The sequence below is a fragment of the Pseudaeromonas sp. HNCC25DJ182 genome, from assembly GCF_055413365.1.
In genome coordinates this window covers 1-57,671 of the sequence record NZ_JBVAYG010000023.1, presented here as the reverse complement: position 1 = coordinate 57,671, position 57,671 = coordinate 1, and the positions used below count along the sequence as shown (strand labels likewise).

The following is a 57,671-nucleotide window of genomic DNA, read 5'->3' as shown; positions in this document are numbered from 1 at the left end:
TTGTTCAGCGAGGCGCTATCCAGTCGGGTAGCGGCGTTATCGCGGATCTTGGCGGCGTCCGGGAAGCCAACGGCAGCCAGCGAGCCCCAGACATACGCCTGCATATCATCCTGAGGGACTCCTTGTCCCAAGGCATACATGGCCGAGAGTAGAAACTGGGCTTCGATGTGGGATTTTTCCGCGGCTTGTCGATACCAGAACAGGGCTTGCTTGTTGTCCTGAGCCACGCCTTGGCCGTTGTAATACATGAGCCCTATGTTGTAAGGCGCTTCAGGGTGATCCAGTTCAGCCGATTTTTTGTACCACTTCAGGGCCGTCTTGTAGTCCTGAGCCACACCCCGTCCCATGTCATACATGAGTGCCAGCGTGTAAGCCGCATCGGCGTGTTCCAATTCTGCCGCTCTTTGATACCAGCGGGCACTTTGGGCGACATCCTGAGCTACGCCGCGTCCGGTGTCGAACCGCAGGGCCAACTGATAGGCTGCCTCCGGATGGCCGCGTTCGGCCGCCACGCGGTAGCACTCCAGGGCCTGCTGCTGATCCTGACCCACGCCTTTACCCTGCTCATAAAGCGAGGCGAGTTTGACCAAAGCTACCGGATGGCCCTGATGGGCGGCGAGTCGATACCAGTGCGCGGCCATCAGGTCATTCTGCAGAACCTCCTGGCCCAGGGCATAACATTCACCCAGGCTATATTGGGCATCGGCGTTGCCCTGTTTGGCAGCCTGTTGGGCTGCTGCCATCTCTTTAAACTCCATCGAGTGGGTCTCCTGTCGCAGGTATGGGCGGATTATACCAACACTCACCGAGGTGACACAGACTCAACTGCAGCGAAAGCGAGGTGTTGTTAACGTTTTCAAAAAAATAGCGGATCAATGCAACGGTATCGCCGCACCTTGTCCTGGCTGGGGCGGTGGCACTGGACAGTCCAGACACAAAGCCAAAACTCGGAACAGGGTAAATTCCACGTCAGAAACCTTGCCATCCCGGGCGATGGCGTCGGAGAGGGCATGGATAAACAGTAATTTGATGCGTGGGGTCGCCTGTTGGAGCCGGGTCAATGCGTTCCCGACGGCGTCGAGGCTCATCGTGTTTTCCCGACTCAGTGGCAATGGTAGCTGTGCGCTCAGCGTGGTAAAGAATGCCTCCGCCGCCGCAGGCGTGTTGGTGCAGTGATGGGCCATCCAATTGGCCATTTGTTGGATCTCGGCACCAAGCTGCTCGATATTTTTCACCATGCTATTCGATGGGGGGGCGGGCGAAAAACAAGGAGCTAACTGGTGGTCGATCAAACGGCTCAGCAACCATTCAAATAGGTTTTGCTCTCCGTCGGCGTGAATTAACTGGTGGAGCCGATCTGTAAACATCGCGTATTGCTGGCTATCGAGTCGCTGCAGGGTCGGCAGGCATAACTCCACCAAGCCTAAGCGCAAGGGGGCGGATAGTGGATAACAGGTTAATGCTTCCACCTCCTGAGGATTGGGCAACAGCGAAAACTGCCGATGCCGGATCACCAGATCGGAGCTGATCAGCAGTGAATAGAGTACCGACTGAGCTCCCAGCAACTGGTGGGCGGCGGTTATGAGTGGTGCGGGGATCTGGGGTAACCACTCCTGCGGTGCATCCAGATCCAGTGTCATGGCGGCGAGCGGCGCGGGCTGTATCCTGGATGATGACGAGCCATCCAGTGCGGATCCACGACGTTGCTGCACCGAAGTATCGGCCAGCTCCCGATAGTCATTCTGTTGCATCGGCAGCAGATTCCGAATGTATTGACCATTCCAGTCCGGCTCCAAGGCGCGGATCCGCTCGGCAAGGGGGGGATGTGTTGCTAACGCGCCGGCGAAGGTACTGTTCAGTCCTTGGGCAAAAAATAGATGGCTGAAGCTGCGGCTGGCAGGATGAAAGATCAGTGAGGCATAGGGATGCCCTGCGACCTTCTTCAGAGCAGAGGCCAGGGCGCGGGGGTTGCGGGTAAATTGGACTGCTGTAGCATCCGCCAGAGTTTCGCGTTGCCGGTTGACGGCGGCTTTGATGAGCTCACTGAAGAAGACGCCGCCGTATCCGATGAGATAGCAGCCGGAATGGAGTGGGTTGGCGTGCCTATGGGGCTTTTCGGGCCAGAATTGATCGGAAGTTTGGTGCTGTACCGGACGATCAAGTTGCTCTGCTAGTTCGGCAATCACGAGTAAGCCGGTCATGGCTGCGGCCAATTGCAGGTTCAGACGAATATCGCCATGGCGGATGTGGCTGAATTCATGGGCGACCATGGCCTGTAATTCATCTCGATCCAGGGCTTCCAGTGCCCCCCGCGTCACCACAATGACGGCATCCTGGATCCCCATGCCCGCCGCAAAGCTGTTGATACCTTGCTCTTGCTCCTGCACAAACAAGGCAGGAACGGGTAATCCGGATGCCAGTGCTATCTCTTCGACGACATTACGGAATTGCTGATCCTTGAGGCTGTTTGCTGTGAGTGCCAGTCGACTGGCACCCAATGCCTTCGCGACATGCCAGCCACCTCGTTTGAGCGAATGATAACGGGCGTAGCTGATGATCAGACACAGCAACATGATCAATCCGCTCAGAAACAAAAACTGCGGCAGACTGAATAGGTCACTGGTGGGTGCGGCAAACAGTAATTTTAAGGGGATCAGCAGCAGGCTTAACCAGAGACTGGAAAGAATGCCGAGCGTAACCACTCCGGCCAGATAAAGCAGGATCAGCAATCGACTGCTGCGACGGGCGGTCTGCTGTTGCTGGTAAAAATCCATACTGCGACTCCCGGTCGGCTAGTGGGGTGCAGGTACTCAGCTGGCCGAAGTCAGATTGATCCGAGGGGGCTGGTGGTATAACTCGGGTTCCGCAATTTCCAGTAAAGAGGCATCGACACCGTGACCTACACGCGCCGCAAACAGTAATGCAGGGAACTGTTTACGGTAAATATTGTAGGCGGTGACGCCGTCATTGAAGGCCTGGCGGGCGAATGCGACCCGATTTTCGGTCGCTGTCAGCTCCTCAAACAACTGGGCGATCTGCTCATTGGCTTTGAGTTCCGGATAAGCCTCGATTTGGATGTTCAAGTTGCCTAACGCCTGGGCCAACAGGGTTTCAGCCTGACCCAGCTGGGTCATGGCCTGACCTTTGCCCGGATTCTGACTGGCAACCTTCAACAGCGCATGCGCTGCATTACGTGCCTCGGTAATGGCCTGTAGGGTCTGATTTTCATGTTGCAGGTAACCGCGGACTGTCTCCACCAGATTGGGGATCAGATCGTAGCGACGACGGAGTTGCACCTCGATCTGGGCAAAACTGTTGGCATATTGGCCTTTAAGGGCGACCAGATGGTTATAGATCTGGGCCAGCCACATCAGTAAACCCAGCAGGGTGGCCAGAATGATCAACAAAACTATCATCGTCTCTCTCCTTGTCGTGTATCAGCAGCCGTAAACGGCTGCTGATTTCATTCTGTTCCGAATGGCCATGTGACAAGTTGCGAACCCGCCATACAGCGCGAACTCTGTCATTGGCCGGAAACTAGTTCCCCAGACCCTGTCCGGCAAACTTCTTGTTGATCAGTTCAATCTTGTAACCGTCGGGGTCGACCACAAATGCAATCTCCGTGGTTCCGCCTTGTACCGGCCCGGGCTCTCGGGTGATGGTGCCACCTGCGGCGCGAATAGCATCACAGGTGGCATAGATATCTTCAGTCTCCAGAGCGATGTGGCCATAAGCATTTCCCAGCTCGTAGTCGCTGACGCCCCAGTTGTAGGTCAACTCGATCACGGCCTCATCTTTTTCGTCGCCATATCCTACGAACGCCAACGTGTACTTATATTCGGTGTTTTCACTTTGCCGCAGCAATTTCATCCCCAGGATCCGGGTATAGAAATCTAGAGAACGGGGTAGATCACCGACACGAAGCATGGTGTGAAGAATGCGCATGGTTATTTCCTCTCGTCGCAACATTATAAATTGCCCACTGGACTGCTATCCCGGCCCAGCATGGTATTGGCCGAGAATATCATGATTGTTACGGCTCGCCACATGCGGACATGAGTATTCGAATGGGGAGCTAACCCATCCCACCGGGTTGTAGCTCACTGCGTGGTGGCGCCGCTGCGGCGAGATCGCCGGGGCCGAGCACCTTGTAGTCCCAGAGCGGCGCCGCCGATGATCAGCACTCCGGCAATCACATGGCGTAGCTGCAAGCTTTCACCGTTGATCAACACCAGTAACAAAGTGCTGAGCAGCGGAGTGAGATAGGCAAGGGCGCCAATGCGGCGGGGATCCCCATCTCGTAACGCCAGATACCAGGTGATGAACGCCGTTCCCATCGGGCCTATGGCCAAGCCGATGATCAACCACCAGTCACGGCTGGGGATCTGCTGCCACGGCAAAGCACCTTCGCTGACATGAGAGATCAGGAGTGCGAACAAGCCCGAGATCAGGCAGCAAGCGCCGATGACAGGTGCTGGCGCCGCGGGTAATCGGCGGGAGAGCACCGAGTAAAACCCCCAGGTGATCGCGGCGGCAAGGGCTAGCAGATAGCCGGGGATATAGTGTTGCTGCAAATGCAAGGAGCCATCGATCATCACCAGCAGGCTGCCACATAAACCCAGCAGGCCAGCCATGACATGCTGTCGTTGCAACGGGTGCTGAGGTAGCAGCAGGGGCGTGAACAGTATGATCATCAAGGGCCAGAGATAATTGATCAGATTGGCTTCCAGCACCGGCGCATGGCGGAAGGCACTGAACAATAGCAGGTGGTAACCGAGAAAAGCGATGATGGTGGCAAGCCAGGTGACGAGCGGGGCTCGCCATTGCCGCCAGAACGGGATGGCTCCCAACCCGCAAAACAACAGCACCAGGCCGACCAATACCAGCGGTGTGACCGAGGTGATTCGGGATGTCAGTGCTGCTAATGATGACCACAATAGAATGGTTAACAGCGCCAAAAGCGTGGATCTGTCCAGCCAAGAGGCGTTGGACGAAGGCATAAGAACTCCTAATTCTGAAGATGAAACGACTCGCGTGACGAGTCACTGGGGTATGGCATGCGCTTAGGGACTGCCGGAGTCATCATCGCATATCAGTCAGTCAGGCAGGCGGGATCAAACTGATAGCGGCCATCCAGCCAGTCCAGCAGTTCGATCACCGCCGGATGGCTGCGATAGGGCTGATAGCGCTGACGCAGCTGTTGTTTGTCGCTCTCGCCCAGCTGTTCCAGGCCCAGCTGGCAGAAAGCCGGTAGATCGATGGTCAGTTGCCGGGCTAATTCGACACCTAATTCTGTGCCTGCGATCTGCATCCAGAGCGCGTCGGGATGGTAATCATCCGCCAGCTGATAACTCAAGGGTAAAGAGGCCAAGGGCAAGCGGCTCAATAGCGGTTGTTTCATCGGATTTACCGCGTGTCCCGCCAGATAGTGTCGCAACTGGGCAGGACGATTCTCAAAAGGCTGCAGGTAGAGAAAATTGGAGGCTTTCTTGCCGTCGTTGACCGGATAGTTGTCCCAGAGGAAGGGTTTACGCTTGAGGGTGTCGGCCACCCAGGCGAGATGATCCAGCGGATAATCGGTTGAACACACCTTGGGGCCGGTCCAGAACAGATCAAAATGGGCGTCCAGTCCAGATCCCAGTTCCGGCCAGTAGTTTGCGGGCATGGCACCGAATACCTTCTCCAGAATGGGGTCCGTACTATAAAAACTCGGACAAAAAATCAGGCGTTTGGCGCGAGTGTGGGCGGCAATATCATGGGCGATGGTAAGTTGCAGACGGGCCAGTTCGGGTGTGTCGCTGGGCATGTCATCAAACAGTACCGCCAGGATGTCCGGGGCCAGCTCGGCATCGATCAGCTGAACCTTGGCCAGGAGTTGTGCGCGCTTTTGTGGATAATCATGATGGGCGCCAAGGGGCGTCAAACCCACGCCAAAAGCCAAGTGATTGGCCTTGCAGCTGGCTGCCAACGCCCGGAGTTCGGCGAGCTGCTGATCAGGCCATGGCTGCTGCCAGTGCCGACGCAGATAGCCGTCATCTTTAGGTGCGTAAATATAGAAGCCATAGCCGTGACGCGGTAGCCAGTGCGCATATTCCTGCCGTTGCGGCCACGACCAGCTATGACCGAAAAAACCCTCGATGACGCCAAGAAAATCATGGGGTAGGGAAGATTGCCCGGTGACGACCGGTTGAGATGAGAAAGGCGATACAGGCTCTGGCATAGGGGCTCTCATGAAGATCAATAATCAATAAATAAACGCTCATGCCATCCGGATGGATGAACCGGCTGCTACTGTAGCAAACTGCATCCATCATGGCTTGTCATCGGAAACGGCAAACCCGGCTCTTGGCGCGAAAGTGGTGAATTAAGCAACAATTCATACCGTTAGCAGCAATTTTTGTTGTAAAAATGCGAAACAGGCATCTCCGATATACTGGGGATAGCTCGACTAGCCCAGATGGCATCGCTATAATGCCGCGTCATTTTATGTATCGAGGGAAGACATTATTGTCTTCAAACGAGGATGAGGTGGGCGCTGGTCGCCTGGCTGCGTCTGAGGAGTAGGGGAATCCCCCTGCGTGCTGAGTTGAACGAGGTAAAAGAATGCAAGTTTCTGTAGAGACGACCCAAGGCCTTGAGCGCCGTCTTACCATCACAGTACCGGCTGAGAAAGTAGAGAAAGAAGTCAATGCTCGCCTGGCTCAACTGGCCAAGACCCGTCGTATCGACGGTTTCCGTCCTGGCAAGGCTCCGATGAGCGTGATCAAGAAAATGTACGGTCAAATGGTTGTTGCTGATGCGGCTGATGCGCTGATCCAACGTCATTTCGTTGAAGCTGTGGTCAGTCAGAAGCTGAGCCCGGCCGGCGCCCCGACTGTTACTCCGAACGAACTGCAAGCCGGCAAGGACTTCGTGTTCACCGCCAGCTTTGAGGTTTACCCGGAAATCGAAGTGAAGAATCTGGAAGCCATCCAGATTGAAAAGCCGGTTGCCAGCGTTCAAGACGCCGATCTGGACAAGATGATCGAAACCCTGCGCAAGCAACACGCCACCTGGGCTGATGTCGATGCTCCGGCTGCGGCTGAACTGCGTGTCAACATGGACTTCAGCGGCTCTATCGATGGCGTTGAATTCGAAGGTGGCAAGGCGGAAGGTTTCTCCCTGGTTCTGGGCGCAGGCCGTATGATCCCGGGCTTCGAAGATGGTCTGTATGGCAAAAAAGCCGGTGAAGCGTTTGATATCGACGTTACCTTCCCGGAAGACTACCACGCTGAAAATCTGAAGGGTAAGGCAGCCAAGTTCGCCATCAAGCTGAACAAGGTTGAGCAACAGATCCTGCCGGAATTGACCGCTGAGTTCGTACAACGCTTCGGTGTTGAAGACGGCTCTATCGATGCTCTGCGTGCAGAAGTGCGCAAGAACATGGAGCGTGAACTGACCCAAGCGCTGAAAAACGCGGTGAAGGAGCAAGCCCTGCAAGGTCTGCTCGACAACAACGAAATTTCTGTGCCGAAGGCTGCCGTTGAGCAAGAAATTGACGGTCTGCGTCAGCAAGCGATGCAACGTTTTGGCGGTGCTCAGCAAGCCAAGAACATGCCGCAGCTGCCAGCCGAGCTGTTCCAGGAGCAAGCTGAGCGTCGTGTCCGCATTGGCCTGTTGCTGGGTGAAGTGATCCGTACCAACGCCATCAAGGCTGAAGACGATCGCGTCAAGAGCATCATCGAGTCCATGGCTACTGCCTATGAAGACCCGCAGGAAGTGGTGGATTACTACCTGAAGAACGAACAACTGCTGAACAACATCCGCAACCTGGCGGTTGAAGAACAAGCGGTTGAGCTGATCATGTCCAAGGCCAAGGTGACCGAGAAGGCCGTTTCCTTTGATGATGTGATCAACAAAGCGTCTGCAGGTGCCTGATTCGATTTGACGTCATCACAATCTTGATGCGTATAATGGCCCGTGTGATATCACTCGGGCCTTTTTACTTTAGGAACATCATCTTATGAATAAACTGATCCAGGATTCTCTTGCTCCCTCCATGAATGCGCTGGTGCCCATCGTGGTAGAGCAGACCGCCAAGGGCGAGCGTTCATATGATATCTACTCCCGTCTGCTCAAAGAGCGCGTTATCTTTCTGACCGGTCAGGTTGAGGATTACATGGCCAACCTGGTGGTGGCCCAGCTGCTGTTCCTGGAGTCAGAGAATCCGGAGAAGGACATCTATCTGTATATCAACTCTCCAGGTGGCTCGGTAACGGCCGGGATGTCGATCTATGACACCATGCAATTTATCAAACCGGATGTCAGCACTGTTTGTATGGGGCAGGCCTGCTCCATGGGCGCCTTCTTGCTGGCTGGTGGTGCTAAGGATAAACGCTTTGTACTGCCGCACTCACGGGTGATGATCCATCAACCGTTGGGTGGTTTCCAGGGCCAGGCGTCTGACATCCAGATCCATGCCATGGAAATTTTGAAGATCAAGCAGACTTTGAATGAACGGTTGGCATTCCACACGGGGCAACCTTTGGATCGGATTGAGCGGGATACGGATCGGGATAACTTCATGTCCGCGGAACAAGCCGTCGAGTATGGCATTGTTGATGCGGTCCTGACCAAGCGGGACTGACACAGGCTGCAGCCTGTTATACACTGAATAAAGCTTCGGAGGCCGCTGCCTCCGGTATTTTGATTTGAGGTTTATGAATGACAGATAAACGCAAAGGTGACGGCGACCATGGCAAGTTGCTTTACTGCTCTTTTTGCGGGAAGAGTCAGCATGAAGTGCGCAAACTGATCGCCGGTCCGTCAGTTTACATTTGCGATGAGTGCGTAGATTTATGCAATGACATTATCAGCGAGGAGATCCGCGAAATCAGCCCTCGCCGCGATGAACGTTCATTGCCGACGCCCCATGAAATTCGTGCGCATCTGGATGATTATGTCATCGGGCAAGAACATGCCAAGAAAGTGCTGGCAGTGGCTGTGTATAACCATTACAAGCGCTTGCGCAGTGGTTACGCAGCCGATGGGGTTGAACTGGGTAAATCCAACATTTTGCTGATCGGTCCGACCGGTAGCGGTAAGACCTTGCTGGCTGAAACTCTGGCCCGACTGCTGGATGTGCCATTCACCATGGCCGATGCCACCACGCTGACCGAAGCCGGTTATGTCGGTGAGGATGTCGAGAACATCATCCAGAAGTTGTTGCAAAAGTGCGATTACGACATCGAAAAAGCCCAGCGTGGCATCGTCTATATCGATGAAATCGACAAGATTTCGCGCAAGTCGGAAAACCCTTCTATCACTCGTGATGTCTCGGGTGAAGGGGTGCAGCAGGCGTTGCTGAAATTGATTGAAGGCACTATTGCCTCGGTTCCGCCTCAAGGGGGGCGTAAGCACCCGCAGCAGGAGTTTTTGCAGGTTGATACTTCGAAGATCCTGTTTATTTGCGGTGGCGCTTTTGCTGGCCTGGATAAGGTGATTGAACAACGTTCCTCCAAGGGGACCGGTATCGGCTTCAAGGCTGATGTGAAATCCAAAGAGAAACCCGTGAGTCTGACAGAGTCTTTTGCCAAGGTTGAGCCGGAAGATTTGGTGAAATATGGTCTGATCCCTGAATTCATCGGTCGGTTGCCCGTATTGGCTACGTTGACCGAGCTGGATCAGGCGGCCCTGATCCAGATCCTGACGTCACCGAAGAATGCATTGACTAAACAATTCCAAGCCTTATTCAAGCTGGAAGGGGTGGAGCTGGAATTCCGAGAAGAAGCACTGCTGGCCATTGCTGCCAAGGCAATGGAACGTAAAACCGGTGCTCGTGGTCTGCGTTCGATCGTCGAAGGTGTACTGCTGGATACCATGTATGACCTGCCATCACAAAATGATGTGGTGAAGGTCGTTATCGATGACAGCGTGATCAAGGGTGAGGGGCAACCGCTGCTCATCTATGAAAACCATGAGCGACAAGCGGCTTCTGGTGACTAACTGTCTTAAAAATAAGCAGTTGAAAGGGGCAATTTGCCCCTTTCAGCTTTTTTGCCTACCGAGCAATTGAATCTGCGTGAAGCGCCCCCATATACTCACGAAGTTGCATCATTCAAAGGCGTTATGCCAAGAGAAAAGAATATGAATCTTGAGCGTTCTGAACGCGTTGTCATACCTGTCTTGCCGTTACGTGATGTGGTGGTTTATCCCCACATGGTTATTCCGTTGTTTGTCGGGCGAGAAAAATCCATCCGCTGCCTTGAAGCAGCGATGGAGCAGGAAAAGCGTATTTTATTGGTGGCGCAAAAAGAGGCTGCCACCGATGAGCCTGGATTGGACGACCTGTACCGTGTCGGTACCATTGCCAATATTCTGCAATTGCTAAAATTGCCCGATGGAACCGTCAAGGTTCTGGTCGAAGGGGCACAACGTGCAGAGCTCGAGCAATTGACGGAAGAAGATAACTACTTCGTCGGTGTTGCCCATCTGTGCGAGTCAGTCGCGATCGTCGAAAAAGAAGAAGAGGTTCTAGTTCGTTCGGCGATTAGCCAGTTTGAAGGCTATATCAAGCTGAACAAAAAAATTCCGCCGGAGGTTTTGGCCTCAGTGTCTGCTATCGATGACGCTGCTCGTCTGGCCGATACCATGGCAGCTCATATGCCGCTGAAAATCGAGGACAAGCAGAAGGTTCTCGAACTGCCGGAGATTTCCGAACGCCTGATGTTCCTGATGGCGATGATGGAGTCTGAAATCGATCTGCTGCAGGTTGAAAAGCGCATTCGCTCTCGCGTCAAGAAGCAGATGGAGAAGAGCCAGCGCGAGTATTATCTCAACGAGCAGATGAAGGCGATCCAGAAGGAGTTGGGTGAACTCGAAGAATCACCTGACGAGTTTGATGGCCTGCAGACCAAGATTGAAGAAGCTGGAATGCCAGAGGAAGCCAAGACCAAGACCCTCGGTGAACTGAGCAAGTTGAAGATGATGTCACCCATGTCAGCTGAGGCGACGGTTGTGCGCAGCTACATCGACTGGATGGTGGCGGTGCCTTGGAAGCAAAAGACCAAGGTCAAGAAGAACCTGGCGCAGGCTGAGTTGACCTTGAATCAGGACCACTATGGCCTGGAAAAAGTCAAAGAGCGCATTCTGGAGTATCTGGCAGTACAGAGCCGGATGAATAAGCTTAAAGGTCCAATCTTGTGCCTGGTCGGTCCACCCGGGGTTGGCAAAACCTCGCTCGGTCAGTCGATTGCCAAGGCTACCGGTCGCAAATATGTGCGTATGGCTTTGGGTGGCGTGCGAGATGAGGCCGAAATTCGCGGCCATCGTCGTACCTATATCGGTTCCATGCCTGGTAAATTGTTGCAAAAAATGGCGAAGGTCGGCGTTCGCAATCCGTTGTTCCTGTTGGACGAGATCGACAAGATGTCCTCCGATATGCGCGGTGATCCGGCATCAGCGCTGCTGGAAGTTCTGGATCCGGAGCAAAACAACAGTTTCAACGATCATTATCTGGAAGTGGATTATGACCTGTCGGACGTGATGTTTGTGGCCACATCGAATTCGATGAATATCCCAGGGCCCTTGCTGGATCGGATGGAGGTGATCCGGCTGTCTGGATATACCGAAGACGAGAAGCTCAACATTGCCAAAGACCATTTATTGCAAAAACAGATTGAGCGTAATGGTCTGAAGCCTCATGAAATCACCATCGAGGACTCGGCGCTGGTCGGTATCATCCGCTATTACACCCGCGAAGCGGGGGTGCGCAGCCTGGAGCGTGAAATATCCAAGCTGTGTCGCAAGGCGGTGAAAGCCATTTTGCTGGATAAGAACCTCAAACAGGTCACGATCAACCAGGATAATCTGAAAGAATATCTGGGGGTGCAGCGCTTCGATTATGGGAAAGCCGAAGACCATGATCAGGTTGGTCAGGTCGTCGGCTTGGCTTGGACCGAAGTGGGTGGTGATTTACTGACTATCGAAGCGACGAATGTGCCGGGCAAGGGCAAGTTAACCTATACCGGTTCACTGGGTGATGTCATGCAGGAGTCTATCCAGGCTGCACTTACTGTGGTTCGGGCGCGCGCCGAGCAGCTACGCATCAACCCGGATTTTTATGAAAAGCGGGACATTCATGTTCACGTGCCGGAAGGCGCGACACCCAAGGATGGCCCAAGTGCCGGCATCGCCATGTGCACGGCTTTGGTCTCCAGTTTGACCGGAAATCCTGTTCGCTCGGATGTTGCCATGACCGGGGAAATTACCTTACGCGGTGAGGTATTACCGATCGGCGGCTTGAAAGAGAAGCTGCTGGCGGCTCATCGGGGTGGAATCAAGCGTGTAGTGATCCCGAAGGAGAATGCCAAAGATCTCGAAGAGATCCCTGAGAATGTGAAACAGGATCTGGAAATTCACGCGGTGCGATGGATTGATGATGTGCTGCGTCTGGCGCTACAAAATCCGGTTGCTCCAATTGAAGTGGTAACAGCGACACCATAACGATCGACAGCCGGGTGACCGGCTGTTTTCGTCTCTCCAGCGGTACGAAATATGACCGCTCTATACCAAAGAGGTTGGCAAAGCGTGAATTGCCACGGGTTCCCGTTGGCCTTCACTTGCAACCCCTCTGGAGGATTGTTATAAAGCGTTGACTCGTCATGGCCTAGGGAAAACAGCTATGACCAAGGCTAAAAATAGGGGAAGAAAAACGTGAACAAATCGCAACTCGTTGACAAAATTTCTGAAGGAGCGGATCTGTCCAAAGCGGCAGCCGGTCGTGCGCTGGATTCATTCATCGATGCTGTCGGTGAAGCGCTGAAGGCAGGTGACCAGGTTTCTCTGGTGGGCTTTGGTACTTTCTCATTGCGTGAACGTGCTTCGCGCTCTGGTCGTAACCCGCAAACGGGTGAGACCATTGAGATTGCAGCAGCTAAAATTCCGGCATTCAAGGCAGGCAAAGCGTTGAAAGACGCAGTTAACTAAAGCTCGCCCTTTTCCTCTCGGGGAAGTTGTTGCATTCAATTGCTTGAATCCTCAAATCTTATAAATCAGGGCGCATCACTTCAGGTGCGCTTTTTTATATTCACATCCACTGCATCGGGAGCAAAGATTCATGCTGATGGATAAACTGCGGGAAGGGGCTCAGGGACGGATCGCTAAAATTATTTTTTGGCTGATCATTCTCTCTTTTGCCCTGGCGGGTGTCGGTAGTTACTTGAACACTCCGGTTGATACCAGTCCTGCCGAAGTTAATGGCGAACCCATAACCGCTCAGGCACTGGACACCGCGTATCGCAACGAACGTAGCCGTTTGGAATCCCAGTTTGGCGAAAACTTTTCGCAACTGGCGAGCAATCCAGAATATATCAAGCAGATGCGCAAAGGTGTGCTGGATAAGCTGATTGATCAGCTGTTGCTCGATCAACAGGCTCACGGAACCCACATTCGCGTCGGTGATGAGCAGGTCAAGGCTACCATCCGTGCTATGCCTGAGTTCCAGAGTGAGGGCAAATTCGATAATGAACGTTATCTGAATCTGCTCAACCGTGCTGGCTATACACCTCAAAGTTTCAGCGAGTCGATTCGCCAGGATCTGGTCCGGCAAAATTGGGTCGGTGGTTTGATTGGTAGCGAATTCGCGCTTCCTGGTGAAATCAAAACGATCGATCTGCTGTTACAACAGACTCGTGATGCCACCCTGTATACCTTGCCGGTGGATCATTTTCTCAAGACGATGACGGTAACTGACGCTGAACTGTCGGCATATTATCAAGCGCATCAGAAGCAGTTCATGAGTCCGGATCAAGTCAAGATCAGCTACGTGTTGCTGGACGCCAAAGACCTGCAAGCCTCGGTGGCGATCACCGAGCAGGATGTGCGCGATTATTATGATCAGCATCTGGATCAATATCGTACGGCTGAACGTCGTCAGGTTGCCCATATCCTGATTGCGGATAAAGATGCTGCTGCAGCGCAGAAGCATGCCGAAACACTGCTGACAGAACTCAAGGCTGGGGCTGATTTTGCGAAGCTGGCCACGGCTAACTCTACCGATACATTATCTGCCCGTAAGGGTGGGGTGTTGGATTGGTTTGAGAAGGGCGTCATGGATCCGGAGTTTGACAAGGCTGCATTTGCTTTGACCAAAACTGGTGAACTTTCTCCTGTGGTCAAGAGCCAGTTCGGCTACCACATCATCAAGTTACTGGGTGTTCAACCTGAAGCAGTTAAGCCTTTTGAACAAGTGAAGCAAGATGTTGAAGTCAAGCTGCGCGAAGAGAAGGCTCATGAATTGTTTCTCGATAAGCAGCAGCAACTGGCTGATTTGAGCTTCGAGAATCCGGACTCACTGGATCTGGTGGCTGAAAAAATGGAGCTTAAAGTTTTAAGTTCCGATTTCTTCAGCGCTGCCACCGACAAAGCGCCGTTCAATGATCCTAAGGTTAAACAGCAAGCGTTTTCTGATTCAATCCGGGAGCAAAACACCAACTCTGAAGTGATCAACATTAGCGACAATCAGGCTATGGTGTTGCACGTGCTGGAGTTCAAACATGCCTCGGTTCGCCCTATGGATGAGGTGAAAGGCGATGTTGAATCAGCGGTGAAACTTGAAAAAGCTCAACAAGCGGTGCGTCAGCAAGCCGAAGTATTATTAGCCAAGCTGCTGAAGGGGGAGGCGGTAGACGAACTGGTCACTAGCCTGTCCGGCAAGCAAGAGACCCGTACGGGCTTGACTCGCATGAGCTCCGATCTGGATGCCTCGTTGACCCAGGCGCTGTTCCGGGTGGCCAAGCCAGCGGCAGGTAAAGTTTCAGCTGAACTGGTTCCACAAGTGGATGGCTCGCAAGTTGTTCTGGTGTTGAATAAAATAGGCCAGTCTGACAAGCCGTCAACCATGGAGGCTATGTTGCAGAATCAGCTCGCACAAGGCCGCTCCACCGCTGTGTATCAGGCACTGCTGGAGCAAACCCGAGCCGATAGTAAAATTAGCTATAACAGTTTGGGCGAACAACTGCCGCTCGAATGATAGGCTGAGACCCCACCTTCGCGGTGGGGTTTTTTTTGGATGCTCGACAAACTTTTAAGCATCCTTGTTTGCACTCGGGACGAGTTTGGTTATGATGCCGAAGCTGGGTTTATCCAGCACTCTTGGTGGTGTAGTTGTACAAGCGGAGAAACTTGATTGATTAGCGTATTCCTGGTTGATGATCATGAACTGGTACGCACAGGGATCCGTCGCATACTTGAGGATGTTCGAGGTTTAAAGGTCACAGGTGAAGCCGTGAACGGTGAGACTGCCGTGCAGTGGTGTCGTGAACACGAAGCCGATGTGATCCTGATGGATATGAACATGCCGGGTATTGGAGGCTTGGAAGCCACAAAGAAAATCCTGCGGGCCCGACCGGATGCCCGAATCATCGTTTTAACAGTCCATAGCGAGAATCCATTTCCGACTAAGGTCATGCAGGCTGGTGCGGCAGGGTATCTGACCAAGTGTTCAGCCCCGGATGAAATGATTCATGCCATTCGAGCGGTTCATTCCGGGCAACGTTACATCTCTCCCGAAATTGCCCAACAGATGGCGCTAAGTCAGTTTTCTAGTCATGATGCCGAGAATCCCTTCAAGGCTCTCTCGGAGCGTGAGCTGCAGATCATGCTGATGATTACTCGGGGCAGTAAGGTCAATGATATTGCCGAGCAATTGAGTCTCAGCCCTAAAACGGTCAATAGCTATCGTTACCGGCTGTTCGACAAGTTGCAGATCAGTGGCGATGTCGAGCTGACACGAATGGCCATGCGTTACGGCATGCTGGATGCTCAATCCCTGTAGTGACGGGTGTTGCAACATAAAAGGGTGGCTTTAGCCGCCTTTTTCATATTCCAATGCGAGCAAATATTGAGATGGCGTTTGATCATAAATCTTTCCTTGCCTCTGTCCCTCATCAGCCTGGCGTTTACCGGATGCTGGGTGAGGACGCTGTCATTTTGTATGTGGGTAAAGCCAAGGATCTGGTGAAACGCCTGAGCTCCTATTTTCGACGTGACCCGGGGAGTACCAAAACCCGGGCCCTGGTCAGCCATATCCATCATATTGAGTTTACGGTTACCCATACCGAAACAGAGGCGTTGATCCTCGAACACAATCTGATCAAGCAACATCAACCCAAGTACAACATCCTGCTGCGGGATGATAAATCCTATCCCTATATTCTGCTGACACGCCAACGCCATCCTCGCGTGACTCTGCACCGCGGTCCTCGGAAGTCAGCGGGAGATTATTTTGGCCCTTATCCCAGTGGCGGTGCCGTGCGGGAAAGCCTGCATCTGATGCAAAAGCTATTTCCCATTCGGCAGTGCGATGATTCTGTGTATGCCAACCGCAGTCGGCCTTGTTTGTTGTATCAGTTGAAACGCTGCGCCGGGCCCTGTGTACCGGGATTGGTCAGTGAAGAGGAATATCAGGCGCAAGTGGAGTTGGCCCGGCTGTTTTTACAGGGCAAGGATCAACAGGTCATCACGGATCTGGTTAGCAAGATGGAGCAGGCCAGCGGCCAATTGGCTTTCGAGGCGGCGGCTCGGTATCGCGATCAATTGCTGGCATTACGCAAGATCCAGGAGCAGCAATCGGTCAGTGGCAACGTACTGGATGATATGGATGTTATCGGCGCAGCGATGGAGCAGGGCGTCGCGAGTGTGCATGTCCTGTTTATTCGCCAGGGAAAAGTTCTCGGGAGCCGGAACTATTTCCCAGCCATCCCGGTTGATGCGGAGTTTGAGGAATTGCTGCATGCCTTTTTGCTGCAATTTTACTTGTCCGGTATGGCAGGCCGCCAGATCCCCAGTGAGGTGTTGCTGGATTGCGAGCTGGAAGATGAGGATGCACTCGCTGCGGCATTCACTCAGATGGCGGGTTATGCGGTGCGTGTCAGTAGCCGGACCCGTAGCGAGCGCGCGCGCTACATCCGGTTAGCCAGTACCAATGCGCAAGCCGCGTTATTGAGCAAGTTAAGTCATAAATCCACCCAGCAACAACGGGTGGCCCAACTGGAAGAGTTACTCGAATTACAACAACCGATCGCCCGAATGGAGTGTTTCGATATTTCTCACACCATGGGTGAAAATACGGTGGCTTCCTGTGTGGTCTTCAACCGGGAAGGTCCGGTGAGTAGTGAGTATCGGCGCTTTAATATCAGTGGGATAACCGGTGGCGATGATTATGCGGCCATGGCACAAGCATTGGAGCGCCGTTTCGGTAAACAGCAAGTCGCCGACAAGATCCCGGATATTTTGTTTATTGATGGTGGCAAGGGGCAGCTGGCTCGCGCCGAAGAGATCATGGCGCGTCATCTGGATAAACTGGGCGGCAAATATCCGCTGCTCATTGGTATCGCCAAGGGCGAGAGCCGGAAACCGGGGCTGGAAACCTTGATCGTCGGTGATAGTCATGAAGAGCTGCATTTTCCAAATGATTTGCCAGCTTTGCATCTGATCCAGCACATCCGGGACGAATCCCATCGTTTCGCCATTACTGGTCACCGGGCGCGGCGCAGTAAGGCTCGTGTGGCCAGTGCGCTGGAAGATATTCCTGGGGTTGGCCCTAAACGACGGCAGAGCTTGCTCAAATTTTTAGGGGGCATGCAGGAGGTTAAACAGGCGAGTATTGAGCAGTTGGCCAAGGTTCCCGGGATCAGCCTGGAGTTAGCAAGCAAAATACATGATGCGTTGCATCATTAGATCGATTCGGGCAACATGGGCCAGCGAATTTGCCGTGGCGTGACATGATGTTAAATATTCCTAATATGCTGACCCTGTTCCGGATTTTTTTAATTCCGGTGTTCGTTATTTTGTTCTACATGCCGTACGAGTGGTCAAATCTCTGGGCTGCAGGGATGTTCGTGCTGGCGGCAATCACCGATTGGTTTGATGGTTATCTGGCTCGGCGCTTGAACCAGAGCACGCCGTTTGGTGCTTTTCTGGATCCCGTAGCGGACAAAATCATGGTTTCCACCGCCTTGGTTCTGATCGTCGAGCACTACAGCACCATCATAGTCACGATCCCGGCATTGACTATGATTGGCCGCGAAATTCTGATTTCCGCCCTTCGGGAGTGGATGGCGGAGTTGGGCAAGCGCTCCAGCGTGGCTGTCGGCTGGATGGGTAAGTGGAAAACCACCATCCAGATGATGGCGCTGACCGGCTTGATCTGGGAGGCGAATATCTGGGTGGTGTGGGCTTCATATGTTCTCTTGTATGTGGCGGTCGTATTGACCTTCTCCTCCATGATGCAATATCTGAAGGCGGCCTGGGGCGACTTGACCTCGAGTCGTTCCTAGATGTCTGCTTTGTCGTCAGTGCGGCGAAATATTAAGCGAACGAACTTGGCTCGTGAGCTTGATAGTTGACTCCGTAATGGATGTCGCTAGAATGCCAACCGCACCGCATGTTCCGGTGTTTGCAAAGCGGGAATAGCTCAGTTGGTAGAGCACGACCTTGCCAAGGTCGGGGTCGCGAGTTCGAGTCTCGTTTCCCGCTCCAAGTTCTCAAAGGCGCGTTAACAAAGCGGTTATGTAGCGGATTGCAAATCCGCCTAGTCCGGTTCGACTCCGGAACGCGCCTCCATCTTTCCTGTTTCATCTCCCTTTTTGTTTCATCCTCCTACTGTTGTTACCAAAGCGGTTGGTTCTGATCTCGCAAACCCGTACCTGAAGCGGCTGCCGCATGATAGTAATAAACCGTCGCGAGACGGTTTATTAGGTGTTGGGTCAGATGCATTTAACCGGCTTGGGCAGACCGGCAATTTTAGTGGCCTGCTTGGCGGGGCCTTTCGGAAACAACTTATAGAGATAACGGCTAGAGCCTTTTTCCACCCCATATTTTTGTTCCATCGCTTTGACCAAGGCCCGAATGGCGGGTGATGTCTTGTACTCGACATAGAAAGCACGCACGAAGTGAACGACTTCCCAGTGGGCTTCGCTCATCTCGATGGCTTCCTGCGCGGCTATCACTCGCGCTAAATCCTCACTCCATTCATCCAGATGTTTCAGATAGCCTTGTGCATCGGTTTCAATCAACTTGCCTGCCAGTTCCAACATAACTGCTCTCTCGATCTAGGTGTGCAGATTTTATCATTCAATCACGAGCTGACAACTTCAAGGGCTCGAGGAGCCGACTCAGGCGCAATAATTCATTGGCTTGTTCGGCAATCAGCACCAGCTCCTGTTGGATGAGCCAACCGACTTCCCGGTTAGCGGTTTGCTCAGGCAGCTCGGGGATCTGCGCCAGCACTAACAGCTCGCCGTGACTATGAGGGATGCCGACGATCGCCGCTGCTGCCGCATCCAGTACCTGGGTGATCCCGTCGACCAGATTTTGTTGTGCCGGCAAAAACTGACCGCTCAGCAACTTCCGATGCGCTCCTAGCGTCGAGATATAGGCGATCAGAGTATGGCTACGCTGGGTCAGTGCGGCGCAGATGCGTAAGAATCGACGTTTGTCTTTCGGCTCCGCCAACATATTTTGCCAAGCACGAGCCAAGGCATTGTCGGCCAGATGGGCCTGGCGCCTGACGATGCGATACTGCAATTCATCAGCCGAGCCTGCAGCTTCATCCAGGATACCCACCAGATAGCTTTTACTGGCCAGGAGCGATCCCTGCAACAGTTGGGGCAGGTGGCGATGTTGCCATTCTGGCCATAACCCCATCACCGCAATAAAAGCGATCCCAGCGCCGAGTAAGGTATCGAATAGGCGCGGTAATAGTAGAACGTTACTTTCGACCCCGAGTAAGCCAAAGGCACTGAGTGCGTAAAGAGTAATGAATGTCACGGCGGCGCTGTAATTGTTGCGAAGCTGGGAAAAAAACAAAACCGCGGCGGTTGCCATGCCAACTAGTTGGACGGTAGGTGAGGGGGACAGCCAGATGAGGGGGGCACCTAAGACAAGACCGAGCAAGGTGCCGCCAATACGCTGAAAGATACGACGTCGCGTATCGGTATAACTGGATTGGCAGACGAACAGGCAGGTCAATAGCACCCAAAAGCCTTGCTGGATCGCAAACAATTGCAGCAAACCGTAGGCCGCGACCAGACATAATGCCATTCGCAGGGCATGGTGCAGCAGTGGGGATGGGGTCATGAGCTGTTGGCTGAACTGCTTTAAATCCGCACGGGGGGATTTAGCCAACTGCCGATGACTCAATTGGCTGATGGGGGCATCCAGGTGTGTCGTCAGCGTAGAGGCTTGTATCAACAACTGCAGTATCGCGGCCATATTTTGCTGCAAAAAGAGCAGCGAGGAACGCAACGCCTCTGGCATTTCCCGTTGTAACTGGATGTAGGCGAGCTGATCACGTAGCGCCGTCATCACCCAAGTGAGACCTTTATCCGGTGCGTAGTCGCGCTGCATCAGCACGGCATAGCCTAATTGTTTAGTACTGGTAGCTAATTGCTCGAGGACCTCGCGGAAGCCGTCGAGGATGGCATGACGTTGCAAGTCATCCTGCAAACGGTCATACAGATAGTGGCTGGCAACGACACGCTCATGGATCTCCTGCGCCAAGAGATAGAGTTGCAGCAGTCGCTCCAGATGGGGATCCCAACCCGCGGTCAAACGACCACTCAACATCGCCTTGGTGAGCTGCATATGTGAGACGCAGCTGATGTTTAATTGCCCCAGATTATGGCGAATGGTCGCGACCTGATCCCGTTTCACCGGGAAAAAGCGCGACTTCTCATAGCAATACTGGCTCAAGGCAAAGAAGACCTGGGATAGTTGCTCATGTACAGCTTTGTGGGGCAAGGCTTTGAGCCACAGTAGGGATATGATGCCGTACCACAAGGCTCCGAGACAGAGCCATACGGGTTGGAACCAGAGATTCGGGGCATGGGCCGCACCCAACATCGAATAGATGGCAACCAGCAGAGAGCCAAAACTGATCGTCGCATAGCGGGGCCCGAATGCGCCTAGCATGATGAAGCCAATCGTCGAGAGGAAGAGTCCGATCGCAAACAACCACGGATAGGGATATAGAAGCTGGACCGATGTCGTGGCGATGACAAAACAGACCATGGTGACACCCAGATTCTTGATCCGTCCCGGAACACTATCATCGGGTTCACCAATGGCGCCGGCGACGACCCCCAAGGACAAAATAACGGTTTCTTGGGTCATGCCCCAGCACAAAGCCGGGATCAGGCTGCCGAGAATGGCGACCATCACTTTCAGAGCAAAGAAAAAATGGCTATCCATGGTCAAGCGACGCAGCGGATGAATGAGAGTCTTTGACATGAGAATTAAGGGTTGATCATGGTTTCCTTATGGTACCTGAAAATCAATCCAACACGAATAATATGGCTTAAGTCACATCCTGATATGGGTGAATGAATCCGGATGATTAAAGGATGAGCAAACAAATTATTGAATGAAGTTAAGTGTTTACAACATGAAATGCCTTTAGTAGTATCTTCGGCGTTCGGAGGGGTGGCAGAGCGGCTTAATGCAACGGTCTTGAAAACCGTCGATGGGCGACCATCCGTGGGTTCAAATCCCACCCCCTCCGCCAGATTGAAGAGCGAGACTTAGGTCTCGCTCTTTTGCTATGGATGATTTGTAGATGGCGGCTGAGATGACCCCTTCCCAATACGATGGCTTTTCGTTAGTCACCATGCTGAATGATTTTGTTGTGCTGAATAAAGCCCCCGGAATTGGTATGCATGATGAAGAGGGCGTCCCTGGCCTGATCAGTGAGGCAAGGCGTCAACTGGGCATGATGTTATATCCGGTGCACCGTTTGGATAAGGTCACATCTGGGGTGTTATTGCTGGCGCGAACCCCGGAGGCCAACCGCGAGTTGAGTATGGCCTTTGCCGGGCGGCAAATGCACAAAGAGTACTTGGCGTTGAGTGAGCAGAAACCCAAGAAAAAGCAGGGTTGGATTAAGGGTGACATGGAGCGTGGTCGCCGGGGGACTTGGTTACTCAGTCGAAGCATGCATAATCCAGCTATCACCTGGTTCGAGAGTTTTGGGCTCGGCGATGGTTTGCGCTTATTTCATATCAAACCCAAGACCGGGAAAACACACCAGATACGGGTGGCATTAAAGAGTCTGGGTTCACCGATCCTGGGTGATGCACTGTATGGTGCTGCTCCGGCGGATCGGGTTTATCTTCATTCGGTTCGACTGTCGTTTGAATATGCCGGACAGTCGTGGGTATTTAGTGCCTTACCCCAGCAAGGTTCACAATTCGATTCAGCGATGCTACAACGGGTACTGCAGGAGCTAGCCCTCGAGTAATGGCTAAGGTCTGCGCTCGATAATGTTAACTTCGTTGCATTCTGTATGGATCTTCCCCTGTCTACGTTATTCCTCATCTACTCTTAATTCTGCCTGTAAATGGTGCGCCATATTGGGGCAGAGCCCGCAGCTTTTGTAACGAAACAAACCATACCCGGTTTAACCTGTTGGTGACTGACTGAGCATAAGAGCATGAATTTGCATTCTGAGCGTGCGGGTCAGGGGGTAAAGGCTCTAAACAGCTTGCTGCTTGATGCTGCCCCATTCTGCTTCGCGTGAATTGAGTCAGCAGTGGCATGCTCTTTGCTTTGTAGTGATTGAACTGTATATCCACAATAGAGCTCACCGATCGGAGTGGATAGTTCCAGCCGATCGGCGGCTAGATTGACAAGATGATGGAATATGCCGGGCAACTGGGCAGCATCATTTTCAGGCACCAACTTAGTTCATAACAATCACAGGGAAGATTACACATGCAGATGAAATTTAAAGCACTTTCTATTGCCACCACTGCCGCATTGATGTTGATGGCTGGACAAACTCAAGCAGCCTCAGGTGACACCTTGGCTCAAATCAAGAAAAAGGGTGAACTGCAGTGTGGCGTCAGTGATGGCTTGCCAGGCTTTTCAAATCCGAACGCCAAGGGTGTTTGGGAAGGTATCGACGTGGATCTGTGCCATGCCCTGGCGGCCGGGATTTTTGGCGATGCCAACAAGGTTAAATTCATCCCGTTGAATGCCAAAGAGCGTTTCACCGCACTGCAGTCTGGCGAAGTGGATGTGCTGTCACGCAACACTACCTGGACTCTGAGCCGCGATGCCACCATGGGCCTGACCTTCACCACCACCCTGTACTACGATGGACAGGGCTTCCTGGTGAACAAAGCGCTGGGCGTGAAGAGTGCCAAGGAGCTGGATGGTGCTTCCATCTGTATCCAGGCTGGTACCACCACTGAATTGAACGTCGCCGACTACTTCAAGGCCAATGGCATGAAATTCACCCCGGTGGTGTTTGATACCTCGGATCAGACAGTGAAGGGATTTGAGTCTGGTCGTTGTGATGTCCTGACCTCGGATCAATCTCAACTGTATGCGTTGAAGATTAAATTGGCCAAGCCGGATGCCGCTCAGGTGTTGCCGGAAGTGATTTCCAAGGAGCCTCTCGGCCCTGCGGTCCGTCAAGGCGATGAGCAGTGGTCAACTCTGGTGAAGTGGACTCTGTTTGCTATGGTCAGCGCTGAAGAGTTGGGTGTCACCAGCAAGAATGTCGATGAGATGAAAGCATCCAAGAATCCGGATGTCCGTCGCTTGCTGGGCTTGGAAGAGCCTTCTGGTAAGGTTCTCGGGATCCAGCCGGACTGGGGTTACCAGATCGTCAAGCAAGTGGGCAACTATGGTGAAATTTTTGAACGCACCGTGGGTAAAGGTTCACCGCTCGGGATTGAACGGGGTGTGAATGCGCTGTGGAACCAGGGCGGTTTCATGTACGCACCACCAATCCGCTAAGCATCTCTTGAGGCATGGCGGCTATTATTGCCGCCATGCCCAGCTGTTTTGTGCTTGTTTTCTATAGCCGCATTAGTCAGGAAGTCATTATGGCTATTGGATCCCACGATTCGACATCATCGGTAACACCAACCGTGCGTTGGTATTACGACAGCACCATCCGGGCCTATATTTTCCAGGCGTTGGTTGCGCTTGCTGTAGTTGCGACCCTGTTTTACATCATCAGCAATACCTTGCATAACATGCAGACCCGCGGTATCGCCTCCGGGTTTGATTTTCTCTCTCATCGAGCTGGATTTGGCATTATCCAGTCCTTGATCCCGTACGATGAATCCTACAGTTATGGACGGACCTTCCTGGTTGGATTAGTCAATACGCTGGTGGTCTCGGCACTCGGTATTGTTCTTGCCACATTGCTGGGATTTACCATCGGCGTGGCCCGCTTGTCCAGTAATTGGCTGGTCGCACGAGTCGCGACTCTCTATGTCGAGACCTTCCGGAATATTCCGCTGCTATTGCAGATTTTTTTCTGGTATTTCGCCGTATTACGCACCTTGCCTTCGCCGCGTCAGAGTATGAATTGGGGCGATACGGTATTTTTAAATATTCGAGGTCTATCACTCCCGGCGCCTCTATTCAGCGACGGAATTAGCGGGGTCGTGATTGCATTGCTAGTCGGTATTTTAGGCAGCTGGCTCTTAGTCCGTTGGGCTAAAAAACGGCGTATTGCCACGGGCCAACAGGTTCGAACCGGCTGGATTGTTCTTGGGTTACTGATTGGATTACCGGCTCTGGCATTCTTTGTCTGCGGACGCCCTATTGCGATTGATGTCCCGCATCTGCAAGGTTTTAACTTCAAAGGCGGGATGACCATAATTCCCGAGCTTGCCGCGCTATTGATAGCCCTGACGATTTACACGGCGGCGTTTATTGCGGAAATAGTGCGTTCAGGTATTAATGCTGTGAGTAAAGGCCAAACTGAAGCTGCTGATGCATTAAGTTTGAGCCGCAGTCAATCGTTGCGACTCATTGTTATACCTCAGGCCTTACGGGTTATTATTCCACCGCTTACCAGCCAATATTTGAATTTGACCAAAAATTCATCGCTGGCGACTGCTATTGGCTACCCGGATCTGGTTTCGGTATTTATGGGGACTACCTTGAATCAAACGGGGCAGGCGATTGAAGTGACTGCCATGACAATGGCCGTCTATTTAACCATCAGTATTTCTACTTCGTTCCTGATGAATGCATATAATCGCAAAATGGCTTTGGTGGAGCGTTAATTATGGCTGTTTATCCTGAACAAATTGCGCAGTCATTGCCAGAACACAAAATTGGCCCACTGGCCTGGTGCCGGAAAAATCTATTTTCCAGTTGGACCAATAGTCTGCTGACTCTAGCGTTACTCTATATTTTGATCCCGCCTTTCTGGCATCTGGTGCAGTGGGCTTTTATCCAGGCGGATTGGGTCGGTGATCAGCGAGAACAATGTGATTCCGGTGGCGCCTGCTGGGTATTTATCAACGTTCGTTTCTCGCAGTTCATTTACGGATTTTATCCTGATGGTGAGCGGTGGCGGGTCGATCTGATGTTTGCACTGTGCGCATTGCAGATGGCCGCTTTAATGATCAAGGGGATACCCGGTAAAAAATGGTTCGCTCTTAGTTTCTTCGGCCTATTTCCATGGCTGGCACTGTGGTTGTTGCGCGGTGGCATCTTGGGCCTGGCTTCTGTAGAAACCCACTACTGGGGCGGTTTAATGCTGACACTGGTACTGGCTCTGGTCGGCATAGTAGCGGCATTACCCATCGGGATTATTCTGGCGTTGGGACGTCGCTCCAGCATGCCGGTGGTGAATAGTATCAGCGTTGTATTTATTGAATTCTGGCGTGCGGTTCCATTAATTACCGTACTGTTTATGGCTTCGGTCATGTTGCCATTATTCCTTTCAGCGCAGGTCGAACTGGATAAATTGTTACGCGCCCTTATCGGTATCATTTTGTTCCAGTCTGCTTATATGGCTGAGGTAATTCGCGGTGGATTGCAGGCAATACCGAAAGGCCAATATGAAGCCGCGGAAGCTCTGGGTTTAAGCTACTGGCGATCTATGGGGTTGGTCATTTTGCCCCAAGCATTGAAAATTACTATTCCATCGATTGTGAATACGTTCATTGCACTGTTTAAAGACACCAGTCTGGTGACGATCATCGGTTTATTCGACTTGCTGGCTGTAGGTAAAGCGGGTCTATCAGATCCGAACTGGTTGGGTTACTCCGTCGAAGCTTACGTATTTATCGCCCTGATTTTCTGGATTTTCTGTTTCGGCATGTCGCGCTATTCCCAGTATCTGGAACGCCAGCTGCACACCGGACACAAGCATTAAGGAACCAAGCATGAACAACAAACAGGAAGTCGTAGTTGAGCTGAACGACGTGAATAAATGGTACGGTGAGTTTCATGTCCTGAAAAATGTTAATTTGAAGGTCGGGAAAGGGGAGAAAATTGTCATTTGTGGTCCTTCCGGATCAGGGAAATCGACAATGATCCGCTGTATCAATCGCCTCGAAGAACATCAAAAAGGCGATATCATTGTTAAAGGCACCCCGTTGACTCATGACATCAAGAATATTGAATCTGTCCGTCGTGATGTGGGTATGGTGTTTCAACATTTCAACTTGTTCCCTCACCTGACGGTACTGGAGAATTGTTGTCTGGCGCCCATTTGGGTGAAAAAAATTCCCCGTGCCGAGGCTGAAGCCACGGCCATGAAATATCTGCAGCGCGTTAAAATCCCGGAGCAGGCATTGAAATATCCCGGCCAGCTTTCCGGTGGCCAACAACAACGCGTCGCCATCGCGCGTAGCTTGTGCATGAATCCACAGATCATGTTATTTGATGAGCCGACCTCGGCACTGGATCCGGAAATGGTGCGTGAAGTGCTGGACGTTATGGTCGAGCTGGCGGGCGAGGGGATGACTATGTTGTGTGTGACCCATGAAATGGGCTTTGCAAAACAGGTTGCGGATCGCGTGATATTTATGGACCGCGGACAGATTGTTGAAGAAAACACGCCCGATGAATTCTTCAATAATCCGCAGTCTGAGCGCAGTAAGTTATTCCTTAGCCAGATCCTTCAACATTAATTGCATAAAAAAGGCGCCAATGGGCGCCTTTTTTATTTCGACAAAATGAAACAGCTGCATAGAAATATGGCGTTTTTTTAGCGATTCAGCCCTGTGTTGGTTGATCGTCTTCGGCCTTCAGCATATGTCCAAGTTTGCCAGCTTTGGTTTGCAGATAGAATTCGTTGAAGGGGTTTTTACCCTCTTGCAGGGGCACACGTTCAGCAATATGAATGCCCATTTTTTCCATGGCGTTGAGTTTTCTGGGATTGTTGGTCATCAAGCGCAGTGACGATACACCCAGCAACTTGAGCATATCAGCGCAGATGGTGTAATCACGCATATCAGCCGCAAAGCCAAGGGCCACGTTGGCATCCACGGTATCGGCGCCTTGATCCTGGAGATTATATGCATGGATCTTGTTCAGCAGACCAATCCCACGCCCTTCCTGGCGGACATAGAGCAAGACGCCGCGTTGTTCTTGCGCAATGCGCTGCATGGCGGCTTGAAGTTGAAAGCCGCAATCACAACGCAAGCTGAAGAGTGCGTCTCCGGTCAGACATTCGGAATGAATGCGACCGAGAACCGGCTCGGGTGTCGTGATATCACCCATGACCAGGGCGGCATGGTCTTTACCCGACGCTGTTTCTTTAAATCCGACCAGTGTGAATGTACCCCAGGGAGTGGGGAGCTTGGACGATGCAATCAGGGAAACACTGCTCATTTATTTCCTCTTACGCACAACTCAATGCGTTGGTGTGAAGCATAGGCGTGATTAGCCAGCCATAAAAATTTGATCCGCTTCGCGATTTTCGCCTGATTTCTCCCCGATTGGCAACCGCTGTCAGCCAGAAGCATCCAGAAATAGCTGACTTTGTTACTCGGAATTGGCTTCGGGTATCTTGCCGATGATGAATTGGGTATAATTCGACACCAGAGATTGTGGCCGCAACCTTGGGATCCCTGTGATGCCTCATGCGCGGGTTGTGGCTGTTAACCTATTAAAAAGTGGAGAATTTTGATGGCGGAGATGATCACTCCCGTGATTACGATTGATGGCCCCAGTGGTGCCGGTAAGGGGACTGTCTGTCAACGCCTTGCCGAGCGATTGGGCTGGCCATTACTGGATTCCGGGGCCATTTACCGGGTTCTGGCGCTCGCCGCACTACACCACGATGTCGCTCTGGACCATGAGGATGATCTGGTACCGCTAGCCAGTCATCTGGATGTCAGTTTTTTACCCGGGCCTGATGGTGTTCGCGTCATTCTGGAAGGTGAAGAGGTTGCTGGCGCCATTCGAACCGAAGAGATCGGTAATGCAGCCAGTAAAGTAGCGGCTTTTCCCCGGGTTCGTGAGGCGTTGTTACGCCGCCAGCGCGCCTTTCGTCAAGCCCCTGGTTTGATTGCTGATGGTCGGGATATGGGGACTGTGGTATTTCCGGATGCTGAGGCTAAAATTTTCCTGGATGCCAGCGCAGAAGAAAGGGCTCATAGACGGCTCAAGCAGTTGCAGGGAAAGGGATTTGATGTTAATTTTGATCGCCTTTTAATCGAGATCCATGAGCGTGACGACCGCGATCGTAACAGAGCTGTGGCGCCTTTGCGGCCGGCTCCAGATGCGCTGGTTGTGGATTCTACCGCGATGGATATCGACACGGTTGTAGAGACTATTCTGCAACACGTGATGCAAAGAATTGAAATCGGTGCGTAATGCGCTGATGGATATACGTCTGTACCAAGGAATGGCATGGACGAACTTAAACAACCCCGCTCTGGCCGGATTGCCGGGTGGATGTTATTTACTCTCAAGTTATCAAACACATGACTGAATCTTTTGCTCAACTCTTTGAAGAGTCTCTGAAACAACTCGAAACCCGTCCTGGTGCCATTGTTAAGGGTACTGTCGTTTCCATCGCGAACGGCTTTGTCCTGGTTGACGCTGGTCTGAAGTCTGAATCTGCTATCCCGGTTGAACAGTTCAAGAACGCTGTTGGCGAACTGGAAATCAACGTTGGTGACACCGTTGACGTAGCTCTGGACTCCGTAGAAGACGGTTTCGGTGAGACTCAGCTGTCCCGTGAGAAGGCTAAGCGTCACGAAGCTTGGCTGCAACTGGAAAAGGCCTACGAAGAGCAGGCCACCGTAATCGGTCTGATCAATGGCAAGGTAAAGGGTGGCTTCACTGTCGAAGTGAACACCATTCGTGCCTTCCTGCCTGGTTCTCTGGTAGACGTGCGCCCGGTGCGTGACACCGCTCACCTGGAAGGCAAAGAGCTTGAGTTCAAAGTGATCAAGCTGGACCAGAAGCGCAACAACGTTGTTGTTTCTCGTCGTGCCGTGATCGAAACCGAGAACACCTCTGAGCGTGATAGCCTGCTGGCCAACCTGCAAGAAGGCCAAGAAGTTAAGGGTATCGTCAAGAACCTGACCGACTACGGTGCATTCGTAGATCTGGGTGGTGTTGACGGCCTGCTGCACATCACTGACATGGCTTGGAAGCGCGTTAAGCATCCTTCCGAAATCGTCAATGTTGGCGACGAAATCGCTGTTAAGGTCCTGAAGTTTGACCGTGAGCGTACTCGTGTATCTCTGGGTCTGAAGCAACTGGGTGAAGATCCGTGGGTTGCAATCGCCAAGCGTTACCCAGAAGGTGCTCGCCTGACCGGTCGCGTAACCAATCTGACTGACTACGGTTGCTTCGTTGAAATCGAAGAAGGCGTGGAAGGTCTGGTTCACGTATCCGAAATGGATTGGACCAACAAGAACATTCACCCGTCCAAGGTTGTGAACGTTGGTGACACCGTTGAAGTCATGGTTCTGGATATTGACGAAGAACGTCGTCGTATCTCTCTGGGTCTGAAGCAGTGCAAGTCCAACCCATGGCAGCTGTTCGCTGAAACTCATGCCAAGGGTGACCGCGTCTCCGGTAAGATCAAGTCTATCACTGACTTCGGTATCTTCATCGGCCTGGACGGCGGCATTGACGGTCTGGTTCACCTGTCTGACATCTCCTGGAATGCTTCTGGTGAAGATGCAGTTCGCGAGTTCAAGAAGGGTGACGAGATCTCCGCCGTTGTTCTGCAAGTCGATCCAGAGCGTGAGCGCATCTCCCTGGGCGTGAAGCAGATCGAAGAAGATCCTTTCAATAAGTACCTGTCTGATAACAAGAAAGGTGCTATCGTTAAGGGCAAAGTGACTGCCGTTGATGCCAAGGGTGCTACCATCGACTTGGAAGAAGGCGTAGAAGGTTACATTCGTGCCTCCGATGCCTCACGTGACCGTATTGAAGACGCCACTCTGGTGATGTCTGTCGGTGACGAAGTTGAAGCCAAGTTCATGGGTGTTGACCGTAAGAACCGTACCGTTAGCCTGTCTGTCCGTGCCAAGGACGAAGCTGATGAGAAGGCTGTTATGGAAAACCTGAACCAACAAGAAGAAGTTGGTTTCAGCAGCGCCATGGCTGAAGCGTTCAAGGCTGCCAAGGGCGAGTAATCTCCCTTAGAAAGCAAAGAAGGGCGGTCTAGACCGCCCTTTTTATATGTTTGAAATAGCGTGGATCCCTCAAGGAGTGCCTTATGACCAAGTCCGATTTGATTGAACGACTCTCTGCCAAGTACCTGCATCTCTCGTCAAAAGATGTAGAAGTCGCTATTCGGGAAATTCTGGAGCAGATGGCCATTACCTTGCAAAGTGGCGATCGGATTGAAATTCGAGGTTTTGGCAGTTTTTCATTGCACTATCGTGCACCACGAGTAGGTCGTAACCCGAAGACCGGTGAAAAAGTTGAGTTATTAGGAAAGTCGGTTCCCCATTTCAAACCTGGGAAAGAGCTTCGTGAACGGGTCAATGAAAGTATTGCGTGAGCATGATTGACCCGCTTCGGGTGCCACTTGTTTGTCCGTCTTGGGGGTATCAGTGCGAGCCTTAATGAGTGTGATCGCTCTTGCCATCGTTGTTGCCTTGGCATTGACCTTGGGGGCTGAGAATGGCCTCTATGTGAAGTTCAATTATTTAATAGCCCAGGATGAGTTTCGACTCTCTTCCTTGATGGTGATTTGGTTCTCCGCCGGTTTTGCCGTCTGCGCACTATTATGCTCATGGGGGCTGATCCGGAGTCGGATACAAATCCGTCAACTCAAAAAGCAAGTTACCCGTCTGGGAGCTGAACGTGATCGACTCGAAGCCACTACCGGTGCTGCTGAGTCGTCAGTGAATAATTAATGCTCGAACTTCTCTTTCTCTTATTACCCGTTGCCGCCGCTTATGGCTGGTATATGGGGCAACGTGGTGCGCGGCTGGATAACCAGCAATCGAGCCACAAATTGTCGCGCAATTACGTTGCCGGTATTAATTTTCTCCTTTCTGAACAGCCCGATAAGGCTGTTGATTTATTTATTGAACTACTGCAGGTCGATGATGAGACACTGGAAACTCATCTGGCATTAGGCAATCTGTTTCGTCAGCGAGGCGAGGTGGATAGGGCCATTCGTATTCACCAAAATCTAATTGCCAGACCCAGTCTGACGTTTGATCAACGTAATCTATCCATGCTGGAGCTTGCCCGTGATTTTATCGCCGCGGGTTTACTCGACCGCGCGGAAAATATTCTCAGTGAGTTGGTTCGTCATGATGAGCATGAAGAAGAAGCGGCGGCGTTACTGATTGGTGTTTATCAGCAGATGCGGGATTGGGAAAAGGCAATTTCAGTTGCCACTCGTAGCCGTAAGAAGCTCGGGGATAAGATCCTGCCACCGCTGGCCAATTTCTACTGTGAATTAGCCGCACAAGAGTCAGCAGAGGCTGGAGATAAACGCTCAATCGGCTATTTGAAAAAAGCTATCAGCGTCGATGAGAATTGTATTCGAGCCTCACTGGCTCTTGCCGATATTTACCTCAAGCAGAATGACAAGAGCATCGCCGCCGACATATTGGTATTGATCGGAGATAAAGACCCAGATTTTGTCTCTGAAGCTCTCCCGCTGCTACAACGCTGCTTCCCGATCTCAGATCCGCGGTATAAAGCCATCTTGTTGAAGTGGCTTGAACAATCTTCATCAACCAGTATTGCCTTGGCGTTGGCCGATTTAACCCACGCGGAGCAAGGTGTTGTTGAAGCAGAGCAGTTAATTTTAAAAGAGCTCAAGCGTAATCCCACCATGCGTGCCTTTTCCCGTTTGATGGATTATCGATTGGCTGAGCTGGATAGTACGCAGGCCAAAGAAAGTATTTCTCTGTTAAAAAATTTGGTGGAAAAACAGATATCGATGAAACCCAATTATCGATGTCAGCGCTGCGGGTTCTCCACCAAGGTCATCTTCTGGCAGTGCCCATCGTGTAAACAGTGGGCCAGTATTAAACCCATCCGCGGTTTGGATGGAGAGTAGTGGGAGTTTTCATGCAAGAACGTCAAGGATCTAAAGTCATCGTCGCTCTGGATTATGCCAATAAAGCGGATGCCATGGCATTTGTCGCGCGGGTCTCTCCCGACTTATGTCGCCTGAAAGTCGGTAAAGAGATGTTTACCCTATTCGGTCCTGAGTTCGTCAAGAGTTTGGTTGCCCTGGGGTTTGATGTATTTTTGGACCTAAAATTTCATGATATTCCCAATACAGTGGCCAAAGCGGTTGCGGCCAGTGCCGAGTTAGGGGTCTGGATGGTCAATGTTCATGCCTGTGGTGGTTTGCGCATGATGGCGGCCGCCAAGCAAGCGTTAGCTGAGTACGGTGACAAGGCGCCGCTGCTGATTGCCGTGACTGTTCTGACCAGCATGGAGCAGGATGAACTCCAGCAAGCAGGGGTTCCCGGCTCGTTGCAGGATCAGGTCCTGCGCCTGGCGACATTGACCCAGCAAGCCGGCTTGGATGGGGTCGTCTGCTCGGCTCGGGAAGCCTCATTGCTCAAGCAGCATTTGGGTGCAGATTTCAAGCTGGTCACGCCGGGCATCCGTCCTGTCGGTTCGGAACTGGGCGATCAACGTCGCGTGTTAACCCCTGCTGAAGCCTGCGCGCAAGGCTCCGATTATCTGGTGATTGGTCGGCCTATCACCCAAGCCGTTGATCCGGCTGCAACCTTGGCGGCTATCAATCAATCGCTTGTTGCTGCGTAATACCGCTAAAGAGCCGACGGTGTGGTCGGCTTTTTAGTGCCGCGACGATACCATAGTAACAGCAATAACCCGGTCAGCACGCCACTGATGGCACCTATGACATGAGACTCGACATGTACTCGGGTGCCAATCAGCTCGGTGGTTAAACTGTCTGTGCGCACCAGATCCCACCCCAGTTTGACGAATAACCCGAGCAGCCACCACCAACCCTGACGCTCCCGTTGTTGAATCATGAGCAGTGCACAGATGGCAAACAGCCCATGCAAAGCGCCGGAAAGACCCCAGTAGAAGTGGGTCGCGGGAACCAGCGCGAATAAGAAGGTATCGACCAGCGCTACCTGCAGTATCAGTACCCAGACGCTTCGGTAACCCGCCAGACGTTGCGGCAGCAGCAAGTAGATCAAGCCCCAGGCGAGCAGATTCATCAGCAGGTGATTCAGATTATGATGCAACCAGCCCCCCGTGAGCAGACGCCACCATTCGCCCTGAAGAATGGCCATTCTGTCATAGGCGAGGGGAAGTGCAGACGCGACAAGTTGCGAGACGGATGCCAGTAGACAAACGGTAAACAGGGGGAAGAGCGGAATTATTTTGCGGAGATATTGGTGTGTCATCGCTAGCCCATGAGAAATAAAACAGGGGGCTACGCCCCCTGTTTTATTGTGGCCTGATTAGATCAGGAAATCGTCCAGCGTTTTGCCCTGTTCTGCGATTGCCTTACGGATCGCGACGGGTTGACGACCTTGTCCAGTCCAGGTGCGGTGCTCACCATTTTCATCGATATATTTATACTTGGCCGGGCGTGGTGCCCGCTTGTTTACTTTTTCACCGGCAGTAGATGCTCCGACCGGGAATAGTTCCGCAGGATCAATACCATCCGCACGCAGCATGTTCATATATTCAGAAATTTTACGCTCGCGTTCCTCACGGGATTTACGATCTTCTGCTTCATTGGCCCGGCGCTCTTCAACAACAGAGGTCAATTTAGCAAGACCTTCTTCGAGTTGTTCCAGTGTCAAATCACGAGCCACGGCCCGCAAGCTACGAATATTAAGTAAAACTTTCAGGAAATCGGTCATGTTCGTTCTCGGCTGAAGGGATTTGAGATAATTATTGTGGCGTTAAAATAATAATGCAATATATAGATGGATAATATTTTACGCGGTGAGATATCCGGTTGCTGTTGATACATAACCAATTGGCGTTGTTTTATCAGATTTCACCAACCCCCAATTTACCTGCTGGACATGAATGTTGATTTATCATCTTGAGGCATAAGCTGGATATGGCATAGCTTGATCATGCTGGCGGTTGATAGATAGCAATCAATGGTGTGCAGGTCTGCCATCCACTATATGATTTCCGACTAACTGCTGTTGTTTATCTGCGATATCGATGAATTGTACCCGTCCCAATTTTTCCATAGGCATACTTTATTCTCGATGGTAACAGCCTGATTATCTCCGCATATTGAGTAGCTCAACACATCTTCTGCTGGAGATGAGGTGACTGGGATTGAGCTGTTTGGATACCTTGGCCAAACAGATTGTGGCTGCTATGGCGATAGAAGTGGCAGCAATGGTGGCGCTTCGAGACGAATCGGCTATTGGTACTTCGCTCATGCCAAGCAATCTGGCATCATAGCCGCCACGTTAACAGGGGGAATTATGGCGTCACTGCATTATAAGTTTGCAGCTATGAATTCAGGGAAATCGACCCAACTGATTCAAGCGCATTTCAATTATTGTGAACGAGGAATGGTACCCTATGCCATGACTCCGGCAATTGATGATCGTTACGGCGTCGGGGTTATTACGGCCCGGGTTGGATTAGAGCTATCTGCCGACGTATTCACGGCCACCAGCGATCTATTCGATATAGTGCAGCAGCGAATCAAAGAACAAATTCTGGATGTCTTTATCGTCGATGAGGCGCAATTTTTAACGCGTACACAGGTTTATCAATTGGCACGGATCGTGGATGAGTTGAATATTCCGGTGATCGCCTACGGCCTCAAGAGTGATTTTCGTGGTGAGTTGTTTGAAGGCTCCTACCATTTGCTCTGTCTTGCCGATAAGGTAGAAGAGCTGAAAAGTATTTGCTGGTGCGGCAACAAGGCTCATATGAATGCCAGAGTGGCGGGAAATGGTTGCGTGCTACGGGATGGTAATCAGGTCGAGATCGGTGGTCATGATAAATATGTGTCGTTATGCCGCAAACATTACCTGCAAGGACTCGCTTATAAGCCGGCCGGATAATCTCGGCCGATTAGTTAATGGGCAGACATGACTTGGTCTGCCCATTGCGTGGATTCCAGAAACAATTCGATGGTTTGTTTTTCCTGCAAATGCATTTTCCCGGCGCGTAATTTAACTCGCTCCCAATTAAGCTGCTCATAATCGCTTACGAATGCCAGATAAAATGCCAGTTCGCCTTTTTTATCCAATAATGCCTGTTTAATGGCCGTGGATAGGGGGATTTGCTCCAGAATTTCGGCAAACGGCTGATCAAGTATCGCCTCCAGCAGGGAGAACAAACCGCACAGGAAGGCTTCCGCTGGATCCGTCCAGCCTTGGCGATGCAACGACAATAATTCACAGAACCGACCGCGGATCAAACTCATCCGATAAAGCTCGGTTGACTTGTTTTCACCGCCACTGGTGGCACTGACCAGCGAGACGAAACGTCGCATCTCCTGTTGGCCTAAAAAGATCGTGGCATGCCGAAATGAGGTAATGGGCTGGGCGGCCTTATAACGCAGATTATTGACATAGCGCATCAGTTTATAGGCCAGCGTCAGATCCCGGTTCAGCAATGCCTCTATGCGTTCGTAATCCAGCTCCGGAGAGTTGACCTCTTTGAGCAGTTGCATGACCGTCAATTGACTATCGGAGAGTGTCTTGCGCTGTACAATTTCCGGCCGGCTAAAGAAATAGCCCTGAAACAGGGTAAAGCCCATCTTCTTCGCCGCGGTGAACTCTTGTTGGGTTTCGACTTTTTCGGCCAGATAAATGAGATGACTGCCTTTATGCTGGTTGATAAAGCGGCTGATATCGGCATGGGCAGTCAGTCGGAAATCAAACTTGATGATGTCGATGAAAGGGAGAAATGCTTCCCAGCGGGGATCCAGCGTGAAGTCGTCCAGCGCCAAACGGTAGCCTCTATCTTTCAATCGTTTGACACATTCCAGCAATTGTTCATCTGGCTCGGCATCTTCCAATATCTCGATCACCACCTGTTCAACCGGTAGTGAGTCGGCGAGACCATTTAAAATCAGACTGTAGGGAAAATTGATATAGCAGGCATGCTCACCTACCAGTTGCTGAATGGGTTGACTCAAAAATTGTTCGGCAATCAGACAGGTAGTGGCATGTTCCGCACTGACGTTGGGGAATTGATTACTCAATCCTTCGCGGAACAGCAGTTCATAGGCCACTGGACTTTGGTGGTGATCCAGGATCGGTTGTCTGGCGACGAATGAATACATCGTGGTCGTCCTATTGCTCGCTAACTACAGCAGTCGGGTGAAAAGTGACATGCTATTTACCTGTACTAAGGCAAATTTGCAGTAGTTGATGCCTTGTGGCAACAGGGGGGAGCCGATTTAGCGACATCACCGGCACTTCATCGGTGTAACTGACGGAAAATCGAACGGCCGTAACGAATAAGGGCCCTCTCGGGCCCTTGAACTGGATCGCAAAGCTTGATGATCAGAAGCGATAGTTCGCTTGTGCGGAGGCGAGGAATGCCGAGGCGGAGGATTGATACTCGGCATTGGGCAAACCGGCTGTGAGTTGCTCACTGATAGTGACATCTTTGCCCTGCAGATAGGCAACCCCGACGTCCAGACTCAAGGCCGGTGTGGCCTGATAACTGGTGCCCAAGCTGTACCACAAGCGTTCGGTATCCGGAATACTGATCACGTTGTGAGCGGCTTGACGATCCAGCGCCAGACCGGCGCGCAGGGTCCACAGGTTGTTCAGGTAGTAAGTACCGCCTATGGCATAGCGCCAGCTGTCAGAAAACTCTTCGGGCTTGCTGAAGCACTGCCCGGCAGTACCGTCATTACAATCCGGGCTGTTGGCAGTCAGCTCCTTGAACACGCTCCAGTCGGTCCATTGCACGGAATAGTGTACGGCAAACTGCTGGGACAGCAGGTGATAGCCGGAGAATTCGGCAATGGCCGGTAATTCCAAATCCAGAGTGCCGTCGACTTCATTGAAGGTTAGCGGTGACAAGGAGGAAACCCCGGATGCACTGCCCGAGAACTTGCCCTTGAAGCTCAAGGTGGTGCCGGAGCGGTAACTCAAACCCCAGCGATTGGCGTCGTCGAGCTCGAATAACGAGCTGACATTCCAACCCCAATCCAGGGTATCACCGCTCAAATCCACCAATGCGGTGTCGTTGCTCATCAAGGGGTTGGTCGCCGAAACAGCGCCGGCACGACGGATCAGGGTGGCATCGGCATAGACGGCTGAAATCCCGCCACCGAAACTCCACTGATCATTCAGGCGGTAGGAGATGTTCGGATTGAAGTTGTAGGTCGTCAGCTCAGTTTTACCGCCGATCAGACCTGCCGCATAGTTGTTATCAAACTCGGTCGATAAGCCAAAATTGGTGAATAGGGCCAGACCCCACGCCCATTGTTCATTCAACGGCTGGATCAGGTAAAAGGTCGGCACGAAGGCACTCGGGGCTATGTCTTGGGCATCCAGATCCGAGGCGCTGACCCCTAGTGCGGAAATACCACTCTTACCTTCCAGATCGATATTCGGTTGCACATAGGTGCCTGCCACGCTGAGTTCCATCGATTTAAAGCGGCTCATGGCGGCAGGATTGCGAGACAGCACGCTGGCATTATCGGCAATGGCGGCTTCACCGGCAAACGCCCGGCCCAGACCTGAGGCTGAGTGTTCGTTCAGGTTGAATGCGGCGGCGTGGGCCTGTTGCATGGCCATCGCGGCCAGGATAGAGGTCAGTGTTAATGCGAGAGTATGCTGTTTCATGCTAATTCCTGTTAACGGGTGTTAACCCAATGGCGCGGCGATCTTACTTGGCACCATCAGATGCACAAATCAGACCAGCGGGGAAAGCATAGTGATCTGCAGCAAAAATGCAGGATAAATAGCATTTATAGTGCTTATTCTCGGCGGTTATGGTGATTGGGGACTAGCAAAGACCGTGCGGGTTGAGTCTTTCCTGCTGTTTCTGTTCCGTTTCTCGCCAATTTAATAGACCTCGTCGCAATGCTGTCGCTGACCATGAACCGGGAACTTCACGATAACAGGCAGCCAATAATAGCTCCATCTCGGGCTGCAGGGCCGGGTAGCAGGGGAGGTTTTCCAGACAGGTTGGTTGTAGCCGCGGCCAGCGTTGGGCACCCCAAACCAGCAAGGCGTGATGTACCAACTGTGGGTCTTCGGTTTGCAAGGCGCGTTTAAGCTGACGCCAGCTTAATTTATCGTCGATATACCGCAGGCGAGGTACCGGGGGCAATCGTCGCCCGGTGAACCACCAAATCAGCAGCGTGCCGAGCCAGGCCGTCGCAAAGCCGATCGTTAGCCAAGGCCATTGTGTTGTCTCCAGATCCGCATTCGGCAACGGAGCTATGGGAGGCGTGCCGGTGGCGGTTTCGATGGTCAGTGCTGGCTGTGCCAGGTGAATCGTTTCGAGTTGTCCGGTCGTTACATTCCACCATTCAAGGGTCAGTTCCGGCAGGCTAAAAGCACCTGGCTGCTGTGGAATAAAGGCCTGGCGCACTACCCGCTCGGCGATGAGCTTGCCTTGGACCACAGATTCATGACTGCTACCGCCATCTTCGTAGCTACGGACCCCGGCCAACTCGGGTAAGGCAAGCTCCGGCAACTGATCCAGTGGGGTCCCCTCGGCCTTGAGGGTCAGCACTCGCAACAGCGGCTCGCCAACTCGATACGGGCCTTTGGCGGGTTGCCAATGACTCTCCAACGTCAGCTGGTTACTGATCAACGCGGTCGGCGTCGTCGCGGCCTTGACCCTAAGGGCCAGATTGTCACCTTGCTGTAAGAAAGGGGTATTCTGGCGTCGGGCGCTCATGTCCTGGCCCTGAACCAGAGGGCCTTGCAGCACATATTCCCCGGCTTGCTCCAGTGTCACCGCGTAGTAGCGGGTCAGAGTGCGGACCCGCTTGCCGCGAATGATTTCGTTATCAATAACATCGTCACCAATCTGCCGAAGGCGTGCCGCATTGAGTGAGGGCGGGGATATAGCATCAATCTGTACGCCTGGAGGTTGGGACAGTTTGATGCGATACAGGGCGACCTGATGGGGAAGCAGGGTCGGATGGTCCAGGCTGACATCCAGTACTCGCGGCTGTGTTTTGGGGGCCTCCCCACGCAGGATCTGCAGGTTGATCGGTTGGGTCATAAAGCCTGCGACAGGCAGCGGGGGTATCTGTTGAGCACCGCTGCCCAGTGGCAACAACGGGATCTGCCACTGACTGGAAAACCGGGAGCCCTGACTCTGGCTGGCAAACCGTACCTCACCCACGATAAAACCACGAAATAAGGGCCGGATATCCAGAGCCCCGACATCCAGTTGATCATCGGCACTGACGGTCAGCACCAGGCTTTGTTGCTCATACACCCGAGTCTGATCGGTGTGCGCTTGGACTCTGTCCAGTCCATAAACCGGCATGCAGAGGAATAACAGCAGACCCAGCAGTGGTTTTACCATGTTTGTGCAGGCTCCCGGTGTAGACGGCGTTGCTGCTGCAGACGCAGGCGGTTTCTCATCAGGTTACCCGGCTCTTCCGCGATGAGATCCAGTACCTCGCTGGCACGAGTCGAGGAGGAGGGTTGACGGCGTTTAGCTGCCTTTTGTGGTGTCTTTTGGGTCTGTTGTTGCTGCAGCCATTGTGTCACTAGAGCGCGGTTAAAGCGGGCATCGTCGAGTTCTGGCTGCTGTTGCAGTGCCAGGTCGTATGCCTCGATCGCGGCAGCAAACTCCTGCTGATAGGCCAGGCAATTGCCCAGGTTATACAGTGCCTCCGGATTGTCACCGGCCTGCTGATAGGCCGCGGCCGCTTCCTGGTAACGGCCGGCCCGGAACCAGGCATTACCCTGCCAGAGGGGATCGGTAAATTGCGTCGCTGCGGCAGCAAACTCGCCACGTTGGTAGAGAACCATGGCCTCTTCGGCCTCTACTCTGGGCGCTGACAGCAGTGAGCAGCCCAGTAACGCAACAAAAAACCAACCGCGCCGAAAGCTAAGCACCAGCACGAGCAATGGCAGTAGCAGCCAATAGCCGAGATCCTGTAACCGGATCTGGGCTGTGCCGCTGGTTGTTCCCTGGCCGTGCGACGGACGCAGCAGCCGCTCTAGATCGACGGGCTGATTCTCGTTGTGCAGCAGATGGCCACCGGTGTCATGGGCTAGTGTTGCCAATTGCGGCAGATTGCTGCGGGCGACAACCAGTTGTCCCTGACGATCCTTGAGTAAAGAGCCATCATTCAGGCGGATGGGGGCTCCCGCTTCGGTGCCGACCGCGAGTATGTCGAGAGCCTGTTGCTCGGGTCGTAATAAATCGGTAATGGTCTGCCGCTGGGCGGCCTGCAGATCATCACTGATCAGCAATAACCGTCCTGACTGGCGCTGCTGGTTACCGATCATGGTCAGCGCTAGTTTGATGGCGGCAACCGGGTTGGATCCGGCGACGGGCATCACCTCCGGCTCCAGCTCTCGCAATAAGAAGCGCAGGGTCTCGTGATCATCTGTGGGGGGAGTGATGACATAGGCATCGCCGGCGAAGGCGATCAAGGCAATCCGCCGTCCCGGCGATTTTTCAAGTAGATCAAATAGTTGATAGCGACTGCTGAGCAGGCGGGAGGGCGCAACATCATCGGCCAGCATGGAGCGGGAGGTATCCAGCATCCAGATCCAGACGTCATCGCTTTGATACAGGGCGTCAGCTTGTCGGTGAGCCGGCCCTGCTAGTGCCAGCACCGCCAGACCCCAGGGTAGCAGCCACCAGAGCGCAACCCGGCGGCTCGACTCGGCTTGCTGCCCTCGCAGATAGCGCAATATGCTCTGTCGGATAAAGGTTTGCCCGGTATGGTGCTGGCGCCAGTGCCAATACAGCAGCAGGCCCGGTAGCAGGAGCAGTAGGAGGCACCAGGGGCGTAACAGAGTCCAATCAGCCATGACGACGTCTCACCAGAAAGGCTAGCCACAGGCTCAGCAGCAGCGCCAGCGCCAGCGGATAGGCATAGAGCTCCAGACGCGGTTGGTAGAAATGCTGACTCTTTTCCATCGGCTCCAGTGCATCGATCTCCTGATATATAGCCGCCAGTGACTCCGGATCCCGGGCGCGGAAATAGTGACCCTGGGTGATGCGGGCAATCTCGCGCAGCGTCTGTTCGTCCAGATCCGCCGCCGGATTATCGGTCGCCGAGGCTAATGGGTCATCCAATGCGACCTCGGCCCCGAGGCCTATGGTGTAGATCCGCATCTGGTGCTGTGCGGCCAGGGTGGCGGCTGCTAGCGGTGAGACCGTGCCCACGGTATCGCGACCGTCACTGAGCAGGATCAACAGCTTCTGACGGCTGCCTTCATCCCGGAAGCGTTTGATGGATAGGCCAATCGCCTCGCCAATCGAGGTGAGATAGCCCGCCATGCTGAAATCCAGCTCGTCGATAAAGCTCTGTAAGGTGCGCCAGTCGCTGGTCAGCGGCGACATCAGATAGGCGTGATCGGCAAATAAAATCAGTCCGATCCGATCTCCGGCCCGTTGGCCGACAAACTGGCGCAACTGGTGTTTCACCACCTGCAAGCGATTGACGGGACGCCCTTGCTCCAGCATATCCATGGTGCGCATGCTGTCTGATAAGTCGATGGCCAGCATCAGATCCCGATGCGGGCGCTCCAGTGGCTCTGGCTCCCCAAGCCAGGCGGGGCGGGCCAGCGCCAGTAGCAGCAGACTCCAGATCAGGAGCGCAAGCAAAAACAGCGAATAGTGCCGATGAGGAGCCTGTTGGCTCAGATGGGGCAGGGTGGCCACATACAGCGGCTCAATCTCTTGCCGATGGGCTGGCAACAGCCGGATCAGCAGGGGAAGCGGTAACAGCAACAACAGCCAGGGCCAGCCTAACGTGACCATAAACACCTCACCATCCGGGCGTGCAACCAGCGGTGACAGCTCCGCAGCAATGCTTGTTGTTCCTGCTCGCTGATCGGCTGTTGGCCATATAGCCAGCCATCCCACGAGGCCGCATAGGGCATGAAATTGCCCTGTGCGGTTTGATCGAGAAAATTCAACCAGGCAACTCCATGCAGCGGAGCTATCTGCGAGCGCGGCCATGTCAGCAGAGCGGTTGCTTTCAGCCAGTGATTGAGTGCAGGCACCCAGTCGGGGTGTTGCGACTTCGCCTGGCGTGATAAACGAGCCAGTTGTCGATAGGCCTGCAACAGGGGCCACAGCCGATACCACAAGAAGCCCAAGCCAGCCAGCAGAATGCAGACCAGAGCGAGGCTGAGTGTGCCACTCAGAAGATCGGCGGCCGGTGGCGGACCTGGATGGATGTCCTTGAGCTGCTGTAGCGGATAACTCATGGCGTGGCTCCTGCCGCCCGCTTCTGCGGATGACTGGTATCCAGACAGTAAAATCGCTGACTGGACTCCCGCAACTGACGCACTATGCCATGCTGGCGATGCATACCGACCTGGCGGTAATGCTGGACGAATCGGGCATCATGGCTGGTCAGAAAGCCCTGTTGCCGGCCATTGTCGGCGGCCAGCGTTCCTTGACCGACCAGCTGCGCTTCTAAACGGTCCATGATCTGGTAACAGTGCACCTGATGGGATTTATTCAAGCGTTTTAGCCACAGCCAAGAGCTGTCATTCATGCGGTAAAAATCACTGATGAGGTGGATCAGGCTGCCGGGGCGCACCGTTCGGCTGAGCAGTTTGAGTCCTTCTGTCATGTTCAGCAGCGGTTCGGGCCGGGTCAATCCCAGCAGGTAGGCCTGCAACAGCTGTTGCAACCACATCAGCAGGTCCTTGCGACGACCCGCCGGACTGTGTCGAATGGGCTCGGCACCCAGCAGGATCACGCCGCCGACCTTATCGCCCTGCTCCAGCGCCTGCCACGCGGCTGCTGCGGCCAAAATAGTGGCTAATCGGGACTTGAGCTGGCCTTGCGAGCCGAAATACATGGCCGGATCCAGATCCAGCAAGGTATAGACGCAGCGATCCCGCTCTTCACGGAACAATTTGGTGTGCGGTTTGCCGGTGCGCGCGGTAATGCGCCAATCGATGCTGCGTACATCGTCGCCAGGCAAGTAGGGACGCACTTCGGCAAACTCCATACCGCGGCCCTTGCTGCTGGCCTGATGGAGACCCGTGCGCTGACCGCTTACCTGACGTGAGGGCAGCAGCTGTGCCAGCGTGGGCGGGCGCAGCAACTGCTCCAGACTCAAGGCAATGCCATCGTTCATGTCACGACGACCCGTTGCAGCAGGCGGGCGATCACCTTGTTGGCATCGATGCCATCGGCTTCGGCTTCCATGCTCAGGATCAATCGGTGGCGCAGTATCGGATAGGCACAGGCTTGCACATCGTCCGGGGTGACAAAATCACGGCCTTGCAGCCAGGCTCGCACCCGTGAGCAGCGGGCCAGCGCCATGGTTGCCCGTGGACTAGCTCCGTAACTGAGCCAGCGGGCCAGTTCGGCATCGTAGCCCAGGGGGCGACGGGTCGCCATGATCAGGGTGACAATGTAGTTCTCGATCGCTGTAGCCAGTTTGACCTTAAGTACTTCCTGGCGAGTGGAAAACAGCTGCTCTTGAGTCAGGCGCGGTGGCGTGATCTCGGCTTGCTGGGCACACTCGGCGTAGTTGAGACGCAGGATGGACAGTTCGGTCATGGCATCCGGATAGCCGAGTTGTAAGTGCAGCATGAAGCGATCGAGCTGGGCCTCGGGCAGGGGATAGGTGCCTTCTTGTTCCAAGGGGTTCTGGGTGGCCATGACCAAAAACAGCTCGGGCAGTTGATAGCTTTTACGCCCTATGGTGATTTGGTGCTCGGCCATGGCCTCCAGCAGCGCACTTTGTACCTTGGCCGGAGCGCGGTTGATCTCATCGGCCAGCAATAAATGGTGAAACAGCGGACCGGGTTGAAACACAAAACTGCCATCTTGCGGGCGATAGATATCGGTGCCGGTCAAATCGGCGGGTAACAAATCCGGCGTGAACTGGATCCGGTGAAAACGGCCTTCGATGCAGTTGGCCAGCATCTTGATTGCACGGGTCTTGGCAAGACCGGGGGGACCTTCGACCAGGATATGGCCATCGGCCAGCAGCGCTGTGATCAGTCCATCGACCAGCTCGGGTTGTCCAACAACCTGCTCATTGAGGTAGGCTCGCACCGCATTTATCGCTTGTCTCGACATATCAACGCCTTAGTTCATCCTTAAACGACGTTATCTTACTACTGGTCCCGGATAATGGGCAGGCGGCAATTGCGGCAGCGCGTCACATTGTGAGCCAGACTGAATAAGTAGTTGTAAAAATAACGTTAAATCATGGTATGAAAAATGGTCTGACCTCTCTTGAGCAGGAGCACGCTATGGCCCGAGCTTCATGTTTACGTACGGCACAGGGGGAACGGATTGCCCTGGTCGGCGGTTTACGGAGTCCATTTGCCAGACAGGCCTCGGCCTATCTGGGATTACCGGCCGTGGAGTTGGGCCGTCAGGTGGTGGATGAATTGATATGGCGCACGGGGGTGGATCCGGCGGTGGTGGACTTGCTGGTCTTTGGTCAGGTGATCCAGATGCCAGCAGCTCCCAATATTGCTCGCGAAATCGTGCTGGGATCCCAACTGGATGTGGCCACCGATGCTTACAGTGTCAGCCGTGCTTGTGCCACCAGTTTCCAGGCCGTTGCTAACGTGGCTGAAGCCATGCTGGCAGGGCGTTGCCAGGTGGGCATAGCCGGTGGCGCTGATTCTTCGTCGGTGCTACCGGTCGGGGTGACAGCCAAACTGGCCCAAACCCTGTTACTACTGAGCAAGGCTCGTACGATGCCCCAACGCCTGCGATTGATCAGCCAGTTGCGGCTGGCCGATTTCAAACCGGTAGCTCCGGCCGTAGCGGAATACTCGACCGGATTGAGCATGGGACAGAGTGCCGAACAGATGGCGCAGCAACATGGTATCGGCCGTGAAGACCAGGACGCCTTTGCTCATCGCTCCCATACGCTGGCTGCGGCTGCCTGGGAGCGCGGTGATATTGCCGAGGAGGTGGCCCCCATTTTGAGTGGTGGCCGTCATGAGCCCCTGTTGCGCGATAACTGCATTCGCTTTGATTCTGATGAGGCCAGCTATCGACGACTCAAGCCGGTGTTTGATCGCCAATATGGCACTGTGACGGCTGGCAATGCCTCACCGCTGACCGATGGTGCCGCAGCCTTGCTGCTGATGACCGAAACCCGGGCTGCTGCGCTGGGCTTTACTCCGCTGGCTTTCTTGCGCAGCTATGCCTTCGCCGCGTTGCCGGTGCAACAAGACATGCTGCTCGGACCCACCTATGCCATCCCTCTGGCCTTGGCGCGAGGTGGTTGCCAGCTCAGTGACATGACTTTGCTGGAGATGCACGAAGCCTTTGCGGCTCAGGTGCTGTGTAACTTGAAGCTGATGGCGGATGAACGCTTTGCTCGCGACGTGTTACGGCAAGAGCGAGCCGTGGGTGAGGTGGATCCGGAGCGTTTCAATGTGCTGGGTGGCTCCTTGGCCTATGGACATCCGTTTGCCGCGACGGGGGCCCGCATGATTTTACAAACGGTGCGGGAATTGCGACGCCGGGGAGGCGGGCTGGGATTAACCACCGCCTGTGCGGCGGGTGGTTTGGGCGTCGCCATGATCTGGGAGGTTGCAGAATGAGCCAATTTTTCCGTATCGAGGTCGAACCGACCGGCATCATTCATCTGACATTCGATGTGCAGGGGGAAAGCGTCAATACCCTGCAGGCAGCACTGATCCCTGAGTTTGCGGCCTTGTTGATCCGTTGGCAGAGCGATACCAGCATCATGGGCCTGATCATCGACTCGGCCAAACCGGGCAATTTCATCGCCGGTGCCGATATCCATATGCTGGATGGCTGCACCAGTGCCGAACAGGCGCAGCAATTAGCGGCGCAAGGGCAGCAACTGTTCTCTCGCTTGGCTAGCCTGCCGTTCCCGGTCGTCGCCGCCATTGATGGCTCCTGCCTGGGCGGTGGTCTGGAATTAGCCTTGGCGTGCGATTACCGTGTGGTCACCGAGTCGCCGCAAACTCGCCTTGGGTTACCGGAGATCCAGCTCGGACTGATACCGGGTACCGGGGGAACCCAGCGACTGCCGCGCTTGATTGGCTTGCCCAAAGCGCTGGATCTGATGCTAACCGGGCGTCAAATCGATGGTCGAAGCGCTTGCCAGTTGGGGCTTGCCGATGTGCGCGTGGCCGCACCGCTACTGCTACAGGCGGCCACCGACTGGATTGGGAAAGGCAAACGGCGGTCGCGTATGCCCTGGACGCAACGCTTGATGGGCGAGTGTGCACCCCTGCGACGCTGGTTGATGGCTCAAGCCAGCAAGCAAACCCGGGCCAAGACCCGCGGCAATTACCCAGCGGCCGAACAGTTGCTGGCGACGGTGGAAATCGGTCTGGCCCAGGGGATGAGTGCTGGATTGGAGGCGGAAGCCCGAAACTTTGGCCAGCTGGTGCTCTCGGCCGAATCTCAGGCGCTACGGAGCCTATTCCACGCCAGTACGGCGCACAAAAAAGAGAAAGCTTACCAAGGGGCTGAACCCTTCCCGGTGCGACGTGTAGGAGTGCTGGGTGCCGGATTGATGGGGGCCGGGATCGCCCATGTCACCGTGGATAAGGCAAAACTGCCGGTTCGAATCAAGGATACGCACTATGATGCGGTGGATCGGGCCATCAGCCATTCCCGGCAAGCCTTGCAGCGCCAGCTGAGCAAACGGCGGCTCAGTGAGGTCGGCTACCGTGAGCAGTTGGCACGGTTGAGCGGTTGCATTGACTATCGCGGTTTCCAGCGGCTCGATGTGGTGGTGGAGGCGGTGTTTGAAGATCTGGCGCTCAAACGCCAGATGGTTGCCGAGGTGCAGTCTGCCGGTCATGGTGCGACCATTTTTGCCAGCAATACCTCGTCGTTACCGATCCGCCAAATCGCCGAGGGAGCGCCGGATCCGGCCCGTGTGGTGGGGCTGCACTATTTCAGCCCGGTCGAGAAGATGCCGCTGGTGGAGGTCATTCCACACTCGGGAACGGCTCCAGAAGTGGTGGCTACCGTGTTGGCCTTAGCCCGAGCTCAGGGTAAGACGCCGATTGTGGTTCAGGATTGCGCCGGCTTTTATGTCAACCGGATCCTCGCCCCCTACATGAATGAAGCCGTGACTCTGCTGCTGGAAGGCGAGACGATTACCGATATTGATCAGACGCTGCTGGATGCCGGTTTTCCGGTGGGACCGTTGGCCCTACTGGATGAGGTGGGGCTTGATGTAGCCGCGAAGATAGGTCCTATCCTGGTCGAAGCCCATGGTTCGCGTTTCACGCCGAGTCCGGTGTTGGAAACCATGCTCGCGGATGGTCGAAAGGGACGCAAGAGCCAGCAAGGCTTCTACCGCTATCCGGCGCGAGGGAAAAAAATCGCCGACAGCCGGCTCTATGATCTACTCAAGGTCTTGCCGGTGAAGCGTCTGGAAGCATCACTCATCGTCGATCGTTGTCTGCTGTTGATGCTCAACGAAGCCGTGCGATGCCTGGATGATGAGGTAATTGCCTCACCACGGGATGGCGATCTGGCGGCTGTGTACGGGATAGGTTTTCCGCCCTTTACCGGAGGACCTTTCCGCTATCTGGATCAGCGCGGTATGGCATCTGTGGTGATCCGGATGCAGGAGCTGGCGAGTCGGTATGGCGAGCGGTTTGCTCCCTGTGCCGGATTGTTGCGCCGCGCCGAAGCCGGAGAGCCATTTTATCCTCATTAAGACATAACCACCGGGGCTGTGATTGCCCCGGTGGCTAGGTCAGACGTTGCAGAACTTACGACTGTGACGCTGAAATGACTCCAGATCCTCAATCAATTCACCCTCTTGGATCCGGCTGCCATCCTGATGCGGGTCCCCGTAACTGCACAAGATGACCCGATCGGCGCGGCTGCTGCGCAACGAGCGCAAGAACCGAATCATCTCGGCCCGGCTCATGTGGGAAACCGCCTCGGCAACTTTTTCCCGTTGATTAAAGTGGAAGTCCCGACTCCCCACGCTGACCCACAAGCGTTGACTGCGGGTCCGCAGATTGGCGTCCTTCTCCTGTAGCTGACCGAGCAGGCCCTGTTTGCTCTCTTGCCAGGTCTGTTCGGATAACTCCATCAACACCAGATAGAAGTCATCGATAAAGAGTTCGATGGCATCCAGTAACTCCTGCGGACCGGCCACCGGAGATTGAATATACAGGATCAACCCCGGGTGGCGATTGAGCGGTAAATTCCCGGTACCGACGACATAACCGAGCTGCTGGCGAGTCCGCAATTCATGGAAAAACGTCGAAGCCAACAAGTGATTCGCCAGAGTGAAGCAGGCGATATCCCGTGGATGAGACGAAGGGGATTGATAGTAGATGAGCAGTGCCGAATCTTGATGCGCACAGACCAGCTCCCGACGCAGGGTACCGCGCTGGCTGATATCGACCAGGCGACGCCGGGTTTCACGGCTGGGTAGGCTCAGGGGCGTTAATTCTCGTTCCAGCAGCCCTGCGACTTGTCGAACTTCCTCTTCTAACCAATCGCCATGGGCCAGCACCTCCAGATGGACCGCTTTATACAACTGGCGCACAAATTCTGGCAACTCACTGTGGGTGAGCTCGGTGAGGTGGGGGATCAGTTGCTCGATTGGCGGATTGTTGGGTTGCAACACGCAGGTCAGATGGGTGAACAACTGGGAAATCGGCCGCCCCTTGTTCTGGTTTTGCCAGTTCTGCAACAGTTGCTGCTTGATGATATTGAAGCGCAGTGGATCGACGCGGCCAAAGGTCCGATTCTTCAGGATCAGCTCCAACAGGCGGGGCAACCGGCTGCTGAATCCGGACAACTGCAAGGTGAAGCCGCCTTGGTGGGCATAGATGTCGTAACTGAGCCCGGCAACCTCTGCGGGATAGGTCAGTTCATTGAGGTGATCGATCAGCAATTCCACTGTCAGCCGCATCAAGGCGATATGCCGGGCCGAACGTACGGCATGTTCACTGTCGACTGCCACGAACAAGGTTCCCTTCGGTACCGGGTACTCCTGATCATGGAGATGCCAAACGCGCATACCCGCGCGCTCAATCAGGCATTGCGGCACCGGAAAGACAGGATCCACAGCATGGGGCTCCAGGCGATCACAGATGAAGGGATTGGGCTCAGGCAGTGTCAGTTGCCCATCCAGCGGCGCCGGATCACGCCAGCGCCGCAGCCAGGTACTTTCTATCGCTTGTACTCGGTAGGGCGTGTCATACCAGCGGGCTACCCGATCGGTTTTCACATGGGGAGCTGCCAACTGAATACGCATATTATCCGGCGTCAAATAGTCGAGCATGTGATGGATTTGTTCGGCATCGAACTCCTCCATCAGATAGTCTCCGGATACTATGTGTTCCGGGGCATAGTGGTGCATATTCACCGCCAGGTGCGACACGTTGTCGATGGCGCGATTGCCTTCCTGGAAGCGAAAAATGGCATCCAGAACCTGACGTTTTTCCTGGTAGCGCCAGGCTTCGACGCCTTGCTTGCGGATCAGCGCCAGGTAACCGAACAATAATTCGATGATGCTGCCTTCGTGGTGAACCCCTTCCGGGGTCAAGCCAAAGCTGACGCAGAAGTCCTTGAAATTACTCCCACCAACGCCGCTACCGGCGGATAAGGTGTTCACCCAGCCTTGGTGTTTCAACCAGGAATAAAGACTGCCCTTACCCTCGTAGCCCAGCAGGTGACTGATGAAGGTCAGCGGTTTGGTGCGATACAAGGGCTCTATACTGGGCAGGGCAAAACTGACCACCAGCTTCCGGCTTTCGCGTACCGGCTTGATCTCGATCCGGATCCCCATATCTTGCGGTCGATAGAGCGGCGTCTGGATGACATTGTGCGAGATTTCCCGCTCGGGAATGGCTGAAAAATAGGTTTCAACCCACTGCAGTTGTTGCGCGAGGGACGCATTGGATTGCACCACCAGAGTCATGCGATCGGCACTGTAATGCTCATGATAAAACTGGAGCAATTCATTACGGATCGACTCATCCGGTCGATCGCCGAGAGTTTGCCAATTGCCGACCGAAAATTTGGCGAAGGGGTGATCCGGATTGACGGTTTCCTTGTGCACCTGATAGGTCCGGCGGACATCATCCTGCAGTTTGAGCCGAAACTCGGAGTCGATGGCGTTGCGCTCTTTATCGACGAGTTGGGCATCAAAGGTTGGGCAGATAAAAAATTGCGCAAAACGCTGCAACCCCTCGGCAAACCACTCGTGCTGGAGGTCGAAGTAATAGTTGGTAAATTCGGTGCCGGTCCAGGCGTTGTTACTACCGCCGTGCCGATTGATGAATTCCTGATACTCCCCCGGCCGCGGGAAGGTTTCAGTACCGAGGAACAGCATATGTTCCAGAAAATGAGCCATCCCTTGTCGCGCCCCCGGATCATCGAAGTGACCGGTATTGACGGCGAGGGCGGCGGCTGATTTCTCGGTTTTGTGGTCTTCAATCAGCAACACTCGCAGCTGATTGGGCAGGGTCAGGTAACGGTAGGCGCGATGATCATTCGGACTGGTATGCACACGCAGGATTTGATGACCCATGGATACGCTCATTTTATTGATCTACAGGGTTATTATTGACTGGTGCCGACGGGGGCGCAAACCGTTTCTGCGAGAGCCGCCCATTGTGAAGCCAGCGCTAAGCCAGTAAACTCGCGCTGTTTTCTTGTGTCTTTTCTGGGAACCCTATCGATGAAAATCGTGATTATGCGCCACGGCGATGCCGTTATCGGTGCCGATGATGATGCCGCTCGAGCCTTGACTGCTACAGGGCGTCAGCAATCCCGGAATATGGCCAACTGGCTACAGTCACAGCTCCCACAGGTGGATCTGGTGCTGGTGAGTCCATATTTGCGCGCTCAGCAAACCTGGCAAGCCATCAGTGACCTATTCCCGGGCGCCAAGGTCGAAACCGTCGCTGAACTGGTTCCCCATGGCCGCGTCAGCCGTGTGGTGGATGAACTGCTGGCGCTGCAGAATGATATCGGCACTGTGCTGGTGATTAGTCATTTGCCGCTGGTGGGATATCTGGTGGCTGAACTCTGTCCGGTGCAGGTGCCGCCCATGTTTGTCACCTCGGCCATGGTCGCCGTTGAAATCGACAATTCCACGGGAACCTTGCTGTGGCAACAAGCGCCACACTTGCTGAAAAATCTGTGATAGCGGCCAATTAAACGCATTAAATGGCAAAATTTTGCGTTTTTGCAGATTGATATCTCATCCGAACGGAACTTTTCTCGCTAATCTATGCCTAAGATTGCGTGGTACGAGAAAAGGTAAATAACTATGAGAATTTTCAAAAAATACTTGCCGTTCATGATTGCCAAGTACGTGAAAACCTTCTTCAAGGGGCGCATTTATATTCAGGGCCGTGGTGGTTACGAGTTTGATAAGGGGCACTTGGTGATGCCAGCAACGGCCGATCATGTGCACAAAAATACCGTTACCGAGGTGAATTCCACCATTAGCCAACTCTCGAATGCGGCGTAACGAAGCTGGATGAGAGTTTGATAACCACAGATGTGAAAACGGGCTGCCATGGGCAGCCCGTTTTGTTGGTGCTGAACCAACGGCCATCGCCAGGGCTCGAGCATTTGAATTACGTACTTAGCACCTTAGAACCACAGGGCAATGATCAGGGTTCCGGCTAGCGTCAATAGCACGTTGGCCACCGCATAGGTGCCAGCATAGCCTAAGGCGGGGATCGAGCTCCCCGACATGCTGTTCACCACTTCCATGGCCGGTGCCGAGGTCCGTGCTCCGGTGATGGCACCCAGTAACAGCGCCGGATTCATCTTGAGCACATGAATACCGAACAGATAGCCAATGAGTACCGGCAGCATGGCTACCACGGCACCAGCAACCAGCACCAGTAAGCCATTGTCATTCAAATGGCTGATAACACCACCACCTGCTTTGAGTCCTATGCTGGCCATAAACAAGGTCAATCCCAGATCCTTGATAAAGCGCAGCACACCGGATGGGATATAACCCACGGTCGGATGGGTCGAGCCCAGATAGCCCATGAAAATGCCGCCGAGCAGCAAGCCTACGGCATTGCCGAGCCCAAATTGAAAAGGACCGAATACCAGCGAGATACTGCCGATGAGCAGACCACAAACAAAAAAGGTACTAAAGGCCACCAGATCGGAGGCTTGACTGTGAATGCTGATAAAACCTATCCGGCTCGCCAGGCGCTCTACCCGGTGCTTTTCACCACTGATCTGCAGCACATCGCCTTTTTGCAGCATGATGTTACGATCCAGCGGCATCTCGATTTGAGAGCGGACAATACGGTTCAAGAAGCAACCCTTGCCGGTCAGATTGAGCTCTATGAGATACTTACCAACATAGCTGTCGTTTTTGACCACTATCTCTTCGGTCACGATTTGCAGATCCAGCAGATCCCGGTCAAATACCTCTTTGCCGTTGCGGTAACTCAGATCGAGCTTCTCGTGGCTTTCGGGATAGCCGAGCAGGGCAATATCGTCACCTTCCTGGATCACGGTATTACCATCCGGGCTGGCGGCGACAATGCCATTGCGGCGCAGGCGCTCCACATAGCAGCCGGTATGGGGATAAATACCGGTTTCGCGCAGCGTCCGTCCGCCAATCCACTCCGCCAATTCGGTTCCGACCCGATAGGCGCGAATGATCGGCAAGTAGGTCTTGCGGCCGTATTGATCGGAAAGACCTCGCTCGCGGGCAATCTTATGGGCCTCTTCACACAAGTCGAGCTTGAACAGCCCCGGGAGATAGCGCACCACCAGCATCAACCCGAGCAAGCCAATCATATAGGTGAGGGCATAACCGACGCTCATGTTGTCGAGGAGCTGACTGATGCTGGTATTGTGCGGAATATTCAGATAGCCACTCTGCAGACTGTCTTGCGCACCAACCAGCGCCGGAGTGGAGGTCAGTGCGCCGGCTAGAATACCGGCGGCCAAGCCTGGTCCCAGATCAAATAATTTTGCCAGTCCGAACGTCAATAACAGGGCTGAGGCGAGAATGACTAATGCCAGGCTGATATAACGCAGTCCGTCGCGCAAAAAGACGCTGAAAAAATGGGGGCCAGCTTCAATGCCAACGGCAAAGATAAAGAGCATAAACGCAATGTTGCCGGCACTACCGGTCAGGCTGAAACCCAATTGGCCAAATAATAAGGCGGTAAACAGCACACCTATGGTATTGCCGATCTGAAATGAGCCAATGCGCAGTTTACCGACCAGCAGACCGATCCCGAGCACCACAAAGATCAGCAAAACCTCATTCATGTGGAGCATGTTGGTTATATCAATGGTCATGGAATAGTAATTTTCTAGCCGAAAGTCTCAATATTATGCTACTTGGCAACATAATAAAGAAGTGTTGCATGCAACTGGTGATCAGCCGTTCAGCTCGATAGACTGGCCAACCTTTGGCTATGCCTGCAAGCGGGAAGTAAATAGATGCTCTATCGCCGTTTTGAAGCCCTGGATCAGCTGCTGACTCGTTATCAGCCATTCTGGCAATGTCAGCCGTTTCATTGGCGTGACAACTGTTGGCGTGAGGGCGCTCCAGAGCTGGCGACATGTCTTGATCAGTTATCGCCTGAGCAAGTGTTTGCGCTGGAGACCGATCCGACTGCCTTGAGAGCGCTGCTGGCGCCCTGGTTTCCAGATCTTGGATCCTTGTCCGCGCTTTGTACCCTGCCATTGAACTCGAAAATTCCCGAGCCGGTGCCCGAGGTGTTGGGCAACTATATTCCTGGACGCAAATGGCAGCAGTTGCGCCATTTTGCTGCTGCGCTGCCCGGCGTGCGTGGCCCCGTACTGGAGTGGTGTGCGGGGAAGGGGCATTTGGGACGTCTGCTGGGTTTTCAGTCGAAGCAATCGGTCCTCAGTCTGGAGTGGCAGTCCGAACTCTGCGATGCCGGCCAACGGTTGGCCAAGCGCGCTAAGGTGGCGATGGAATTTGTCTGTGCCGATGCTTTTTCGGCGGAGGCAAGGGATTTTATCCGTCCAGAGCAACATGCGGTTGCCTTGCATGCCTGTGGCGCCTTGCATATGCGTTTGCTCGAGGCGGCGAGCCAGCAGCAGACTCGAGCGTTGAGTATTTCCCCTTGTTGTTATCATCTGATTGAAGGCTTGAACTATCAGCCGATGTCGGACGCAGGAAAGAATAGTCCGCTGCAGCTGACGACCCAGGATCTGCGCATGACAGTGCAAGAGACCGTCACCGCAGGGCAGCGCGTGCGGCGTCTGCGGCAGATTGAGCTCACCTGGCGGCTGGGTTTTGATCTGCTGCAGCGGGATATTCGCGGGGTTGATGAGTATCTGCCGGTCCCTAATCTGCAGAAAAGCTGGCTATCGGGAACCTTTAGCGAGTTTGTCGGCTGGGCGCTTTCGGCCAAGGGTTTGCGCTTGCCTCAGGGGATGACGGCCGAGCGAGTTGCCCGTTACGAGCAAGCTGGTGCCGAGCGGCTGCCAGTGATGGCAAGGATGGAGCTGGTGCGGCATCTGTTCCGGCGCCCCCTCGAACTCTGGCTGGTACTGGATCGGGCGTTGTTTTTACAAGAGCAAGGCTATCAGGTGGAACTCAGTCAATTTTGTGGCCGGGAGTTGACGCCGCGGAACATTCTCATCCATGCGGAGAAGGTTAGCGACGCCATGAATGCAGGTTAACGTTTGAAAGAGGCTGCCGCCGCGTCGCTTTGCTCAATCAGCACCAGCAAGGCGGCATCACCGCCCCATTCCCGCGGCGCCTGATGAAAGGCTTCAACCAGAGGATGTTGGGCTAACCAGAGCGGCACCTTTTGTTTGAGCACATTCTTGCCATGGCCGTGCATGACGCAAGCACAGCGGATCTGCTGGCGGCGGCAGGCCTCCAGTAGGGCGGCGATCTCCAACTTGGCTTGTTGCTGGGAGAGGCCATGCAGATCCAGCAGCATGTCGGGGTAGTAATCACCACGACGGAGTCGTTTGACCTCGAAGCTGGAGACATCGCTGCGCACATAGCGCATCGGTCCCTCTTCGCTGAGGTGAGGAACAAATTCATCGGAAAAGTAATGGCTTACCCCCAGGGTTTCACGGACTTCACGCTGCAACGCTTTCTGCTTGACCGTCCTGTGGGTGGGACTTATGGTATCCTGCCTAATTTGGCGGGTACCCGCCACGGCCTCGCGGAACAGCGCCAGATCCTGTTCATCGAGATCGGTATTTTTCTTCATTAATCAGGTATCTGCACTTTGTAGTGGGATAAGTATCCCGAATTCTACTCGACCCGGAGGCGGTTTTGGAAAAGATTATCATCGATGAGGCGGTCAGTGAGCTGCGTACCGTCAACGACATGATGCGCTGGGCGGTCAGTCAGTTTAATGGAGCGGGCTTGTTTTATGGTCATGGCACCGACAATGCCTGGGATGAATCGGTGCAACTGATTTTACCGACCCTGCATCTGCCGCCCTATATCAGCGAAGAGATCCGCACCGCGCGTCTGACGCGAGCCGAGCGCCAGCAAGTGGCCGAATTGGTGGCTCGTCGGGTGGAAGAGCGGATCCCGGCGGCCTATCTGACCAACAAAGCTTGGTTCTGTGGTCTGGAATTTTATGTCGATGAGCGGGTGATTGTACCGCGCTCACCGATTGGTGAGTTGATTGGTAAGCGCTTTGCGCCCTGGCTGAACCATGAGCCGCTGCGGGTGATGGATTTGTGTACCGGCTCTGGCTGTATCGCCATCGCGCTGGCACAAGCCTTTCCCGAGGCGGAAGTCGATGCTATCGATATCTCCCCGGATGCGCTGGATGTCACCCAGATCAATATCGAGATGTATGGGTTAGAGCAGCAAGTGGTGCCGATGGCTTCCGATCTGATGAACGATCTGCCTGCAGGTCTGACGTATGATCTGATTGTCTCTAATCCGCCCTATGTCGATGCGGACGATATGTTTGATCTGCCGGATGAGTTTCGGCATGAGCCGGAGTTGGCGTTGGCTGCAGGAGAGGATGGTTTGGTCCTGGCCAAGCGGATCCTGGCAACCGCCGGGGATCGCTTGAGTGAGCACGGCGTGCTGGTGGTGGAGGTGGGCAATAGCTATGTCCACTTGCAGGCTCAGTACCCGGATGTTCCCTTCACCTGGGTGGAGTTTGAGCAAGGTGGCCATGGGGTTTTTGTAATGACCAAGGCGCAACTGGATGCTTGTAGCGACCAGTTCGCCGCGTACAGGAGTTAAGGATTTATGGCAGGGAATAGCTTGGGTCAACTCTTTCGCGTGACGACCTTTGGCGAGAGTCACGGACTGGCGTTGGGCGCCATCGTGGATGGTTGCCCACCAGGATTGGAATTGAGCGTCGAGGATCTACAGCATGATCTGGATCGCCGGAAGCCTGGGACTTCGCGTTTTACCACCCAGCGCCGCGAGCCGGATGAGGTCAAGATCCTCTCCGGCGTTTTTGAAGGCAAAACCACCGGAACCTCCATCGGTCTGTTGATTGAAAATACCGATCAACGCTCCAAGGATTACTCCGAAATTCAGGACTTGTTTCGTCCGGGCCACGCCGATTACACCTATCACCAGAAATATGGGGTGCGGGATTACCGGGGCGGGGGGCGCTCTTCAGCGCGGGAAACGGCGATGCGGGTGGCCGCAGGTGCCATTGCCAAGAAGTATCTGAAACAGGCCTACGGCATTGAAATTTACGGTTTTTTGACCCAACTCGGTCCGATCAAGGCTGAGCGCCATGAGCGAGACATCATAGAAACGAATCCCTTTTTCTTCGCTGATCCGGACAAGCTGGAGGCGCTGGATGAATTCATGCGCGAGTTGAAGAAAGAGGGCAACTCGATTGGTGCACGCTTGCAGGTGGTGGCCAAACAGGTGCCGGTTGGTTTGGGTGAGCCGGTGTTTGATCGTCTGGATGCGGATATCGCCCATGCGCTGATGGGCATCAACGCGGTAAAAGGGGTCGAGATCGGAGATGGTTTCGCTGTCGTAGAGCAACGGGGCTCCGAGCATAGAGACGAGATGCGCCCGGAAGGCTTCAGCAGTAATCATGCTGGCGGGATCTTGGGCGGGATCAGCTCTGGTCAGGATATTGTGGCCACGATTGCGCTCAAACCCACTTCCAGTATCACTGTGCCTGGCAAGACCATTGATACTCAGGGTAATCCAGTGGAGATGATCACCAAGGGACGTCATGATCCCTGTGTCGGGATCCGTGCCGTTCCGATTGCCGAGGCGATGCTGGCACTGGTGCTGATGGACCATCTGATGCGCCACCGGGCACAGAATCCTCATGTGGTCACGACCACTCCGCACTTGATTTGATCCAGAGTCGTTGATCGACACTTGCTGTTATCGAGAGAAA

At 53.8% G+C, this 57,671-nt stretch carries 50 protein-coding genes and 3 tRNA genes (1 of these 53 running past the window's edge); 31 read left to right on the top strand and 22 right to left on the bottom strand.

Annotated elements, in window-relative coordinates:
* From ACZYUB_RS15895 to ACZYUB_RS15870, 6 genes are all read right to left on the bottom strand, one after another.
* On the bottom strand, positions 1-758 hold the 5' portion of the coding sequence (locus ACZYUB_RS15895) for a tetratricopeptide repeat protein (RefSeq protein ID WP_463949215.1). It extends 49 nt beyond the left edge of the window; the window shows 758 of its 807 coding nt (coding positions 1-758); the start codon lies at positions 756-758; its stop codon lies beyond the left edge, outside the window.
* A gap of 114 nt (positions 759-872) precedes the next feature.
* Positions 873-2,774 carry a M48 family metalloprotease gene (locus ACZYUB_RS15890; protein ID WP_463949214.1) on the bottom strand — a complete coding sequence of 634 codons (1,902 nt, stop codon included), beginning with the start codon at positions 2,772-2,774 and terminating at the stop codon, positions 873-875.
* Positions 2,775-2,810: 36 nt separating this feature from the next.
* Positions 2,811-3,416, bottom strand: coding sequence for a LemA family protein (locus tag ACZYUB_RS15885; protein WP_463949213.1), 606 nt, complete (start codon positions 3,414-3,416; stop codon positions 2,811-2,813).
* 121 nt (positions 3,417-3,537) lie between these two features.
* Positions 3,538-3,945: a lactoylglutathione lyase gene (gene gloA, locus ACZYUB_RS15880; protein ID WP_463949212.1), complete on the bottom strand. Its 408-nt coding sequence runs from the start codon at positions 3,943-3,945 to the stop codon at positions 3,538-3,540.
* Positions 3,946-4,100: 155 nt separating this feature from the next.
* Complete coding sequence (locus tag ACZYUB_RS15875; protein ID WP_463949211.1) at positions 4,101-5,000, bottom strand: DMT family transporter; 900 nt, start codon at positions 4,998-5,000, stop codon at positions 4,101-4,103.
* 92 nt (positions 5,001-5,092) lie between these two features.
* Entirely contained in the window at positions 5,093-6,220 is a 1,128-nt protein-coding gene (locus ACZYUB_RS15870; protein ID WP_463949210.1) for a beta-N-acetylglucosaminidase domain-containing protein, read from the bottom strand.
* Positions 6,221-6,603: 383 nt separating this feature from the next.
* Here ACZYUB_RS15870 and tig point away from each other — a divergent pair, with 383 nt between their 5' ends.
* The 11 genes from tig to ACZYUB_RS15815 all read left to right on the top strand — a co-directional run bounded on the left by tig (position 6,604) and on the right by ACZYUB_RS15815 (position 18,603).
* Positions 6,604-7,917 (top strand): trigger factor, encoded by a 1,314-nt coding sequence (tig, locus tag ACZYUB_RS15865; protein ID WP_463949209.1) that lies wholly within the window; start codon positions 6,604-6,606, stop codon positions 7,915-7,917.
* A gap of 85 nt (positions 7,918-8,002) precedes the next feature.
* Complete coding sequence (clpP, locus tag ACZYUB_RS15860) at positions 8,003-8,626, top strand: ATP-dependent Clp endopeptidase proteolytic subunit ClpP (RefSeq protein ID WP_463949208.1); 624 nt, start codon at positions 8,003-8,005, stop codon at positions 8,624-8,626.
* Positions 8,627-8,703: 77 nt separating this feature from the next.
* On the top strand, positions 8,704-9,984 hold the full coding sequence (gene clpX / locus ACZYUB_RS15855; RefSeq protein ID WP_463949207.1) for an ATP-dependent protease ATP-binding subunit ClpX: 1,281 nt from the start codon (positions 8,704-8,706) through the stop codon (positions 9,982-9,984).
* Positions 9,985-10,125: 141 nt separating this feature from the next.
* On the top strand, positions 10,126-12,483 hold the full coding sequence (gene lon, locus ACZYUB_RS15850; protein ID WP_463949206.1) for an endopeptidase La: 2,358 nt from the start codon (positions 10,126-10,128) through the stop codon (positions 12,481-12,483).
* A 210-nt stretch (positions 12,484-12,693) separates the two neighbouring features.
* Positions 12,694-12,966 (top strand): HU family DNA-binding protein, encoded by a 273-nt coding sequence (locus tag ACZYUB_RS15845; RefSeq protein WP_463949205.1) that lies wholly within the window; start codon positions 12,694-12,696, stop codon positions 12,964-12,966.
* Positions 12,967-13,096: 130 nt separating this feature from the next.
* Positions 13,097-15,010: a peptidylprolyl isomerase gene (ppiD, locus tag ACZYUB_RS15840; protein WP_463949204.1), complete on the top strand. Its 1,914-nt coding sequence runs from the start codon at positions 13,097-13,099 to the stop codon at positions 15,008-15,010.
* Between the two features lie 156 nt (positions 15,011-15,166).
* The gene (gene uvrY / locus ACZYUB_RS15835; protein WP_460882857.1) at positions 15,167-15,814 is read left to right on the top strand and encodes a UvrY/SirA/GacA family response regulator transcription factor; all 648 of its coding nucleotides are present in this window, start codon (positions 15,167-15,169) and stop codon (positions 15,812-15,814) included.
* Between the two features lie 53 nt (positions 15,815-15,867).
* A complete protein-coding gene (gene uvrC, locus ACZYUB_RS15830) occupies positions 15,868-17,718 on the top strand; it encodes an excinuclease ABC subunit UvrC (protein ID WP_463949203.1) in 1,851 nt (616 codons plus the stop codon).
* Between the two features lie 47 nt (positions 17,719-17,765).
* Positions 17,766-18,317 carry a CDP-diacylglycerol--glycerol-3-phosphate 3-phosphatidyltransferase gene (gene pgsA, locus ACZYUB_RS15825; RefSeq protein WP_460882855.1) on the top strand — a complete coding sequence of 184 codons (552 nt, stop codon included), beginning with the start codon at positions 17,766-17,768 and terminating at the stop codon, positions 18,315-18,317.
* 126 nt (positions 18,318-18,443) lie between these two features.
* Positions 18,444-18,519: transfer RNA gene (locus ACZYUB_RS15820), tRNA-Gly, on the top strand.
* 10 nt (positions 18,520-18,529) lie between these two features.
* Positions 18,530-18,603, top strand: a tRNA-Cys gene (locus tag ACZYUB_RS15815).
* 143 nt (positions 18,604-18,746) lie between these two features.
* On the opposite strand, the gene ACZYUB_RS15810 is transcribed toward ACZYUB_RS15815, so the two are convergent.
* Both ACZYUB_RS15810 and yccS read right to left on the bottom strand, forming a co-directional pair.
* Positions 18,747-19,076: a TusE/DsrC/DsvC family sulfur relay protein gene (locus ACZYUB_RS15810; protein WP_460882854.1), complete on the bottom strand. Its 330-nt coding sequence runs from the start codon at positions 19,074-19,076 to the stop codon at positions 18,747-18,749.
* A gap of 37 nt (positions 19,077-19,113) precedes the next feature.
* Positions 19,114-21,270 (bottom strand): YccS family putative transporter, encoded by a 2,157-nt coding sequence (gene yccS, locus ACZYUB_RS15805; protein WP_463949202.1) that lies wholly within the window; start codon positions 21,268-21,270, stop codon positions 19,114-19,116.
* 186 nt (positions 21,271-21,456) lie between these two features.
* On the opposite strand from yccS, the gene ACZYUB_RS15800 reads away from it, so the two are divergent.
* From ACZYUB_RS15800 to ACZYUB_RS15775, 6 genes are all read left to right on the top strand, one after another.
* A tRNA-Ser gene (locus tag ACZYUB_RS15800) sits at positions 21,457-21,544 on the top strand.
* A gap of 63 nt (positions 21,545-21,607) precedes the next feature.
* Positions 21,608-22,276, top strand: a complete 669-nt coding sequence (locus ACZYUB_RS15795; protein ID WP_463949219.1) for a TIGR01621 family pseudouridine synthase — start codon at positions 21,608-21,610, stop codon at positions 22,274-22,276.
* Between the two features lie 473 nt (positions 22,277-22,749).
* Positions 22,750-23,781, top strand: a complete 1,032-nt coding sequence (locus tag ACZYUB_RS15790) for an amino acid ABC transporter substrate-binding protein (protein WP_463949201.1) — start codon at positions 22,750-22,752, stop codon at positions 23,779-23,781.
* A gap of 14 nt (positions 23,782-23,795) precedes the next feature.
* Positions 23,796-25,067: an amino acid ABC transporter permease gene (locus tag ACZYUB_RS15785; protein WP_463949200.1), complete on the top strand. Its 1,272-nt coding sequence runs from the start codon at positions 23,796-23,798 to the stop codon at positions 25,065-25,067.
* 2 nt (positions 25,068-25,069) lie between these two features.
* Positions 25,070-26,167: an amino acid ABC transporter permease gene (locus ACZYUB_RS15780; RefSeq protein WP_463949199.1), complete on the top strand. Its 1,098-nt coding sequence runs from the start codon at positions 25,070-25,072 to the stop codon at positions 26,165-26,167.
* A 10-nt stretch (positions 26,168-26,177) separates the two neighbouring features.
* A complete protein-coding gene (locus tag ACZYUB_RS15775; protein WP_460883304.1) occupies positions 26,178-26,927 on the top strand; it encodes an amino acid ABC transporter ATP-binding protein in 750 nt (249 codons plus the stop codon).
* An 85-nt stretch (positions 26,928-27,012) separates the two neighbouring features.
* Here the strand turns inward: ACZYUB_RS15775 and ribA are convergent, their stop codons facing one another.
* Positions 27,013-27,630, bottom strand: a complete 618-nt coding sequence (gene ribA / locus ACZYUB_RS15770; RefSeq protein WP_463949198.1) for a GTP cyclohydrolase II — start codon at positions 27,628-27,630, stop codon at positions 27,013-27,015.
* A gap of 297 nt (positions 27,631-27,927) precedes the next feature.
* Here ribA and cmk point away from each other — a divergent pair, with 297 nt between their 5' ends.
* From cmk to pyrF, 6 genes are all read left to right on the top strand, one after another.
* Positions 27,928-28,617, top strand: coding sequence for a (d)CMP kinase (cmk, locus tag ACZYUB_RS15765; protein WP_463949197.1), 690 nt, complete (start codon positions 27,928-27,930; stop codon positions 28,615-28,617).
* A 110-nt stretch (positions 28,618-28,727) separates the two neighbouring features.
* Positions 28,728-30,398: a 30S ribosomal protein S1 gene (gene rpsA, locus ACZYUB_RS15760; protein WP_463949218.1), complete on the top strand. Its 1,671-nt coding sequence runs from the start codon at positions 28,728-28,730 to the stop codon at positions 30,396-30,398.
* An 83-nt stretch (positions 30,399-30,481) separates the two neighbouring features.
* Positions 30,482-30,769, top strand: a complete 288-nt coding sequence (locus tag ACZYUB_RS15755) for an integration host factor subunit beta (protein WP_460883307.1) — start codon at positions 30,482-30,484, stop codon at positions 30,767-30,769.
* Positions 30,770-30,833: 64 nt separating this feature from the next.
* Positions 30,834-31,127, top strand: a complete 294-nt coding sequence (locus ACZYUB_RS15750) for a LapA family protein (RefSeq protein WP_463949196.1) — start codon at positions 30,834-30,836, stop codon at positions 31,125-31,127.
* The gene (gene lapB, locus ACZYUB_RS15745; protein WP_463949195.1) at positions 31,127-32,290 is read left to right on the top strand and encodes a lipopolysaccharide assembly protein LapB; all 1,164 of its coding nucleotides are present in this window, start codon (positions 31,127-31,129) and stop codon (positions 32,288-32,290) included. Before ACZYUB_RS15750 ends, lapB begins: the two co-directional genes overlap by 1 nt.
* A gap of 11 nt (positions 32,291-32,301) precedes the next feature.
* Positions 32,302-33,012 carry an orotidine-5'-phosphate decarboxylase gene (pyrF, locus tag ACZYUB_RS15740; RefSeq protein WP_463949194.1) on the top strand — a complete coding sequence of 237 codons (711 nt, stop codon included), beginning with the start codon at positions 32,302-32,304 and terminating at the stop codon, positions 33,010-33,012.
* A gap of 5 nt (positions 33,013-33,017) precedes the next feature.
* Here pyrF and rrtA read toward each other — a convergent pair whose 3' ends face one another.
* Together rrtA and ACZYUB_RS15730 are read right to left on the bottom strand one after the other, a co-directional pair.
* On the bottom strand, positions 33,018-33,626 hold the full coding sequence (gene rrtA, locus ACZYUB_RS15735) for a rhombosortase (RefSeq protein WP_463949193.1): 609 nt from the start codon (positions 33,624-33,626) through the stop codon (positions 33,018-33,020).
* A gap of 57 nt (positions 33,627-33,683) precedes the next feature.
* Positions 33,684-34,091, bottom strand: a complete 408-nt coding sequence (locus tag ACZYUB_RS15730; RefSeq protein ID WP_463949192.1) for an H-NS family histone-like protein — start codon at positions 34,089-34,091, stop codon at positions 33,684-33,686.
* A 588-nt stretch (positions 34,092-34,679) separates the two neighbouring features.
* On the opposite strand from ACZYUB_RS15730, the gene ACZYUB_RS15725 reads away from it, so the two are divergent.
* Positions 34,680-35,270 carry a thymidine kinase gene (locus tag ACZYUB_RS15725; protein WP_463949217.1) on the top strand — a complete coding sequence of 197 codons (591 nt, stop codon included), beginning with the start codon at positions 34,680-34,682 and terminating at the stop codon, positions 35,268-35,270.
* A 14-nt stretch (positions 35,271-35,284) separates the two neighbouring features.
* On the opposite strand, the gene ACZYUB_RS15720 is transcribed toward ACZYUB_RS15725, so the two are convergent.
* The 8 genes from ACZYUB_RS15720 to ACZYUB_RS15685 all read right to left on the bottom strand — a co-directional run bounded on the left by ACZYUB_RS15720 (position 35,285) and on the right by ACZYUB_RS15685 (position 44,433).
* Positions 35,285-36,499, bottom strand: a complete 1,215-nt coding sequence (locus ACZYUB_RS15720) for an EAL and HDOD domain-containing protein (RefSeq protein WP_463949191.1) — start codon at positions 36,497-36,499, stop codon at positions 35,285-35,287.
* A 223-nt stretch (positions 36,500-36,722) separates the two neighbouring features.
* Positions 36,723-38,018 carry an outer membrane protein transport protein gene (locus ACZYUB_RS15715; protein WP_463949190.1) on the bottom strand — a complete coding sequence of 432 codons (1,296 nt, stop codon included), beginning with the start codon at positions 38,016-38,018 and terminating at the stop codon, positions 36,723-36,725.
* Positions 38,019-38,181: 163 nt separating this feature from the next.
* Positions 38,182-39,723 carry a BatD family protein gene (locus tag ACZYUB_RS15710; RefSeq protein ID WP_463949189.1) on the bottom strand — a complete coding sequence of 514 codons (1,542 nt, stop codon included), beginning with the start codon at positions 39,721-39,723 and terminating at the stop codon, positions 38,182-38,184.
* Positions 39,717-41,189, bottom strand: coding sequence for a VWA domain-containing protein (locus tag ACZYUB_RS15705; RefSeq protein WP_463949188.1), 1,473 nt, complete (start codon positions 41,187-41,189; stop codon positions 39,717-39,719). The genes ACZYUB_RS15710 and ACZYUB_RS15705 overlap by 7 nt, the downstream gene beginning before the upstream one ends.
* On the bottom strand, positions 41,182-42,144 hold the full coding sequence (locus tag ACZYUB_RS15700) for a VWA domain-containing protein (protein WP_463949187.1): 963 nt from the start codon (positions 42,142-42,144) through the stop codon (positions 41,182-41,184). The genes ACZYUB_RS15705 and ACZYUB_RS15700 overlap by 8 nt, the downstream gene beginning before the upstream one ends.
* The gene (locus ACZYUB_RS15695; protein ID WP_463949186.1) at positions 42,132-42,596 is read right to left on the bottom strand and encodes a DUF4381 domain-containing protein; all 465 of its coding nucleotides are present in this window, start codon (positions 42,594-42,596) and stop codon (positions 42,132-42,134) included. The genes ACZYUB_RS15700 and ACZYUB_RS15695 overlap by 13 nt, the downstream gene beginning before the upstream one ends.
* A complete protein-coding gene (locus tag ACZYUB_RS15690; RefSeq protein ID WP_463949185.1) occupies positions 42,593-43,480 on the bottom strand; it encodes a DUF58 domain-containing protein in 888 nt (295 codons plus the stop codon). Before ACZYUB_RS15690 ends, ACZYUB_RS15695 begins: the two co-directional genes overlap by 4 nt.
* Positions 43,477-44,433, bottom strand: coding sequence for an AAA family ATPase (locus ACZYUB_RS15685; RefSeq protein WP_463949184.1), 957 nt, complete (start codon positions 44,431-44,433; stop codon positions 43,477-43,479). The genes ACZYUB_RS15690 and ACZYUB_RS15685 overlap by 4 nt, the downstream gene beginning before the upstream one ends.
* Before the next feature lie 176 nt (positions 44,434-44,609).
* Between ACZYUB_RS15685 and fadI the strand changes: the two genes are divergently transcribed.
* Both fadI and fadJ read left to right on the top strand, forming a co-directional pair.
* Positions 44,610-45,923 carry an acetyl-CoA C-acyltransferase FadI gene (fadI, locus tag ACZYUB_RS15680; RefSeq protein WP_463949183.1) on the top strand — a complete coding sequence of 438 codons (1,314 nt, stop codon included), beginning with the start codon at positions 44,610-44,612 and terminating at the stop codon, positions 45,921-45,923.
* On the top strand, positions 45,920-48,031 hold the full coding sequence (gene fadJ / locus ACZYUB_RS15675) for a fatty acid oxidation complex subunit alpha FadJ (RefSeq protein WP_463949182.1): 2,112 nt from the start codon (positions 45,920-45,922) through the stop codon (positions 48,029-48,031). The genes fadI and fadJ overlap by 4 nt, the downstream gene beginning before the upstream one ends.
* A 39-nt stretch (positions 48,032-48,070) precedes the next feature.
* Here the strand turns inward: fadJ and ACZYUB_RS15670 are convergent, their stop codons facing one another.
* Positions 48,071-50,854: an insulinase family protein gene (locus ACZYUB_RS15670; protein WP_463949216.1), complete on the bottom strand. Its 2,784-nt coding sequence runs from the start codon at positions 50,852-50,854 to the stop codon at positions 48,071-48,073.
* A gap of 165 nt (positions 50,855-51,019) precedes the next feature.
* Here ACZYUB_RS15670 and sixA point away from each other — a divergent pair, with 165 nt between their 5' ends.
* A complete protein-coding gene (gene sixA / locus ACZYUB_RS15665; protein ID WP_463949181.1) occupies positions 51,020-51,487 on the top strand; it encodes a phosphohistidine phosphatase SixA in 468 nt (155 codons plus the stop codon).
* A gap of 126 nt (positions 51,488-51,613) precedes the next feature.
* The gene (locus tag ACZYUB_RS15660) at positions 51,614-51,817 is read left to right on the top strand and encodes a DUF1107 domain-containing protein (RefSeq protein WP_460884736.1); all 204 of its coding nucleotides are present in this window, start codon (positions 51,614-51,616) and stop codon (positions 51,815-51,817) included.
* A 125-nt stretch (positions 51,818-51,942) separates the two neighbouring features.
* On the opposite strand, the gene ACZYUB_RS15655 is transcribed toward ACZYUB_RS15660, so the two are convergent.
* Positions 51,943-53,631: an aspartate:alanine antiporter gene (locus tag ACZYUB_RS15655; protein WP_463949180.1), complete on the bottom strand. Its 1,689-nt coding sequence runs from the start codon at positions 53,629-53,631 to the stop codon at positions 51,943-51,945.
* 144 nt (positions 53,632-53,775) lie between these two features.
* Here ACZYUB_RS15655 and ACZYUB_RS15650 point away from each other — a divergent pair, with 144 nt between their 5' ends.
* On the top strand, positions 53,776-54,990 hold the full coding sequence (locus ACZYUB_RS15650) for a methyltransferase (RefSeq protein ID WP_463949179.1): 1,215 nt from the start codon (positions 53,776-53,778) through the stop codon (positions 54,988-54,990).
* Here the strand turns inward: ACZYUB_RS15650 and smrB are convergent.
* Positions 54,987-55,535, bottom strand: a complete 549-nt coding sequence (smrB, locus tag ACZYUB_RS15645) for an endonuclease SmrB (protein ID WP_460884739.1) — start codon at positions 55,533-55,535, stop codon at positions 54,987-54,989. The genes ACZYUB_RS15650 and smrB overlap by 4 nt on opposite strands.
* Positions 55,536-55,600: 65 nt before the next feature.
* Between smrB and prmB the strand changes: the two genes are divergently transcribed.
* Both prmB and aroC read left to right on the top strand, forming a co-directional pair.
* Complete coding sequence (gene prmB / locus ACZYUB_RS15640) at positions 55,601-56,536, top strand: 50S ribosomal protein L3 N(5)-glutamine methyltransferase (RefSeq protein ID WP_463949178.1); 936 nt, start codon at positions 55,601-55,603, stop codon at positions 56,534-56,536.
* A gap of 6 nt (positions 56,537-56,542) precedes the next feature.
* On the top strand, positions 56,543-57,631 hold the full coding sequence (gene aroC / locus ACZYUB_RS15635) for a chorismate synthase (protein WP_463949177.1): 1,089 nt from the start codon (positions 56,543-56,545) through the stop codon (positions 57,629-57,631).
* Positions 57,632-57,671: the final 40 nt, after the last annotated feature.

Bases quoted from the DNA above. Each gene is read 5' to 3' on its own strand.
- ACZYUB_RS15890 (WP_463949214.1), bottom strand. From the start codon at position 2,774: ATGGATTTTTACCAGCAACAGCAGACCGCCCGTCGCAGCAGTCGATTG.
- ACZYUB_RS15885 (WP_463949213.1), bottom strand. From the start codon at position 3,416: ATGATAGTTTTGTTGATCATTCTGGCCACCCTGCTGGGTTTACTGATG.
- gloA (WP_463949212.1), bottom strand. From the start codon at position 3,945: ATGCGCATTCTTCACACCATGCTTCGTGTCGGTGATCTACCCCGTTCT.
- ACZYUB_RS15875 (WP_463949211.1), bottom strand. From the start codon at position 5,000: ATGCCTTCGTCCAACGCCTCTTGGCTGGACAGATCCACGCTTTTGGCG.
- ACZYUB_RS15870 (WP_463949210.1), bottom strand. From the start codon at position 6,220: ATGCCAGAGCCTGTATCGCCTTTCTCATCTCAACCGGTCGTCACCGGG.
- tig (WP_463949209.1), top strand. From the start codon at position 6,604: ATGCAAGTTTCTGTAGAGACGACCCAAGGCCTTGAGCGCCGTCTTACC.
- clpP (WP_463949208.1), top strand. From the start codon at position 8,003: ATGAATAAACTGATCCAGGATTCTCTTGCTCCCTCCATGAATGCGCTG.
- clpX (WP_463949207.1), top strand. From the start codon at position 8,704: ATGACAGATAAACGCAAAGGTGACGGCGACCATGGCAAGTTGCTTTAC.
- lon (WP_463949206.1), top strand. From the start codon at position 10,126: ATGAATCTTGAGCGTTCTGAACGCGTTGTCATACCTGTCTTGCCGTTA.
- ppiD (WP_463949204.1), top strand. From the start codon at position 13,097: ATGCTGATGGATAAACTGCGGGAAGGGGCTCAGGGACGGATCGCTAAA.
- uvrC (WP_463949203.1), top strand. From the start codon at position 15,868: ATGCGAGCAAATATTGAGATGGCGTTTGATCATAAATCTTTCCTTGCC.
- pgsA (WP_460882855.1), top strand. From the start codon at position 17,766: ATGTTAAATATTCCTAATATGCTGACCCTGTTCCGGATTTTTTTAATT.
- ACZYUB_RS15810 (WP_460882854.1), bottom strand. From the start codon at position 19,076: ATGTTGGAACTGGCAGGCAAGTTGATTGAAACCGATGCACAAGGCTAT.
- yccS (WP_463949202.1), bottom strand. From the start codon at position 21,270: ATGTCAAAGACTCTCATTCATCCGCTGCGTCGCTTGACCATGGATAGC.
- ACZYUB_RS15795 (WP_463949219.1), top strand. From the start codon at position 21,608: ATGACCCCTTCCCAATACGATGGCTTTTCGTTAGTCACCATGCTGAAT.
- ACZYUB_RS15790 (WP_463949201.1), top strand. From the start codon at position 22,750: ATGCAGATGAAATTTAAAGCACTTTCTATTGCCACCACTGCCGCATTG.
- ACZYUB_RS15785 (WP_463949200.1), top strand. From the start codon at position 23,796: ATGGCGGCTATTATTGCCGCCATGCCCAGCTGTTTTGTGCTTGTTTTC.
- ACZYUB_RS15780 (WP_463949199.1), top strand. From the start codon at position 25,070: ATGGCTGTTTATCCTGAACAAATTGCGCAGTCATTGCCAGAACACAAA.
- ACZYUB_RS15775 (WP_460883304.1), top strand. From the start codon at position 26,178: ATGAACAACAAACAGGAAGTCGTAGTTGAGCTGAACGACGTGAATAAA.
- ribA (WP_463949198.1), bottom strand. From the start codon at position 27,630: ATGAGCAGTGTTTCCCTGATTGCATCGTCCAAGCTCCCCACTCCCTGG.
- cmk (WP_463949197.1), top strand. From the start codon at position 27,928: ATGGCGGAGATGATCACTCCCGTGATTACGATTGATGGCCCCAGTGGT.
- rpsA (WP_463949218.1), top strand. From the start codon at position 28,728: ATGACTGAATCTTTTGCTCAACTCTTTGAAGAGTCTCTGAAACAACTC.
- ACZYUB_RS15755 (WP_460883307.1), top strand. From the start codon at position 30,482: ATGACCAAGTCCGATTTGATTGAACGACTCTCTGCCAAGTACCTGCAT.
- ACZYUB_RS15750 (WP_463949196.1), top strand. From the start codon at position 30,834: ATGAGTGTGATCGCTCTTGCCATCGTTGTTGCCTTGGCATTGACCTTG.
- lapB (WP_463949195.1), top strand. From the start codon at position 31,127: ATGCTCGAACTTCTCTTTCTCTTATTACCCGTTGCCGCCGCTTATGGC.
- pyrF (WP_463949194.1), top strand. From the start codon at position 32,302: ATGCAAGAACGTCAAGGATCTAAAGTCATCGTCGCTCTGGATTATGCC.
- rrtA (WP_463949193.1), bottom strand. From the start codon at position 33,626: ATGACACACCAATATCTCCGCAAAATAATTCCGCTCTTCCCCCTGTTT.
- ACZYUB_RS15730 (WP_463949192.1), bottom strand. From the start codon at position 34,091: ATGACCGATTTCCTGAAAGTTTTACTTAATATTCGTAGCTTGCGGGCC.
- ACZYUB_RS15725 (WP_463949217.1), top strand. From the start codon at position 34,680: ATGGCGTCACTGCATTATAAGTTTGCAGCTATGAATTCAGGGAAATCG.
- ACZYUB_RS15720 (WP_463949191.1), bottom strand. From the start codon at position 36,499: ATGTATTCATTCGTCGCCAGACAACCGATCCTGGATCACCACCAAAGT.
- ACZYUB_RS15715 (WP_463949190.1), bottom strand. From the start codon at position 38,018: ATGAAACAGCATACTCTCGCATTAACACTGACCTCTATCCTGGCCGCG.
- ACZYUB_RS15710 (WP_463949189.1), bottom strand. From the start codon at position 39,723: ATGGTAAAACCACTGCTGGGTCTGCTGTTATTCCTCTGCATGCCGGTT.
- ACZYUB_RS15705 (WP_463949188.1), bottom strand. From the start codon at position 41,189: ATGGCTGATTGGACTCTGTTACGCCCCTGGTGCCTCCTACTGCTCCTG.
- ACZYUB_RS15700 (WP_463949187.1), bottom strand. From the start codon at position 42,144: ATGGTCACGTTAGGCTGGCCCTGGCTGTTGTTGCTGTTACCGCTTCCC.
- ACZYUB_RS15695 (WP_463949186.1), bottom strand. From the start codon at position 42,596: ATGAGTTATCCGCTACAGCAGCTCAAGGACATCCATCCAGGTCCGCCA.
- ACZYUB_RS15690 (WP_463949185.1), bottom strand. From the start codon at position 43,480: ATGAACGATGGCATTGCCTTGAGTCTGGAGCAGTTGCTGCGCCCGCCC.
- ACZYUB_RS15685 (WP_463949184.1), bottom strand. From the start codon at position 44,433: ATGTCGAGACAAGCGATAAATGCGGTGCGAGCCTACCTCAATGAGCAG.
- fadI (WP_463949183.1), top strand. From the start codon at position 44,610: ATGGCCCGAGCTTCATGTTTACGTACGGCACAGGGGGAACGGATTGCC.
- fadJ (WP_463949182.1), top strand. From the start codon at position 45,920: ATGAGCCAATTTTTCCGTATCGAGGTCGAACCGACCGGCATCATTCAT.
- sixA (WP_463949181.1), top strand. From the start codon at position 51,020: ATGAAAATCGTGATTATGCGCCACGGCGATGCCGTTATCGGTGCCGAT.
- ACZYUB_RS15660 (WP_460884736.1), top strand. From the start codon at position 51,614: ATGAGAATTTTCAAAAAATACTTGCCGTTCATGATTGCCAAGTACGTG.
- ACZYUB_RS15655 (WP_463949180.1), bottom strand. From the start codon at position 53,631: ATGACCATTGATATAACCAACATGCTCCACATGAATGAGGTTTTGCTG.
- ACZYUB_RS15650 (WP_463949179.1), top strand. From the start codon at position 53,776: ATGCTCTATCGCCGTTTTGAAGCCCTGGATCAGCTGCTGACTCGTTAT.
- smrB (WP_460884739.1), bottom strand. From the start codon at position 55,535: ATGAAGAAAAATACCGATCTCGATGAACAGGATCTGGCGCTGTTCCGC.
- aroC (WP_463949177.1), top strand. From the start codon at position 56,543: ATGGCAGGGAATAGCTTGGGTCAACTCTTTCGCGTGACGACCTTTGGC.